This window comes from Burkholderia sp. DN3021, assembly GCF_049805555.1.
GTDB classification, from domain to species: Bacteria; Pseudomonadota; Gammaproteobacteria; order Burkholderiales; family Burkholderiaceae; genus Burkholderia; species Burkholderia pyrrocinia_C.
On record NZ_JBNCAB010000045.1, the window covers coordinates 1 to 56,160 of the forward strand.

Consider the following 56,160-nt stretch of genomic DNA (forward strand, 5'->3'; position numbering starts at 1 on the left):
GGGCCGCCCGGCTGCAGCGGCGCGCGCGGGGCGGCCGACGTGGCGCCGGCAGCGGCGCTGCGCATGCCGGCCTTCGGATCGAGGACGAACTGGACTTCGATCGGCGCGTTCCAGAAATCCCGGGCCAGATCGGAGATCCGGCCCGAAAACTGGCTCTTGACCCAGTCCAGCTTGAAGCGGTTCGGCGCGGCGATGGACAGCGTGTTCGCCGACGCATCGAAGGCCACCGGGGCCAAGGGTTTGATCCACGTCACGTACTGCTGGGGCGTCAGCTCGCGCTCCAGCAGTGCGGAACAGTGTTGCCAGAAATCGTTCATCAAGTAGCTGTCGTTTTTTGCATGCACAGCGCGGCTCGCCGGCGCCCTTGTCGCGGTGGCGCAACAAGGCCCGAAGCGGTCGTGCGAGCGTGCCTCGGACGCCTGCGTCACAGTCGTGCAGAGGCAGGCGAGAGCCGGGGCGGCGTGCGGGATTCTTGGAGATAAGGCGAGATTCTAACGCCAAACGCGGCCACAGCGGGACTTATCCACAGGCTGGATTTGTGGGTCGCGGGGCCGGATCGGCGCGGGCCGGCACAGGCGCGTGACGCGTAAAGTATTGACCGTCAAGAGAAAAACGGTTTAAATAGCGGGTTCCGCGAAAACCAATCCTGTATTCCCGGCGATTGCGTTCGCCCGAATGCCTCCGGTTAAGGGCACGCGGTCCCCTGAATTTCGACATTCTCGAACAAGTGAGAACATCATGAAACGTACTTACCAACCGTCCGTGACGCGCCGCAAGCGCACCCATGGCTTCCGTGTCCGCATGAAGACGGCAGGCGGCCGCAAGGTCATCAACGCTCGCCGCGCGAAGGGCCGCAAGCGCCTCGCCATCTAAGGCGGGTTGCACGCTGTGTCCGCCGTCCGCAGTCCTGCGGAAGGTGCCGTCGAGCCGGGTGCGAATCCGTCGCAGACGAAAGCCGCCTTCCCGAAAGCTGCGCGACTTCTGAAAACGGATGAATTTTCATCCGTTTTTCGTTTGCGCCCCTGGCGGCGTTCCGCGCACTTCGTGATTTACGGCAAGCCGACCGGTCAGCCCGCGCGTCTGGGGCTCGTCATCGGCAAGAAGTATGCGCCGCGTGCAGTCACGCGTAACCTCGTGAAGCGGCTGGCGCGCGACGCGTTTCGCTTGCGCCGGGCCGAGTTCGCCGGTTACGACCTGCTGCTGCGGCAGCACACGCGCTTCGACAAGAAAGCGCTGCCGAGCGCGGCTTCCGCCCCGCTCGCGGCGATGTGCGCGGCCGAAATCCGCGAGCTGCTCGACAGGGCAGTCCGGGAGATCGCCCGCCGTGCGTCGAAGCCCGCGTCCGAGTGACGCATCCGTGCCCGGTGCGGCGTTCGCGCCCGCCCGGCCGGTTTTGACGCGGCGCCGAACGGCGCCGCCCAAGGTATGGAAACGGTCTTGATCGCGTTGCTGCGCTTCTACAAGGTTGCCGTGAGCCCCCTGCTCGGCAACCGTTGCCGTTTTTATCCTTCCTGTTCGGATTACGCGCGCGAGGCAATCCAGTATCATGGCGCCGCGCGCGGCACGTATCTCGCCGTCAGGCGCGTGTGCCGATGCCATCCGTTTTCCGCGGGCGGCATCGACCTCGTCCCGCCGCCCAACTCCGACACCCGCGCTCGCGGCGAAGCCGACGCGCGGTCCCATCGACTCTGAGACAACGCATGGATATCAAACGCACCGTCCTATGGGTGATCTTCTTCATGTCAGCTGTCATGCTGTACGACAACTGGCAGCGTTCCCATGGACGCCCGTCGATGTTCTTCCCGAGCGCCACGCAGACGGCCCCCGCGGCCGCTGCCGGCGGCGCATCGGGCACGGGCGCGACGACGACCGCAGGTGAAGTGCCCGCCGCCGCAGCCGGCACCGCACCGTCGACGACGGCACCGGCCGCCCAGGCGCAGCTCGTGAAGTTCTCGACCGACGTCTACGACGGCGAAATCGACACGCGCGGCGGCACGCTCGCGAAGCTGACGCTGAAGAAGCAGGGCGACGGCAAGCAGCCCGACCTGTACATCACGCTGTTCGACCACACGGCCGGCCACACGTATCTCGCACGCTCGGGCCTGCTCGGCGGCGATTTCCCGAACCACAACGACGTCTACACGCAGGTGAACGCCGGCTCGACGTCGCTGACGGGCGACCAGAACACGCTGAAGCTGTCGTTCGAATCGCCGGTGAAGGGCGGCGTGAAGGTCGTCAAGACCTACACGTTCACGCGCGGCAGCTACGTGATCGGCGTCGATACCAAGATCGACAACGTCGGCACGGCGCCTGTCACGCCGACGGTCTACATGGAACTCGTCCGCGACAACACGGCCGTCGAAACGCCGATGTTCTCGCACACGTTCCTCGGGCCGGCGGTCTATACGGACGCGAAGCACTTCCAGAAGATCGACTTCAGCGACCTCGACAAGAACAAGGCGAACTTCGAGAAGTCCGCCGACAACGGCTGGGTCGCGATGGTGCAGCACTACTTCGCGTCGGCATGGATTCCGCAGTCGGGCGTGAAGCGCGACATCTACGCTGAAAAGATCGATCCGGCGCTGTACCGCGTCGGCGTGAAGCAGCCGGTCGCGGCGATCGCCCCGGGCCAGTCGGCCGACGTGCAGGCACGCCTGTTCGCCGGTCCGGAAGAAGAGCGCATGCTCGAAGGCATCGCGCCGGGCCTGGAGCTCGTGAAGGACTACGGCTGGGTGACGATCATCGCGAAGCCGCTGTTCTGGCTGCTCGAGAAGATCCACGGCTACGTCGGCAACTGGGGCTGGGCGATTGTGCTGCTGACGGTGCTGATCAAGGCCGTGTTCTTCCCGCTGTCGGCCGCGAGCTACAAGTCGATGGCGCGCATGAAGGAAATCACGCCGCGCATGCAGGCGCTGCGCGAACGCTTCAAGAGCGATCCGCAGAAGATGAACTCCGCGCTGATGGAGCTGTACAAGACCGAGAAGGTCAATCCGTTCGGCGGCTGTCTGCCGGTCGTGATCCAGATCCCGGTGTTCATCTCGCTGTACTGGGTGTTGCTCGCGTCGGTCGAAATGCGCGGCGCGCCGTGGATTCTGTGGATTCACGACCTGTCGCAGCGCGATCCGTTCTTCATCCTGCCGGTGCTGATGGCCGTGTCGATGTTCGTGCAGACGAGCCTGAACCCGACGCCGCCGGACCCTGTCCAGGCGAAGATGATGAAGTTCATGCCGATCGCGTTCTCGGTCATGTTCTTCTTCTTCCCGGCCGGCCTCGTGCTGTACTACGTCGTGAACAACGTGCTGTCGATCGCGCAGCAGTACTACATCACGCGCAAGCTCGGCGGGGTCAAGAAGAAACCGGCCTGACGTCCTTGGCACACGCGGGCGGCGAGCCGCTCGCGATGCGCGCAAAAAACAAAGCCGCATGGTTCGCCCATGCGGCTTTGTTGTTTCTTGGCGGCGGCGCGCGGTGTGCGATGCGCGAGCCGCTCCCGGTCAGGATTTCTTCGTTTCGATTTTCGGTTCGCCGTAGAACTGCTCGACCAGTTCCTGAACGAGGTAGCGGTGATGCGGAGACAGTGCCTCGATCTTCGACGCGAGTTCGATCGTTTCGGGCGTCGGCGGATAGCGTTCGTCGCGCGGCAGCGGTTGCGGCGTCGGGCGTTCGATCACGCTCGGCGACGGCCCGTAATGCAGCCAGTGCAGGTCGACGCGCAGCCATTCGGCGAGCGTTTCGAGTTTGTCCGACGTCGGAATCGTTCGGCCCGTCAGCCATTTGTGCGCGGTTTGCGGCGAAACGGGATGCGTTCCGCGGTGACGCAGATTGAACTTGTTCGCAAGCTCCGTCGCGCCGGCGACCTTCTCCGGACTGCGCCGCAGGGCGAATTTCAGGCGTTCCGAGAACGCGGCTTTTTCTTCGGATGTCGGCATGGGGGAGATTGTGCAATTCCACCGACGTCTTTCAGACAACCATATGAGATAAACATATCTCGTTCGGACTAATCCCGGACTTGCGCAGGATGAGCAGCGGAATTGAGGGACGCAGTGTCAGGCCGCTCCGGCAGGCAGACTTGTCCGAAACGGTGGCTGTGTCATCGCGCTGGGTTGATACTCGACTTATCCCCCGTGGGATAAATTCGGGTGAATCCGAATCCCGCGTGGCGCCCGGTGGCGTGTGAGCCGGCACGCTACAATGCCGGCGTTCCGATGCCCGAACTGTTGCGCGGGCGCACCACTCACTGCCTGATCACCCGATTCATCCGATTCCCATGCTCGCTACCGATTCCGATCCGATCGTCGCCATTGCCACTGCTGCCGGCCGGGGCGGCATCGGCGTCGTCCGCGTGTCGTTCGGGCGCGGCGGCGAGGCGGCCGCGCTGCCGCTGATCGACGCGCTGTGCGGGCAGAAGCTCGCGCCGCGCCATGCGAGCTACGTGCCGTTCCTCGACGAGCACGGCGCGCCGCTCGACCGCGGGATCGCGCTGTATTTCCCGGCGCCGCATTCGTATACCGGCGAGCATGTGCTCGAGCTGCAGGGGCACGGCGGGCCGATCGTGATGCAACTGCTGCTGCAGCGCTGCCTGGATGCGGGGCGCGCCTTCGGGCTGCGGCTCGCGGAGCCGGGCGAGTTCACGCGGCGTGCGTTCCTGAACGACAAGCTCGACCTCGCGCAGGCCGAGGCGGTTGCCGACTTGATCGAGGCAAGCACCGAGGCGGCGGCGCGCTCGGCCGGGCGTTCGCTCGATGGCGCGTTCTCGCGGCAGATCCATGCGCTCGTCGAAGACGTGATCACGCTGCGGATGCTGGTCGAGGCGACGCTCGATTTTCCGGAAGAGGAGATCGACTTTCTGGAGGCCGCCGATGCACGCGGCAAGCTCGCGAAGATCCGCGCGCAGCTCGCGCACGTGCTCGGCGATGCGCGGCAGGGTGCGCTGCTGCGCGAGGGATTGTCGGTCGTCCTTGCCGGACAGCCGAACGTCGGCAAGTCGTCGCTGCTGAATGCGCTGGCCGGCGCGGAACTGGCGATCGTCACGCCGATCGCCGGGACGACGCGCGACAAGGTTGCGCAGACGATCCAGGTCGAAGGGATTCCACTGCACATCATCGATACGGCCGGGTTGCGCGAGACGGAGGATGAAGTCGAGCGGATCGGGATTGCGCGCACGTGGAGCGAGATCGAGCGCGCGGACGTCGTGCTGCATCTGCTCGATTCGCGCACGGGGCTGACGCCGGATGACGAGACGATCGCCGCGCGGTTTCCGGGCGGCGTGCCGGTGGTGCGGGTGCTGAACAAGACGGATCTGACCGGCGTGCCGGCTTGCGTCGAGCATCCGGCGGCGGAAGGGGATCTGACCGAGGTGCATCTGTCGGCGAAGCGCGGCGACGGGATCGACATGCTGCGCGCGGAACTGCTGCGGATCGCGGGGTGGCAGGCGGGGGCCGAAGGCGTGTATCTCGCACGCGAGCGGCATTTGATCGCGTTGCGAGCGGCGCAGGAGCATCTGGCGCAGGCGGCGGATCATGCGGAGCAACGGGCGCAGTCGCTGGATCTGTTTGCCGAGGAACTGCGGCTCGCGCAGGAACAGCTCAATGCGATTACCGGGGAGTTCACTTCGGACGATCTACTGGGGGTGATTTTCAGCAGGTTCTGTATCGGGAAATAGAAGCGAAAAGGATTGCAGGGCGGGAATGGCACAGCCATCGCCCGGCAATAGAACGTGCCTGCATCCGCGTGACGACTGCAAGTCAGATTGACACTGTGGTTTTACAGATGCGGACGGGCCGCTAGCATCCGATCGATAAACGATGGCGGCAGCGATATATATACGGAATCATCTCCGCCGTCACCTTTTGAAAAGGACACGTAGGCCTCGCTATAACTATTCCAGGAAATTTCGGGAATCGGTATGCTGAATGTGTGCTGGGCTATTAACCTCCCAGTTTGTGCGATGTATACGCGACCAACATACCGCGAATCTCCACCCGGAACCCAAGCTAAAAGGCACAGGTCGGCAAGATACATCCCATCTGGAGATGTCGACGTTCTACACTCTTCCCCTCGAGGCGTTCGGTCAAAGGCAAAGGTACCAACCAGTGCCATGATGAGCAGTGTATGAGTAATTTTCAAAGAAATCGTCATGATTTATTGTTGAATTTGATCATAGTGAAATTTCTATGGGAGGGGAGATTGGGATGAATTTTTTGTCAGAGTAGATGATAAAGTCGCCGCCTCTGTCATGTATCTTAGACCATTTTCTAAAATCGATATTTTCTACCGGATAGTGGACGTTCCCCTTGATGAGTGAGTCGCCTCTGGCGACGGCGTATTTGACATATGGGATATGCTCGGAGTTCGAGAATGCAGCGATTGCACTATATGGAACAATGATGACGCCGTCGCTACTCCAATGTCCTAAGTATTGGGATCGCTCATTAGATTTATCGGTGAATGTATAGTTGTCTTTCACATACACCCACACTCCGGTCACTTCAGCTATTGTTCTGTGTGAATCCACGTCCCACGAGAAGCGCGCGCTTCCGAGCGCCACATAGATATTGAAGGACCCGAGTGCTCCGGATAGGTCGTCAGGTACACCATTGTTGCGAAGTTGTGCATCTAGTTGAGTTTCGATTTTCTGCCCAAACGTGCTGTCTACTTTTGAGTATTGAAATTGGAATCTTCGGTGCAAATCGCGAAGATCATTGCCACATATGTCGTCGGTGTAGAGTCGCGCTGCGCAGTCTTTATGCGGGATCAGCAGTTTGTAAAGCTGGATTCTGGATTTTGGTGAGCGAATCATTTCATTAATAAGGTGGTCGAATTGCCGCTTCGCTCGGGGGAAGCGCGGAATCCAATCCAATTTAATGGTAGACATGTCATACATGTCGGATGGATATGGTTTTCCATATTGATTGATTTCTAACGACTCATCCGAAGAAGTCCGTGAATAATTTAATTTTCCAGAGAACCATCGCTCCATAAGTTTGGCAGATGTCGGAAGGTACATTTTGCGCATTGCTGCGGGAATCTCTTGAATATCGAACGCTGGTACGGGATCGCCCTTTTTTAGTTTCACGATGGCGGGTTTGGGAGGGGGGGGAGGCATTTAGCCAAACTTGAAAGCGTGCCAGCGCCTTGCCGGCCCTTTCCAAGTCATCAACCATTTTGTCAAGCGAATCGCGCTTGGGCGTGGCGGAGGAATGTTTGAGTTCAGTTGCGTTCGATTTTTGTTGCATCGGAAGCGGTGGCGCAGGTTTATCCATGGATAACGAGATGTTTGGAACAATCTTGCATCCATCAGCACCGTCATGGAGTTTCCACTTCCAAAAAATTTTATTTATCGTGAAATAGGGAATTTTTTCCTTGTTTGATGGCATTTCTATTTTAGATCCGGTGATGTTGGGCGGTTTGCGCGATGCCTGTTACGCTAGCGTGATCGCACCCGTAAAATCAATCGGACTAGTTCGAAATCGTTGTTAACGTGACTGGGTTTGGGGCCAAATATTCTTGGGGTTTTCTTGGCCGTCTAAGCGCACCGGGATCGTGAGGCCGTCGATAGGTATGCAGATATTCAAAGGAGTTGCGACTTTTTATTTTTCTTGGCAAGGTGGCGGTCGGGCGTTAGCTATCATTGTGCTGGCGTCAACGGTGGCCGGCGCAGCGGGTATTCCACGGGTAGAATATCCCGTTGCGGTCGGTGATATGCGAGTCGCGGGGAATGTCTATTACCCGGTCCGGAATGGCTCATTTCGCGAGTGGTAGCGGCGTCATCATCGAGGCGGCGATTTTGTTATTTTTTCGGACTACTGCTAAGTGACGTTGCAGGAACCCATCAAACTTCGGCTCACATGAATCTTCGTATTAATGATTCGGGCGTGTTGTTAATGATAGCCCTCCTGACGATAATATTGCCCGTTGTCGTGCTCGCTTCGGCAGTGAGATTGCTGAATGCTTTCTTATCTGGCTCAAGAGGTTGGGCTGATGTTATTGCGAGTGAGATTAGGATTTTCATTCGGCGCGCATTCGTTTCGGCTGCCGTCGTCACTGTCCTCGGGTTTGGCTGAAGCTACTGGAAAGACGTACAACTGCGCGCGATTTGCGATTCACGCGAACAAAAGATCGAGCGTTCTTCGCACGGTGGCTATTGGGCACGGTACTGTTATTTTGGAGATACGATCGTTCTCAGGCTCTACGACAGGGGGGGGGCGAGCACCTCGTCGCCGAGCGAACGTATCGGGACGGGTCTCGCTTACCTGTTGAGCTTCATTGGGCGAAGGAGGCATTGATGTACCCCCAAGGGCTCGAGTTCGGTGCAACATTTGGCGAAATCAGTTTGCCGCCGACTTTTCTTGACCGGATGTTGGCGCGGCTTCCCTAGCAGACCACGTTCGGCGCTTATGCTTCGCAAGCACGTCGTGCTCAAGGGAGTGGGGCTCCGATTGGGCGACGGTCGATGCAAATGCGATCGACAGCGTGCCAGGTGAATGTAGCTGCTGGCGTGCAGAGTGACTACGCCGGCCTGATTGAGTTGCGGTCCGGATCATCGATCCAGCATGGGCGAGCATGCTGATCGACTCGTCCGGACCCCCACCCGCATCAATCCCAATGCCGATGATGGTGGTAATACCCGCCACCACCGTAATACCCGCCGTCCGGCACGACGATACAGCCGCTCAGCAACACGGCGACGCCGGCAATCAGCAAAAGGGTTTTCTTCATGGCGCTCACCTGCTCGGGTTCGATATGAAACCGAGCATAGCGAGCGCCCCGAACACCGGCTGTAAGCATTGGTATCCCTGCCTCGCATTGCGTAACGGCGCATTATTCCGGTCAAAATGACCTAACAAATACCCCAAACAGCAGACGTATTCAGGCGACCACAACCCTGTTACGCCCCGCATCCTTCGCACGATACAGAGCGGCATCGGCGGCTTCGATCAATGCATCGGGCGTGGACAGATCGTCGGCCGACACGGTCGCACAGCCGACGCTGACGCTTACGCGTCCTGCCGGCGAAGCAGGCATCGCGAGGTCCAGCCGCAGCACCGCTTCGTGCGCTTCCTCGGCAACGACCCGCGCGCCGCGCACACCCGTGTTCGGCAGCACGATCGCGAACTCCTCGCCGCCGTAACGCGCGACGATATCCGCTGGCCGCCTCACCGCGCCGGCCAGCGCATTTGCGATCGCGATCAGGCACGCATCGCCCTTCACGTGACCGAACGCATCGTTGTATGCCTTGAAGTGATCGACGTCGACCATCAGCAGCGACAGCGGTTCGCCTTGCCGCCGCGCCTGCAGGAACAGCGTGTGGAAATGATCGTTGAAGTGGCTGCGGTTGAACGCGCCCGTCAGCCCGTCGCGAGCGGAAGAACGAATCAGCATTGCATGCGCCTCGAACAACTGCTGGTACAGCATCGTCACTTCCCACGCGAGCACGCACACGAGCACACCGGGCGTGAACATGCTGAACACGCGCGCGACGTACCAGCCGACCGTGAAGCGGTTCGTGGTCAGCAGGTTCAGCGTCGTGTCGGTGAGACACGCGAGCACCGCGATCGCGAGCCAGAGGTCAAGCGTCGTGCGCAGCCGACCGGTGGCCAGCACGGCCACGAGCGCAAGCGCGTTGAGTATCCACACGACGAGCGCGACGCCGTTGAAGGGCAGCACGGCCGCGTCGCCGGGCGGATGGAACGCGGGCGGCAGCGACACGTTCAGCGCGAGCGCGCACAGCAGCGCGGCCGCGATGGCCGGCCCGCCGACGAGCGCGACGGTCCACCGGCGCGTCTGCTGTTCGCCGACCGGTGCGCGCGTCAGTCGTTCGCGCGCGAGCAGCGCGGCCATCACGAAGCACGGGAAGCCCGCATGCCAGAAGATCCACATCCACGCGGCGCTTTGCGGGCGTGCGCCGAGCAGGCCGTGCGGCGCGAACACGCCCGGAAAGGTGAGCAACTGCAGCGCGACGGCGAGCGCGGTGAACGCATAGGCGCCGCCGAGCGCGCCGAGCACGGGCTGGCGCGTCACGGTGAACTGCGCGCCGAGGAAGAACGCGGCGATGCTCGCGGTCGTGAACACGGTGAGCGCGCACATCGGCATGAACGGCTCGACGGCCGGCAGCGTGACGTTCGCGTGCGGCGCGGCGATTCCGAGCGCGAGCAGGATGACGAGCGCCGTCAGCGCGCCGAACCAGAGCTGACGACGCGTCGTGTGCTGGATCAGGATGCCTTCCATGGAGTCCCCCGGACACGCGTGCGCAAACGCCCGCTCTTGCGCCGGGCGGCGCGCATCCCGGCCGCGGCGCGACCGGTGCGGCCCGATCCTATCGCGTTATTGGCGCGCGCTCAAATGCCGAGCCCCGGGCCGAAGTTGCCGGCGACCCAGTGCGTGACGGCGTCGACGTCCGCGTAGTCCTGTTCGGGCAGGCCGTCGAGCATCGACAGCACCTCGTTGCTGGCGCCGGCGTCGCGCGCGGCATCGACGATCGCATCCTTGTTCGCCGGGTAGCGGACGGCCGCCAGCACGTCGGCGATCTGCAGGTCGATCGTTTCGTTGGGAATATCGTGCGGAGGGAGGGTGGGCTTGTCGTTCACGTCGGCGTCTCGCGGGTTGGGCGGGAATCGGATCGAAGCGGAATAAGGGTGCACTACGCGTTGTCCGACCCGGGGTGGCCCGGCCGGCGCGTGCCGCGGATCGACGGCGATCGGCTCAATGCCCGCGTCGCACGCGGCGCCACGGATGCTTCCAGTCGATGTGCGGGGCGTTTTCGTCGCGCGGATGCTGGCGCCGATGTTCCTGCCAAAGTTCGTCGGAAAACAGCGCCGTGACGATCACGAGCGGCAGTACGAGAAAAATACCGAGTATGACTTGCTCGATCACGATAGCCTCCTTGCGGTGGCAGGAACCCTTGCTCACATTCTAGGCTCTGAACTTCGCCGGCGTTCAACTTCTTGCAGTGCGGAACAGGCCCGAACGCGGCCGCGCCGCGCGGGCGTTCCGCACGTGCGCCGGCATCAAAAAGGACATGAACATGCAACTCCAGAACGATACCAACACGCTTGCGCTGCGGCCGCTGGAGCGCCAGGACCTGCGCTTCGTCCACGAGTTGAACAACGACGCGAAGATCATGCGCTACTGGTTCGAGGAGCCGTACGAAACCTTCTCGGAACTGTCGCAACTGTACGACCGCCACGTGCACGACCAGCGCGAGCGCCGTTTCGTCGCGGTCGATGCGCAAGGCGAACTGGTTGGTCTCGTCGAATTGATCGAGCTCGACTACATCCATCGCCGCGGCGAGTTCCAGATCATCATCGCGCCGCAATGCCAGGGGCGCGGCTATGCAGGCCAGGCGACGCGCCTCGCGATCAAGTACGCATTCAACGTACTGAACATGCGCAAGCTGTACCTGATCGTCGATACGACGAATGCGGCGGCGATTCACGTGTACGAAAAATGCGGGTTCCAGCACGAGGCTGAATTGAAGGAAGAATTTTTCGGCAACGGCGCGTATCACAATGCTTATCGCATGTGCATCTTCCAGCGCGATTATTTCGAGCGCCAGAAATCGGCCTGAATAAAGCAGGGTAAACACGCTGACGAAAGACGCCTGCGGCACGGCCTCCGCGGGCGCAGGATGCATGCGGGGAAACACGGATAAATACGGATGCGCTTATGCCTGGCATTTTTCTTGTATCAGGTAAATGCGATTCCGCGCTGCGGTAAAGTCGGATCGTTTCGAATGACTTTATGTGCAGCGCATCAAAATGATCCGGATATCGAAATGGATTATCCAAACCGTTCAATCGCCGCCTTGTAACTTTGCTGAAAGTCTTGCCGGGTAATGCTTTCCGCCCGGCGCCACGAGCCTGTCCACCACGCGGCAGGCGTGGTCCCGCACGGAAAACGCGCTGCGCACGGGGTGCGACAATCCGCCGCTATTGCGATCGCACAACAAATGTGCTTGCTATCGCTTGCCGGTCTTCTAAAGTGAAAAACGTGGGTTCACGATCACCTTTAAACACATAGCTAACCCAAGCCTGGTGCCCGCAAGCCTGGAGACAAAAAAATGATGAAGCGTACCGGTATCCTTTTTGCCCTCGTCGGCGCATTTTGCGCAGTGTCGATTGCCCAGGCCGGCGGCGATTCGGCCGTCAAGCCGAAGCAGGAAATCCAGCTGACGAAGAATGCCTGGGGCTGCCTGTCGAAAGACAATCTGGATTCCGTACTGAATCACGAGCGCGACGGCAAGTCGCAGGCGAAGCAGCAGTACTTCGACGACTACCGCTGCCTGTCGGTGCCGGAAGGCCAGCGCTTCCGCGTGGTGTCGGTCGACCAGGGCGACGTGCAGTTCGTCAGCGCAGACAACAGCGACCAGCAGGGTCTCTGGGCCGATTCGCGCTTCGTCAAGCAATAACCGCACAGTCACTGCGCAGTCGCACGACGCGCGAGCGCGCCGGCCCGATCAGCCGGCGGCGCGAACCGAACACGGCCCGGTGCATGCCGGGCCGTTGCGCTGTGAGGGCACACATGACACGCGCCGGACGGCGCGCATTCGGTATCATCACGGCCCGACCGAACCGAATGCCCGCCCGGGCCGCATCCGCATGGCGCTGAAATCCACGATCTACAAAGCCGAACTGCAAATTGCCGACATGGATCGGCATTACTACGCCGATCACGCGCTGACGGTGGCGCGCCATCCGTCGGAAACCGACGACCGGATGATGGTGCGCATCGTCGCGTTCGCACTGTTCGCGCACGAGCGGCTCGAATTCTGCAAGGGGCTGTCGGACGTCGACGAGCCCGATCTGTGGCAGAAGGACCTGACGGGCGCGATCGACGTGTGGATCGAGGCCGGCCAGCCCGACGAACGGCGCATCTCGAAGGCGGCCGGCCGCGCCGGGCAGGTCACGGTGATCGCGTACGGCGGCAAGACGTCGGATATCTGGTGGCAGGGCGTGCGCAGCAAGGTCGAGCGGCTGCGCAACGTGCAGGTGCTGTCGCTCGCCGATGGCGTCGCGGCCGAGCTTGGGCAGCTCGCGGAGCGCACGATGCGCCTGCAGTGCACGGTGCAGGACGGCGCGGCGTGGATCTCGAGCGCGGACCACGATCCGGTCGCGGTCGAATGGACGGTGCTGAAGGCGCGCGCGGGCGCGTGACGGCCCGCGCACCGGCCGTGCTCAGCCGATCGCGGCCGGCGGCCCCTTGAATTCCAGCATGTTGCCTTCGGGATCGAACAGGTAGATCGACGGCCCGTAGCCGCCGGCGCCGTAGCGCTCCGCGGGGGCGCCCGGCCGCGCGCCATGCGCGGCGAAATGCGCGATCAGTGCGTCGGGGTCGAACGGCTCGACGCGCAGGCACAGGTGATCGAGGTTGCGCCCCGTGCCGGGCGGGCCGCTGTCGGGACGGTCGATCGGGCCGCCAACCGACAGCAGGTCGATCAGCGCATCGCCGGCGCGCAACTGCACGAGGCCCAGATCGGGCTGTTCCTTCTCCACGTGACAGCCGACGGCGTCGCAGTAAAAGCGCGTCATCGCCGCCATGTCGGTCACGCGCAGCACGATGTGATCGATCGCGCGGATGGTGGGTTTCATGGGCAGGCTCCGTTCGTAGTCGACGAGCATCGAGTGTAGACGCAACGCGCCTGCGACGCCGGCCGGAACGCGGCACAATCGACAGACGAAAAAAAGCCCGTTCACGCAGAGCGGAACGGGCTTAATCCATATCAGGAGGAGACATGGAGGAGACAGTTCCAACTATACACACGGCGATGGTGCGACGCAATATTCAGAATGCAAAAAAACGTCAGGACGGCGATTTGTCGCATCCGCACTGCAGCAAATTGGTGACGGGACAATGACGAAAACCGCGCCGGATCAGCCGGAGCGGGCGTTTTGTCCGATTTATTTCGGGGTGATCCGCCCCCGGTTCGCCGGCGCGAATCACAGAGCAAGATTCAGGGCGCGACGGCACGTGCCGGTGTCTAGAGTAGGCACCATCTACACTAGAGAGTGCGAGGTTCAGATGAAAACCGCCTATCCGACCGACGATGCCCGCTGGGGCGCCGTGACCGAGCGCGATCCGCATGCGGACGGCGCGTTCTTCTATGCCGTGAGCACGACCGGCGTGTTTTGCCGCCCGACCTGCGCGTCGCGGCTGCCGCGCCGCGAGCATGTGTCCTTCTTCGCCGATCCGGCGGCCGCGCGTGCGGCCGGCTTCCGGCCCTGCAAGCGGTGCCAGCCGGAAGGGCTGCCGCGCGAACTCGAGATCGTCAACCGCGCGTGCGCGGTGCTCGACGCGCATGCCGAGCGGCTCACGCTTCAGCAACTGAGCGACGCCGTGCACGTGAGCCCGTTCCACCTGCAGCGGCTCTTCAAGCGCGTGGTTGGCGTGTCGCCGCGGCAGTACCAGGCCGCGCAGCGCGGCGCCGCGTTGCGGCAGGCGCTGCAAAGCGGGCAGCCGGTCACGCAGGCGGCCGTCGACGCGGGCTTCAACTCGCCGTCGCGGCTCTATGCGTCGGTGCCGCGCGAGCTCGGGATGGCGCCGTCCGCGTTCCGCCGCCAGGGCGCCGGCCTGCGGATCGACTATGCGACCGCGTCGACGTCGCTCGGCGCGGTGCTCGTCGCCGCGACCGAACAGGGCATCTGCCGGATCGCGTTCGGCGACGAACCGGCGTTGCTGGTCGGCGAGCTGAAGGACGCGTTCGCGCGCGCCGAACTGGTCGAATCGTCCGCGCGGCTCGCGCCGTTCGTCACGCAGATCCGCGCGTACCTGGACGGCACGCGGCACGCATTCGACCTGCCGCTCGATATCGCGCCGACCGCGTTCCAGCAGCGCGTGTGGGAAGCGCTGACGCATATTCCGTACGGCGAAACGCGCAGCTACTCGGAGATCGCCGAGGCGCTCGGCTCGCCGCGCGCGGTGCGCGCCGTCGCGTCCGCGTGTGCGTCGAACCCGGTCGCGCTCGCGATCCCGTGCCACCGCGTCGTGCAAAAGGGCGGCGCGCTCGCCGGGTATCGCTGGGGCGTGCGCCGCAAGGCGACGCTGCTCGCGTCCGAGGCGCGCCATGCGCATCACGATGAAACCGAAGCCGTGACGGAGGGAAGTGCGGTTTGAGCATCGCTAAAACAACAATCACGTCAACCGTGAACGGCGGCCATGTGCCGCCGTCCGCGCAGATGGAACTGCGCTTCAACGCGCCCTACGACTGGGCGCGCGTGCTGCGCTTCTTCAGCGGGCGCGCGATTCCGGGTGTCGAGCAGGTCGCGGACGGCGTGTATCGCCGCATCGTCGACCTGCATGGCGACTCCGGCCGGCTCACCGTCACGAAACATCCGCGCAAGCATTGCCTGATCGCGACGGTCGAAGGGGCGGTCGCGCGCCATGTCGACGATGCATTCGCCGCGCGTGTCGCGACGATGTTCGACCTCGGCGCCGATCCGGCCGCGATCGGCGGCGGGCTCGCGCGCGATCCGTGGTTCGCGCCGCTCGTCGAGGCCGCGCCGGGGCTGCGCGTGCCGGGTGCATGGTCGGGGTTCGAGCTGGCCGTGCGCGCGATCGTCGGCCAGCAGGTGAGCGTGAAGGCCGCGACGACGATCGTCGGCCGGCTCGTCGAACGGGCCGGCGAGCGTGTGGTGCATATCGACGATGGCGCGCCCGCATGGCGTTTCCCGACGCCCGACGCGCTGGCCGCGTGCGATCTCGACAAGATCGGGATGCCCGGCAAGCGCGTTGCGGCACTGACGGGCGTGGCGCGTGCGGTGGCGGCCGGCGACGTGCCGGTCGATCGCACGCATGCCGATCTCGCGACGCTGCGCGGCGCGTGGCTCGATCTGCCCGGCATCGGCCCGTGGACCGTCGAATACATCGCGATGCGCGCGTGGCGCGACCCGGACGCGTGGCCGGCATCCGATCTCGTGCTGATGCAGTCGATCGCCGCGCGCGATCCGTCGCTCGACCGGCTGGCGAGCCAGAAGCGCCGCACCGAAGGCTGGCGGCCGTGGCGCGCGTACGCGGCGCTGCATTTGTGGAACGAAGTGGCCGACCGGGCGGGCGGCGCGCGCGGCGGGTGACGGCGGGTGACGGCGGCGGCCCGCGCTCGGGTGCGGTCGGACGAGGCCGCGACGCAACCCGTTGCGCAGGCCGTTGCCGTTCGCCGGCTGCGGGCCATCACGACGATTCGGCGAATCCGGCGCCTGCCGGATGTCGGGCGCGCAATGCGCACGTATGCCTCTTTCCTCTGTCAGTTCTGCCGCACGGTTGCACCTGTCGCCGCCTGTCCGCGCTTCACGATCCGTCGGACGAATTCACGTGACCGACGTGCCGATCGGTGCCGCCTGAATCCGGTAACACAAGCTGCGACAGCCGCGATCGGCCCGTCCGGCGGCCCGCTCCGGCCCGCGAGCCATGCCCGCGACCACCTCAAGCGCGTGTTCCGGCGAGATGTTAAAGTGCCCGCTACCAACGAAGCGACCAACAATCCAGCCGGCCGCGCGCGGCGTTCTGCGCGCGGCCGTCACGCACTTGCGTCTCCATGTCGAACACCATGACTCACCGCCAGTCCGAACTGCTGCTGAATCGCCTCGAAGCACTGAGCTCGGGCCCGACGCGGCAGCATCTGCCCGACGGCCTGCGCGGCATCGAAAAGGAAAGCCTGCGCGTGACGCGCGACGGGATGATCGCGTTCACGCCGCATCCGCGCGCGCTCGGTTCGGCACTCACGCACCCGTCGCTGACGACCGACTACTCCGAAGCGCTGATCGAGCTGATCACGCCCGCGGAACCGGACGCGTCGATCACACTCGAGCGTCTCGACGAGCTGCATCGCTACGTCTATGCATCGCTCGGCGACGAGATGCTGTGGAACGACTCGATGCCGGGCCTGCTGCCGGCCGACGACCAGATTCCGATCGCCGACTACGGCACGTCGAACATCGGCCGCCTGAAGACGGTGTACCGGCGCGGCCTCGCGTATCGCTACGGCCGCACGATGCAGTGCATCGCCGGCATCCACTACAACTACTCGCTGCACGAGGAAGTGTGGCGGCGCCTGCACGCGGAAGAAGGGTCGACGGCCACGCTCGTCGATTACCAGTCGGAGCGCTATCTCGCGCAGATTCGCAACTTCCGTCGCCGCAGCTGGCTGTTGATGTACCTGTTCGGCGCGTCGCCCGCGCTCGACACGAAATTCCTGCGCGGCAAGCCGCACAAGCTCGATACGTTCGACGCCGATACGCTGTACCAGCCGTATGCGACGAGCCTGCGGATGAGCGATCTCGGCTACTCGAACACGACCGCGCAAGCCGCGCTGCACGTCGACTACAACACGCTGCCCGGCTATCTCGACGCGCTGTCGAAGGCCGTCAGCGAGCCGTATCCCGCATACGAGGCGATCGGCACGCATCGCGACGGCGAGTGGATCCAGATCAACACGAACGTGCTGCAGATCGAGAACGAGTTCTACTCGACGATCCGGCCGAAGCGCGTCACGTATTCGGGCGAACGCCCGCTGCATGCGCTCGCATCGCGCGGCGTGCAGTACATCGAGGTGCGCTGCCTCGACATCGATCCGTTCGCGCCGACCGGCATCGCGCTGGAGACCGCGCGCTTCATCGACGCGTTCCTGCTCGCGTGCGCGCTCGACGACAGCGCGCCGCTCGACTGCGACGCGTACAAGGAAGCGAACGCGAACTTCGGCAGCGTGACGATGGAAGGCCGCAAGCCGGGGCTCACGCTGTCGCGAGACGGGCAGCCGATCACGCTGCAGGCGTGGGCGGACGATCTGATGGCCGATATCGAAACCGTCGGCCGCCGTCTCGATGAAATCCGCGGCGGCGACGAGCATGTGCGCGCGATCGCCGCGCAGCGCGAAAAGCTCGCCGATCCGGAGCGCACGCCGTCCGCGCGCGTGCTGCGCACGATGCGCGAGAACGGGCAGTCGTTCCTTGCGTTCGCGCTGGCGCAGAGCGAAGCGCATGCCGCGCATTTCCGCGCACATCCGCCGTCGGCGGACACGCTGCGCACCGAGCAGGCGCTCGCCGCGAAGTCGCTGGCCGAGCAGGCCGAGCTCGAAGCGAAGGAGGCCGGATCGTTCGACGCGTTCGTCGCGGCCTATCGCGCGTATACGCTGAACCGCTTCAGCGTGTGAGGATCGCGCACGCGGCCGCACGCGTTGGTGTGCAGGCCGCGTGCGTGTCGGCCGGCGCTGGTCGCGCCGCGCCGTTACCGGTTCAGTCCGGTTCAGTCCGCGTTCAGTGATGCGCGTACGTGCCGCGATCGATCGCGTGCGGCAGCGCCGGCTTGCCCGATTCTACGTGCGCCGGGCCGTTGTTGCCGTAACCGGCATCGTCGCCGCGTACCCGCGCGGCGCGCCGCATGATCGCCTGCATGTTCTCCGGAAAGTCGGGACTGCTCGCGAGGCTCGTCCGGTAGCCGGCGGCCTCCAGTTCCGCGAGTTCCTGGCGGACCTCCGCGCGCGTCAGCGTCGATGCGGCCTGTGCATGGGCGGCGAAAACCGCGCCGATCAGCAGGAATGCGCATGCCGCCTGTTTCATCGTCTTCATCGTGTTCGCTCCGTGAGGTGCCGCGCCGTCGTCGGCGCGGGCGGAATCGATGCGGCCAGTCTAGGCTTCGGATGCCAAACGAAACATCCCGCTTGCCGGTAGTCTCCTTTGTCGCGCGCGCAACATTGCGCAGGTGATGATGTCGCGCACGCCGATGGGCCGTTCGCGACGGGTTTCCTGTCGGGTGCGACAGCGGCCCGCCAACTGCCGGTCATCGTGCGTCGGATGGTCCGTATCGGGTTGCTGCATTTCGGGCTTGTCCCCCTTGTACAAGCGCCGTACGCCTCCTAACCTCTTTTAAGCGACCGATCGGTTGGCCGTGCAACGTAGTTGCGTGCACAAGTGCCCGATCGTTGGCGCGACTGCAGAACGTCGCTTTGCACCGAATCCGGGGGCGCTGACGCGCCAACCCGGGTCGCCTTTGGAGACACGATGAATCCCACCGACGCCCTACCGCCCGGCATCGTCTTCGCGCAGCCGCTGACGCCGATCGCCAACTCGCTGTTCCTGTCCTTCCTCGTCGCCGTGATCCCGATCGCGGTCGCACTGATCGCGCTCGGCGTGCTGCGCCGCCCCGCTTGGCAGGCGTCGCTCGCCGGGCTCGTCACCGGCCTCGCGGTCGCGATCGGCGCGTGGGGCATGCCGGCCGGGCTCGCGTTCAACGCGGTCGGCGCGGGCATGGCGCTCGCGGTCGTGCCCGTGATGTGGATCGTCTTCAACGCGCTGCTGCTGTACAACATCGCGGTGAAATCGGGCCGCTTCGACCAGTTCCGGCAGTGGATGCTCGACAACCTGCCCGACGACCGCCGCCTCGTGCTGCTCGTCGTCGCGTTCTCGTTCGGCTGCCTGCTCGAAGGGATCTCCGGATTCGGCACGCCGGTCGCCATCACGAGCGCACTGTTGATCGCGCTCGGCTTCCCCGCGCTCGAAGCGCTCACCTATACGCTGCTGTTCAACACGGCGCCGGTCGCGTTCGGCGCGCTCGGCGTGCCGATCACCGTGCTCGGCGCGGTCACGTCGCTGCCGCCCGCGACGCTCGCGCAGATGGTCGGCCGCCAGCTGCCGTTCTTCGCGCTGCTGCTGCCGTTCTATGTGGTCGGCGCGTATGGCGGGCTGCGTTCGATCAAGCAGCTGTGGCCCGCGCTGCTCGTGTCGGGCGCCAGCTTCGCGCTCGCGCAGTTCGTCACGTCGAACTTCCTCGGCTACCAGCTCACCGACGTGCTGTCGTCGCTCACGTCGCTGATCGTCACGATCGGCTTCCTGCAGCTGTGGAAGCCGCAGCCCGATCCGCAATACGCGCTCGCGCGCAGCGTGCCCGCGGCGGCCGGCGCCGCGCGCGCGGGCTTCGGCGGCTGGCTGCCGTGGCTCGTCGTGTCGGTGGTCGTGATCGTATGGGTGCACGCGAACGTCGCGGCGATCGGCGACGTGAAGATCAAGTGGCCGGGCCTGCACAACGCGGTGTTCGTGTCGCTGTACCACAAGCCGTACGCGGCGATCTGGGATTTCCAGCCGCTCGGCACGGGCACCGCGATCCTGCTCTCGGCGATCGTCACGGCCGCGCTGACGCGCACCGGCGTCGGCGCGTTCCTCGAATGCGTGGTCAAGACCTGGCGGCAGACGTGGATCGCGATCGTCACGGTGATGATGATCGTCGGGCTCGCGTACCTGCTGAACTACTCGGGGATCAGCTACACGCTCGGCACCGGCGTCGCGTCGACGGGCGCGCTGTTCCCGCTGGTGTCCGCGTCGCTCGGCTGGATCGCCGTGTTCCTGTCCGGCAGCGACACGTCGGGCAATGCGCTGTTCGGCAACCTGCAGGTCGTCGCCGCCAGGCAGCTCGGCCTTGATCCGGTGCTGATGGCCGCGACCAACTCGTCGGGCGGCGTGATGGGCAAGATGATCTCGCCGCAGAACATCGCGACGGGCGTGTCGACGACGGACCTGAAGGGGCAGGAAGGCGTCGTGTTCGCGCGCACCTTCTGGCACAGCGTGATCCTCACGCTGCTGCTCGGCGTGCTCGTGTTCCTGCAGCAGCACGTGTTCACGTGGATGATCCCGGCGCTGCCGAAGTGACGCGTGGCCGGACGCGATAAGGAAGGCGCAAGGAAAAAAACGCGGGAAGGCGCGACGAAAAGCGCCAGGAAATGCGCAAAACGCGGCGAACGCGCGGCGACTCAGCGCGCGTTCGCCCGCCGCGTCGCGTCGCGCGTTGCGTGCTCCGCCGGCAGGATGCAGGCGAGGAACGCGTCGATCGCCGGGCTCTGGCGGCGCGCCTTCAGGTAGTACACGTACTCGTCGATCGTCGTGTCGATGCCGCGCAGCGCGATCACGCGCAGGTCCGGATGGCGCTCGGCTTCGCCGAGCGGAAACAGGCTGCCGCCCACGCCATGCAGGATCGCCTCGCGGATCGCTTCGCGGCTGCCGATCTCGGCGACCGACGCGGCCGCGACGCCGGCCGTCGCGAGGATCGTCTCCGTGCAGCGGCGCGTGACCGAGCCTTCCTCGCGCATCAGCAGCCGCACGTCGGCGAGCTGCACCGGGTCGATCGTGTCGAAACGCGCGAGCGGATGGTTGCGATGCACGACGAGCACGAGCGGATCGGTCGAGATCACCTTGCGTTCGAGGCCGTCGGCGTCGTTGCGCTGCGACGAGACGGCGAGATCGATGCGGAATTCCTGCAGCGCCTGCAGGATTTCCTCGGAGTTGCCGATCCGGCACGTGAGCGCGATCGACGGATGCGCGTTCGAGAAGCGGCCGACCGCGTCCATGATGTAGTACGGGCCCGTCGCGCCGATCCGCAGGTGGCCTTCGAACAGGCCGCCGACGTTGCGCAGCATGATGTCGGCCTGCGCCTCGAGCGCGATCATCTTCTCGACGAGCGGCAGCAGCTCGATACCGGTCTCGGTGACTTCGAGCTTGCGGCCGCTGCGGTAGAACAGCTCGACGCCGTACACTTGTTCGACCTGCCGGATCTGCGCGGCAATCGTCGGCTGGCTCACGCCCAGGTGGCGCGCGGCGCGCGTGATGCTGCCCTGTCGGACGGTCGCGTGGAATGCCTTCAGCTGATCGAACACGACTCGGCTTCTCCCCCTCTTGATCGCGCGTCAGCGTAGCGCATGCGTGTGTCGGCCGCATGAAAGGCGCGTCGTGTGCCGCTTCGAAAAAAAGCTGGGGGTAACCGCAAGAAACCTGCTGGAACCGGTCACGGCCGGGACATGCCGGTGCGGGGTAATAACGGCAACGCACCGACCGCCGGCCCCGCTCGACCGGCGACCCACTCCTACCGAAAACAGGGTCTTCTCCATGTCCTCGAACAATCGACGCGATTTCCTGCGCCTCGCCGCGCAGTCGGCCGGCGCGATGGCCGCCTACGCGGGCTTCCCGCCCGCGATCCGCAATGCGCTGGCGATGCCGGCCGCCTATCGCACCGGCACGATCCGCGACGTCGAACACGTCGTGATCTTCATGCAGGAAAACCGCTCGTTCGACCATTACTTCGGCGGCCTGCGCGGCGTGCGCGGCTTCAACGACCCGCGCCCGCACCTGCTGCCGAGCGGCGCGCCGGTGTGGCAGCAGCCGCCGGCGTCGGTGTTCACGAAGAACTACCATTCGCGCGGCCTCGATCCGTCGGCGCCGTACGTGCTGCCGTTCTACCTCGATCCGAAGCAGACGACCGAATTCCAGCCGGGCACCAACCACGGCTGGAGCAGCGGCCACCTCGCCTGGAACAACGGCCAGTGGGACCAGTGGGTGAACCAGAAGCAGGACGTGCTGACGATGGGCTACCTGAAGCGCCAGGATCTCACGTACCACTACGCATTGGCCGACGCGTTCACGATCTGCGATTCGTACTTCTGCTCCGCGCACGCCGACACGGCGCCGAACCGCATCTACCTGTGGACCGGCACGGTCGACCCGCGCAACATCTACGGCAACCCGCCGAACGGCCCGGGCATCGGCGAGCGCGACGACGTGAACGGCTACACGTGGACGACCTACGCCGAGCGCCTCGAAAACGCGAAGATCAGCTGGAAGGTGTACCAGGGCGGCACGGGCATCCCGGGCGACCCGACCGACAACTACACCGACAACTCGCTGATGTTCTTCAAGCGCTTCCAGGTGAAGGAAGGCGCGAGCGGCCCGCTGGTCGACAAGGGCGCGTCGGACCACACGCTCGCCGAGCTGAAGGCCGACGTGCAGGCGAACCGGCTGCCGCAGGTGTCGTGGATCGTGTCGCCGTACAAGTACAGCGAGCACCCGCAGGCATCGCCGACCGACGGCGCGTTCTACATCAACATGGTGCTCGAGGCGCTGACGTCGAACCCCGAGGTGTGGGCGAAGACGGTGTTCATCCTCAACTACGACGAGAACGACGGGCTGTTCGACCACGTGGTGCCGCCGGTACCGCCGGTGACGAGCGGCGTGGGCGGCCAGGGCATCGTGTCGTCGAACCTGCTGTCGAACCTCGGCGACGAGTTGCTCGACCTGAACAAGTACCCGGGCGAGATGAGCCCGCTCGTGCCGGGCGCCGACCCGGGCGGCATCCAGCCGATCGGCCTTGGGCCGCGCGTGCCGCTGATCATCATCTCGCCGTGGACGAAGGGCGGCTGGGTGTGCTCGGAGACGTTCGACCACACGTCGGTGCTGCGCTTCCTCGAAGCGCGCTTCGGCGTGCAGGAGCCGAACATCAGCGCGTGGCGCCGGTCGATCTGCGGCGACCTCACGTCGGCATTCGACTTCTCCGCGCGCCCCGACACGCGCACGGTGAGCTTCACGGTGCCGCAGCACATCGCGACGGCCGGCCACGCATACCAGGTGCCCGCGCAGCAGTCGATGCCGGCGCAGGAGCCCGGCACGCGTCCCGCGCGTGCGCTGCCGTACGAGCTGTTCGTGCACAGCCGCGTGAGCGGGCACGACGACAGCGTGTCGCTCGACTTCGCGAACTCGGGCGACGCGGGCGCGGCGTTCTACGTGTACGACCGCCGCAACCCGGCGACGCCGCCGCGTCGTTATGCGGTGTCCGCGCACGACCGCTTCGTCGATACGTGGAGCACGTCGGCCGCGCACGGCGAATACCATCTCGCCGCATACGGCCCGAACGGCTATCTGTGCGAGTTCCAGGGCAACACGCGGCTCGCCGCGGACGGCCGCCACGCGAACCCCGAAGCGAAGATCGGCTACGACGTGCGCAACCGCCACGTGTACCTGCAACTGCGCAACAGCGGGCGCGCGACGTGCCGCGTGACGGTCGACAACGCGTACAGCCATGCGCATGCGCGCACCTACACGCTGGAGCCGGGCGAGCGCGCTGAGGATCACTTCGAGCTGTCGTCGAGCCACGGCTGGTACGATCTGACGATCACCGCGACGACGCTGCGCGGCGGCGACGACAAGGTCGTGCGCCGCTTCGCGGGCCACGTAGAAACGGGCCGGCCGAGCCACAGCGACCCGGGGCCGGTGAAGCACACGGCCTGACGGGCGGCACACGTCGCGCGGTTCGGGCAAGCTTCGCCCGCCGTGCGACGGCCGCCTGCCGGATGCACTCCGGCAGGTGGAATTGGTTTTTGGAAACTGAAGACTGTTGACAATGTGTCGGGCCGAGGGTATAGAAGGATCATTCGCCGATCCGGCGCCCTCGTTTTCACCCGCAGCCCCGCTGCCTGCCCGACCATGACTGCCCCGAACACGCTCAGTGCCATCGAACTCCTGCAAAGCCAGTCGCTCGCGATGATCGTCCAGGACATGCTCGAGCGCGCGATCGTCTCCGGCGAATACGCACCAGGCGAGAAGCTCAACGAAGTCGAGATCGCGACGAAGCTGAACGTGTCGCGCGGCCCCGTGCGCGAAGCGTTCCGCGCGCTGGAGCAGGCCGGACTGTTGCGCAACGAGAAGAACCGCGGCGTGACCGTGCGCGTCGTGCCGCTGCGCGAGGCCGAGGAGATCTACGAAGTGCGCGCGATGCTCGACGAGTCGGTCGCGCGCGCGCTCGCGAAGCGCATCTCGCCCGACACGCTGAAAGTGCTGAAGGGCATTATCCAGTCGATGAAGGGCGCCGCGAAGTCGCACGACGTCACGCGCTATACCGAGCTGAACGTGCAGTTCCACGATGCGATGGTCGTCGGCGTCGGCAATACGCACCTGACCGACACCTACCGCCGGCTCGTGCGTCAGCTCGGGCTGCTGCGCCAGGCCGCGATCGAGGCCGAGGAAGATGCGATCGCGGTGTCGGCGGCCGAGCACGACAAGATCGTGCAGGCGCTCGCGAGCGGCGACGAGAAGAAGGCTGTCGCGCTGGTGCGCGAGCACGTCGCGCATGGCCTCGCGCGGATGCGCCGCACGCATGAGCAGGGGCTGCCGGTAGCGGGCAAGGGGGCGCGGGAGAAAACCGCGCGCGCTTGACGCAGCCGCAAGAATCGCCGGATAAAAAGCAAAGGGACGCCTTGCAGCGTCCCTTTTGCATTGCGTCGTTACCGTCGTCACGTCGAACGCATCGTCACGCCTTGTCGGCCTTCCCGGCCGCGCTCGCGAACTTCGCGAGCCACGTATCGACGGCCGACGGCTGCCGGCTCTCGTCCTCCGCGCGCTCCTTGCGGCGGATCGCATTGCGCACGACGTGCGCGCCGACATAGCGGATCGGCTCCGGCGGGAAATGGCCGAGCGGGCCGCGCGCGATCGGGCTGCGCGTCCACGCGTTGTCGATGCCGAGCACGAGCGACGACAGGATCTGCCCGCCCATGTAGGTCGGCCCGACGCCGTTGCCCGAATAGCCGAAACCGTAGAACACGTTCGGCGCGCCGTCGAGGCGGCCGAAGAACGGGAAGCCCGTCACCGAGCGATCCGACGGGCCGTTCCAGCTTGCGGTGACCGGCACGCCCGCGAGCGACGGGAAGAACTCGCGCAGGCTTTGCGTGAGCTGCGCCTCGTACGGCGAACGCCGGTCGAACACCGGCGCGATGCGACTGCGCCACGAGAACGTGTTGCCGCCCTTGCCGAGCATCAGCCGCCCGTCGGCCGTCGTGCGGTAGTAGTAGACGAAGATCCGCGAATCGAGCACCGACACGCCGTCCACGAGCCCGGTCTTATCGAGCAGCTCCGGGCATTTCTCGGTGATGACCATGTCGCTCGACACGACCGCGATCGTGCGCTCGAACTGCGGGAAGCGGCTCGCCATCCACGCATTGATCGCGAACACGAGCTTGCCCGCCGCGACACTGCCGGACGGCGTGCGCACGACGGCCGGCTGCCCGGGTGTGAAGTCGAGCATCGGCGTGCGTTCATGGATCCGGATGCCCATCGCGAGCGCGACGCGGCGCAGCCCGCGCACGAGCTTGCCGGGGTGCACGGTCGCGGCGATCGGCGAGTAGACGCCGTCGAGATTGCGCGCGGAACCCGAGCGGCGCGCGACTTCGGCGGGCGGCAGCGGCTCGTAGCTGTGGATGCCGCATGCGGCGAGCGCGTCGAGCACCGGCGCGAGGGTGCCGACCTGCGCGCGCGAAGTCGCGGTGTACAGCGTGCCGTCGAGCCGCAATTCGGCGTCGATGTCGTGTGCGCGGCAGAAATCGGCGATGTGCTGGACGGCCGCTTCCGACGCCTTCACGAGCCGGATCGCCTCGGCTTCGCCGAACAGGCGCCGCAGCGTCAGGAATTTCGCGGACCACGTGAGCAGGCAGCCGCCGTTGCGGCCGCTCGCGCCGGCGCCGCACAGGTCGGCTTCGAGTATCGCGATGTCGAGCGCCGGGTTCTGCTGCTTCGCCTGGATCGCGGTCCAGAGCCCGGTGAAGCCGCCGCCGACAATGCAGACGTCGGCCTGCGTTGCGCCTTGCAGCGCGGGGGCGAGATCGCCGTCGTTGAACAGCGCTTGTTCGATCCAGAAGGGTCGCATCGGATGGTTCTTCAGTAAGGGTCGGTATCGTGCACGGCCGGAAAACCTCGCTGCCGCGTGGCGACACACGGCGGGTTGGCTGCGCGCACGGGCACGCGGCCGGGTGCGTCGCGTCAGGCCGCCGCTCCGGCCGACACACGGCTCACGCCCATCACCCGCAGCATGTCGGCGATCGCGGCGACGGCGCCCGGAATGCCGGCCTCGTCGAAGTGGCCGATGCAGCCGACGCGGAACGTCTCGACTTCGGTGAGCTTGGCCGGATACGGAATGTAGTCGCGCTTTTTGACCTCCTGATAAAACCGCTTGAAGTCGTAGTTCGGTTCATCTTCGGAATCCTTGACCGAGATGCCGCGGCACGCGGCGGATGAGTCGAGCCCCTCTTTTCACTGCGCTTCTTTGCTTTCTGTTCTCTGCATGTTGTTGACAATCTACAAACCATCAATTTTAATGTCAAGCATCGAAAACACCTCCCTTCGGCGCGGTGCGGGCGCCGACGGCTCAACCCCGTCGAACTGAAAGGAACGAACGTCATGACTGGAACGCCTGTTTCCGTGGAAGTGAACGGCCGCCGCTACAACTGGATGAGCCGACCCGTGGTGGTGATCTGCGTCGATGGCTGCGCATACGAATATCTGGAAGAAGCGGCCGAGGCCGGCGTCGCGCCGTTCCTGCGCACGCTGCTGAAGCCCGGCACGGCGCTCAAGGGCGAATGCGTGGTGCCGAGCTTCACGAACCCGAACAACCTGTCGATCGTTACCGGCGTGCCGCCCGCGATCCACGGGATAAGCGGCAACTATTTCTACGATCGCGACACCGGTGCCGAGGTGCTGATGAACGATCCGAAGTACCTGGTCGCGCCCACCGTGCTCGCGACTTTCGCCGAACAGGGCGCGCGCGTCGCGGTCGTCACCGCGAAGGACAAGCTGCGCCGCCTGCTCGGCAAGGGGCTGAAGGGCATCTGCTTCTCGTCGGAAAAGGCAGACGAAGCGAGCCTCGAGGAAAACGGTATCGACAACGTGCTTGAGCTGGTCGGCAAACCGGTGCCGGGCGTGTACAGCGCGGATCTGTCGGAATTCGTGTTCGCGGCCGGCGTGCGCCTGCTCGAGACGCGGCCGATCGACCTGATGTACCTGTCGACGACCGACTACGTGCAGCACAAGTGCGCGCCTGGCACGCCCGGCGCGAATGCGTTCTACGCAATGATGGACAAGTACCTGCAGCGCCTCGACGCGCTCGGCGCGATCGTCGCGATCACGGCCGACCACGGGATGAATGCGAAGCACGACGCCACCACCGGCGAGCCGAACGTGATCTACCTGCAGGAGCTGTTCGACGAATGGATCGGCCACGACGCGGCGCGCGTGATCCTGCCGATCACCGATCCGTACGTCGTGCACCACGGCGCGCTCGGCTCGTTCGCGACCGTCTACGTGCCGGCGTCGGCCAATGTCGATGCGCTGCGCGCGCGTCTTGCGGCGGTGGACGGCATCGAGCTCGCGCTGACGGGCGCCGAGGGCTGCGCGCGCTTCGAACTGCCGCCGGCGCGGATGGGCGACCTGATCGTGATCTCGAAGCGGGACGTCGTGCTCGGCACGCGCCGCATCAAGCACGACCTGTCGGGGCTCGACGTGCCGCTGCGCTCGCACGGCGGGATCTCCGAGCAGATCGTGCCGCTGATCTTCAGCAAGCCGGTCGCCGCCGACGTCACGGGCCGCGCGCGGCTGCGCAACTTCGACATCGTCGACATCGCGCTCAACCATCTGCAGTGATGCGCATGCATCCGCAAGGGAACACACTCATGAACGTCATTGCGGCCTCGACGGCCGTCCGCGAGCTTCGTCGCGAAGCACTGCGAATCGACGGCGAACGGATTCACCGGGATGCGGTGATCGACGTGCGCAACCCGTACGACGGCTCGCTGGTCGGCACCGTGCCGAAGGCGACGCTGGAAGATGTGCGGCGCGCATTCGCGGTCGCGCGCGCGTACCGGCCGACGCTCACGCGCCACGAGCGTGCGGCGATCCTGCGCCGCGCGGCCGACATCGTGCGCTCGCGCACTGCCGAGATCGCGGCGCTGATCACGGCCGAGGCCGGGTTGTGCATCAAGGATTCGACGTACGAAGCGGGCCGCGTGGCCGACGTGCTGACGTTCGGCGCCGGTGAAGTGCTGAAGGACGACGGGCAGATCTTCTCGTGCGATCTGACGCCGCACGGCAAGAAGCGCCGCGTGTACACGCAGCGCGATCCGCTGCTCGGCGTGATCTCCGCGATCACGCCGTTCAACCACCCGATGAACCAGGTCGCGCACAAGATCGTGCCGTCGGTCGCGACCAACAACCGGATCGTCGTCAAGCCGTCGGAGAAGGTGCCGCTGTCGTGCTACCTGTTCGCGGACATCCTGTACGAAGCCGGCCTGCCGCCGCAGATGCTGCAGGTGCTCACCGGCGACCCGACGGAGATCGCGGACGAGCTGATCACGAACCCGGCGATCGACCTGATCACGTTCACCGGCGGCGTATCGATCGGCAAGTCGATCGCCGCGCGGATGGGCTACCGGCGCGCGGTGCTCGAACTCGGCGGCAACGATCCGATCATCGTGATGGAAGACGCCGATCTCGACGAAGCGAGCACGCTCGCGGTGTCGGGCTCGTACCGGAACTCGGGGCAGCGCTGCACGGCGATCAAGCGGATGCTCGTGCACGAAGCGGTGGCCGATCGTTTCACCGAACTGGTCGTCGAGAAGACGCGCGCGTGGTCGTACGGGAATCCGTCGGATCCGTCGGTCGACATGGGCACCGTGATCGACGAAGCGGCCGCGAAGTTCTGCGAGCAGCAGGTGAACGACGCGATCGCGCGCGGTGCGCGGCTGCTGGTCGGCAACGTGCGCGACGGTGCGCTGTATTCGCCGACGGTGATCGATCGCGCGACGCCCGACATGCCGCTGGTGAAGCATGAAACCTTCGGCCCCGTGTCGCCGATCATGCGCTTTCGCGACATCGACGAAGCGATCCGGATGTCGAACAGCACCGACTATGCGCTGTCGTCGTCGGTCTGCACGAACCGCTTCGACAACATCACGCGCTTCATCACCGAGCTGGAAGTCGGCAGCGTGAACGTGCGCGAGGTGCCGGGCTACCGGCTCGAGCTGACGCCGTTCGGCGGCGTGAAGGATTCGGGGCTCGGCTACAAGGAAGGTGTGCAGGAAGCGATGAAGAGCTTCACGAATACGAAGACGTATTCGCTGCCGTGGTAAGCGGCGCGTGATGCGGACGCGCCGGCTCGAAGGCCGGCGCGCGGAATTTCCTCCGGCGGGACGCGGCCGCGACGGCCGCCAGGCGACGGTCAATCGTCGTCGTGATGGTGATGACGCCAGCCGCGATGCCAGCCGTTGTCGTGCCGGTAGTAGCGGTAACGGTAGTCGCCATAGTACGGGCCGTAATAAACGGGTGCCGGCTCGTACACGACGGGCGGCGGCGGCGCGTAGTAGACCGGCGGCGGTGCTTCGATCACGGGCCCCGGCACGCCGAAATACACGCCGATGTCGGCACGCGCGAATGCGCTTGCCGACAGGCAGGCGGCCGCGATGCCGAGGGCGCAAGACAACAGGATGCGTTTCATTTGCCGTTCCCTCCGTTCGCGGGCGGCAAGGCCCGCGAGCAATCGATTCACCTGTTTTCATGGTATGTAGCGCGTGCCGAATGGGTGATACCGCGTTGTCGTTTCTGTAACCGCCGGTAACGAAACGTCGGACGATTGCCGCGCTGCATCGCGACGGATTTCGTCTGCGGAATGCGTGGCTGGCCGGCGCGTTATTCGACGCGCTCATATCGTTAGCGGATTTGCGTTTTTGCCGGGCATCGGCGCGTCGGTAGAATTCGCGGACCTCTCGCGCGGCCGCTCGGGCCGGCGGGTTCACTCCCTTCCATCGTTCGGGGTCCGCACCATGAAATTCATCCGCTCCATTCTGCTCGTCGCGCTGCTGCAGGCCGTCGCGGCCACGAGCGCATTCGCCGCCGACGATCTCGCGCAGATCAAGTCGTCCGGCGTGTTCCGGGTCGGCACCGAAGGCACGTACGCGCCGTTCACGTACCACGACGAGACGGGCAAGCTCACGGGCTTCGATGTCGACATCGCCACCGCGATCGCGCAGCGTCTCGGTGTGAAGCCGCAATTCGTCGAAGGAAAGTGGGATGGGCTGATCGCGGGCCTCGACGTGAACCGTTACGACGCGGTCGTCAACGAAGTGTCGATCACCGACGCGCGCAAGGCGAAATACGCTTTCTCGTCGCCGTACATCACGTCGCGCGCGGTGCTGATCGTGCGCACGGACAACACGACGATCCGCTCGTTCGCCGACCTGAAGGGCAAAAAATCCGCGAACACGCTGACGAGCAATTTCGGCAAGCTCGCGGCCGCCCATGGCGCCGACGTGGTGCCCGTGCAGGGCTTCAACGAATCGATCGACCTGCTGAGCTCCGGGCGTGTCGACGCGACGATCAACGATTCGCTGTCGTACCTCGATTTCCGCAAGCACAAGCCCGACGCGAAACTGAAGATCGCCGCGACCGATACGACCGGCGCCGGCGACGCGTCGGGCGTGCTGCTGCGCAAGGGCAGCCCCGAGCTGGTGGCCGCGATCGACAAGGCGCTCGCGGACATCAAGTCGGACGGCACCTACGCGAAGATCTCGCAGAAGTACTTCGGCCGCGACGTGTCGCAGCCGTGACGCGAGGCTGAACGATGCCGCCCTGGCTGCACCTGATGGCGGAATCGCTGCGGCCCCTGCTTTACGCGGGGCTCGTGTTCACGGTTCCGCTCACGCTCGCGTCGTTCGCGATCGGCCTGCTGCTCGCGTTCGGCGCGGCGCTCGCGCGGCTGTTCGGGCCGCGCTGGGCGCAGGCCGTCGTGCGTTTCTATATCTGGCTGTTTCGCGGCTCGCCGTTGCTCGTGCAACTGTTCGTGATCTTCTACGGGCTGCCGAGCGTCGGCATCGTGCTCGATCCGCTGACGGCCGCCGTGATCGGCTTCTCGCTGAACGTCGGCGCGTACAACGCCGAGGTGATCCGCGGCGTGATCGAATCGATCCCGAAGGGGCAGTGGGAAGCCGCGTACTCGATGGCGATGACGCGTGCCCAGGCGTTGCGCCGCGCGATCCTGCCGCAGGCCGCGCGCGTCGCGCTGCCCGCGCTGTCGAATTCGTTCATTTCGCTTGTGAAGGACACGTCGCTTGCGGCCGTGCTGACCGTGCCCGAGATCTTCCAGGCCGCGCAGCGCATCGCGGCCGTGACCTACGAGCCGCTGATCCTCTATACCGAAGCCGCGCTGATCTACCTGCTGTTCAGTTCGGTGCTTTCCACGCTGCAACATCGCCTCGAAATCCGTTTCGGCCGTCATGCGTTGTTCCAGGCGGAGTTGCGATGATCCGTCTCGAACGCATCGACAAATCGTTCGGCACGCATCGCGTGCTGAGCGCGATCGACCTCGCATTGCAGCCGGGCAGCGTGACCGCGCTGATCGGGCCGTCCGGCAGCGGCAAGAGCACGCTGCTGCGCTGCGTGAACCTGCTCGAAGTGCCCGAGGCGGGCGCGCTCACGGTGGGCGACGCGCGCATCGACTTTGCACCGGCGCGCCGGCCGTCGCGCGACGCCGTGTTCGCGGTGCGCCGGCAGACCGGCATGGTGTTCCAGAACTTCCAGTTGTTTCCGCACCTGAGCGTCGTGCAGAACGTGATGGAAGGGCTCGTGACCGTGCAGCGCTGGCCGCGCGAGCGCGCGCGCGAACGGGCGCTCGCGCTGCTCGACAAGGTCGGCATCGAGGACAAGGCCGACGCATGGCCCGCGACGCTGTCGGGCGGCCAGCAGCAGCGCGTGGCCATCGCGCGCGCACTCGCGCCGTCGCCGCAGGTGCTGCTGTGCGACGAGCCGACGTCGGCGCTCGATCCCGAGCTGTCCATCGAGGTGGTCGAGGTGCTGCGCCAGCTCGCACGCGAAGGCACGACGATGCTGATGGCCACGCACGACCTGCGCCTGGCCGCGTCGATCGCGCACGATGCAGTGTTTCTCGCCGATGGCCGCATCGTCGAGGCCGGTGCATCGCGCGACCTGTTCGGCCGGCCGCGCGACCCGCGCACCGCGAAGTTCATCGCGACGCTCGCGCAAGGCGCGCCGGCGTTCTGACGCGATATACGATTCCGGCGGTGCTCAGCCCTGCGCTTGCCCGTCGAGCACCGCTGCGACAATCGCCTCCGGCGCATCTTCCTGCACGAGATGGCCCGCGCGCGGCACCCGGATCAATTCGCCGTTCGCGATGCGATCGGCGAGCGCCTGCCCCTGTTCGAGCGGAATCCACGCATCGTCCTCGCCCCACACGATGCGCACCGGAAAGTCCGGCGGCGCATAACGAGCCTCCGCTTCCTCGATGTAGCGCTGGCGCATCTGCGCGATCTGGCGATAGAACGCGGATTGCCCGGCCGGCGTGAGCCACGGCGAACGGTAGATCGACAGCGCATCGTCGCTCAGTGGCCGTGCCACGGCATTGCCGATGTAGGCCGATACGAGCGCGTGATGCGCATACGCCGGCAATCCGGTGAACGCGGCCTCATGCTGCGCGACGTGGCGCACGAACGGCGAACCCTGCGGCGCGATCGCGACCGGGTTCACGAGTGTGAGGTCCGCGTACGGGATGCCGTCGAGGAAGTGCGCGCGCAGCACGGTCGCACCGCCGTAGTCATGCGCGAGCACACGCGGGCGCGCAATTTTCCATTCATCCAGCATCGCGCCGAACAGTACGTTCTGGCGGCCGAGCGACACATCCGCGTCCGGCATGTCGGACTGGCCATAGCCGAGCAGGTCGTAGAAGTACACGCGGTGACGCCGCGCGAGCCACGGCGCGATCCGGCGCCACACCTGCGATGAAAACGGCGTGCCATGAACGAGCACGAGCGGCGGGCCTTCGCCGAACGTTCCCCATGCAATCCGGTGGCCTTCGAACATGAAGCGGTTGGCGAGTTCGAGCATCGGCATCTCCGTGATAACCTGTTTTCGCTGTAAACAGGTTACTCCGGATGGCCCGGACATGAAACCGATAGGTGAAAATAAATGGTTACTCGATACGAGCCTGCGCGACACGCGCACGAATGGGGCGCGGCCGATTTCGTCGGCGGCCATCCGGCGCTCGACTTCCTGAACACGGTGGCCGATACGGGCAAGACCCGCGACGAGGACAAGCTCGTCGACTGGCCGGCCGTGCGCGCGTGGGCCGGGCAAGCGGGATTGCTGGCGCCGGCCGATCTGGCGCGGCTTCTGCGTCATGCGCGGCAGGACGGCCCGGACGAGCTGGTGGCGCTGCATCGTTTTCGCGAGGATGCATACGCCGCGATCGTGCACCTGACGGCCGGAGGCGGCGGTAGCGCCGGTGCGCGTGCGGCGGACCGGCTCGCCGTCGCGATCCGCGATGCGATCGGGCGCAGCGCGTTCGACGCGGTCGACGGCCGGTTCGCGTGGCGGCCCGACGCGCGCGCCGCGTCGCGCTGGATCGATGCGGCCGCGCTCGGTTTCGAGCATCTGCTGCGCAGCGACGATTTCGCGCGCGTGCGGCAGTGCGGCCGTTGTACGTGGTTCTTCGTCGATCGCGGCCGCGGCGTCGGGCGGCGCTGGTGCGACATGCGCACGTGCGGGAACCGCGCGAAGGTGGAGGCGTTCAGGGAACGGTGAAGCGCGCGCCGTTACGGTTGCCGCGCCGCGCGCGGCCGGCGCGCGAGCGTCATTGAGCGGCTTCGTGCGGCCGATGGTCCGGCCACAGCGTCGCGGCGACGAACAGCCCCGCCGCGAGGAACGGCGCGCCGATCGCGAACAGGATGGCCGTGAGGCCCCAGCGATCCCAGAAGCGGTCGACGACCGCGCGTTCGGGAGTGACGGGGTCGTACAGCACGTTGACCGCTTCGCCTTCGCGCAGGCCCGGATGCGACGCCGCCGCGCCCTGGGCGAACGTGATCTGGCGCCCGCTGTCGGTCGTGAACGCGACGATTGCCGAATACAGCGACGTGCGCGCCCGGGACGACCGCGCGTTTTTCGCGATATCGACGACATGGCCGGTCGAGTGCGCATAGTGGCGGACGATCTGCCACTGACGCAGGCCGGCCGCGCCGGCACCGGCGAGGAAACCCGTACCGATCGCGATCGGGATCAGCACGACCGCGATATCCCAGCGGCGCCGCGCCTGCTTGCGTGCGGCGCGGGCCGGCGGCGGGTCGGATGGTCGGCGGCGGCGCTCGCCGGCGATCAGCAGGCCGCCGATCGCGAACGACGCGATGGCGAGCAGCGTGGGCACCGCAACCGGAAACCAGCGTTGCGCGAAATCGTCGATCAGTGCGGGGCGGTCGGGATGGGCGGGGTCGAGCAGGATGTCGACGCTCTCGCCGATGTCGTACGCGGGGACGGTCGACGCGGTATTGCCGGCGATTTCGCGGCGCTGGCCGTCGTTCGCGAGGTAGGCGACGATCGGCCGGTACGCGCGCATCGCGTCGCTGTCCTGCACGATGCGCACGACCGTGCCCGGCGCGCGGACCAGATGACCGGTCGCGCGGCCGGTCGTGACCGCGAGTACGGCTGCGAGCACGAGCAGCACGACGCCGAGCGCCAGCGCGGCGAGCGCGTCCTTACCCGGCATGACCGGATCCGGCTGGTGCGTCGCGCGGCGGATTCGGGGGCGATCGGGTGAATGGCGTGTCCCGACGGACAGGCCGATATCGGCGCAACCAGGCCCTTTGAATGGTCGCGTCTCGTTCACATGCTTCCATGTATGACGTCCCATGTTCTCTCTGTGCCGGCGGGCAAACGACAGTACCTGCGCCGGTCGTGTGATATTTGTCGGACGATTCTAGCGGAAACGGTGCGGAAGGGGCGTGCGGATGTGCGCGCGCGAGGGAGCGCACCACGAACGTGGCGCGCGGAAATGAAAAAGGCCGGTCAGCTTTCGCTGACCGGCCTTTTGAAATCCTGGTGGGGCGTGAGTGACTCGAACACTCGACCTACGGATTAAGAGTCCGCTGCTCTACCAACTGAGCTAACGCCCCCAACAGAAAAAAGATTATGCACGGGTTTTTGGGGCATGGCAAGCCCCTCGTGCAAATTTCCTGAAAATATTTCGTCACGCCAACGGCAGCCGTCGCCGCGGTAACGAGCGGTCGCAGTTTGCGCGCTCCCGGTATGATGACGCCACACGCGTTGCGCGGCGGTCGCGCAACGTTTTCTGGACATTCGAAGATGGACGAAAACGCAGTCCGCGAATTGCTGGATCGCCTGCTGGCCCCGTGGGTCCGCTCGCTCGGTCTGGTCCCCGTGTCGATCGGCGACGACAGCGTCACGATGCGCCTGCCGTTTTCCGGCGAATTCCGCCATTCGGGCGGCGTGATCTGCGGCCAGGTGTTCACGGCGGCCGCCGACACTGCGATGGTGGTCGCGATCTCGGCTTCGCTCGGCGAGTTCCGGCCGATGACGACCGTGTCGCTGAACACGAACTTCATGCGCCCCGTGCGCAAGGGCGACGTGCTCGTCACCGCGCGCGTGCTGCGGATGGGCCGCAACCTCGTGTTCGGCGAAGTCGAGCTGTTCGACGAGGACGGCAAGATGGCCGTCCACGCGACGTCGACCTACGCGCTCGTCAGCTGAGCGGCGCGATGTTCGACCAGATCGTTTTTGCGGGCGGCGGCAATCGCTGCTGGTGGCAGGCCGGCTTCTGGGACGTCGCGCAGCCGGCCCTCGGGCTGCGCCCGCGCGTGATCACCGGCATCTCGGCCGGCGCGGCGACCGCGTGCATGCTGTATACGCGCGACGCCGCTTGGGTGATGCGTTATTACGAAGAGGCGCTGCGCCACAACCGGAAGAACGCGTACTGGGGCAACCTGTTCGGGCGCGAGCCCGTGTTTCCGCATTACCGCATCTACCGGCAGGCATTGCTCGACATCTACGGCGAGCCGTTCGCGAAGCTGGCCGAGGCGCCGGAGATCCGCATCGGCGTGTCGCACGTGCCGCGCTGGCTCGGTGCGCGCAGTGCGGTCGCTGCCGGCCTCGTCGCGTACAACATCGAGAAGTACGTGCGCAAGACGCTGCACCCGACGCTCGGGCGCGCGCTCGGCTTTCAGCCTGAATTCGTGCGGGCGCAGGCCTGCACGCAAGTCGACGAACTCGCCGACCTGATCCTGCAGTCGTCCTGCACGCCGCCGTTCACGCCGGTGCTGCGCCGCGGCGGCCGGCCCGTGCTCGACGGCGGAATGGTCGACAACGTGCCGGTCGACGCGCTCGACCCGTCGCCGGGCGACGTGCTGGTGCTCGTCACGCGGCTGTATCCGCGCCCGCAGATGTTCACGGTCGCGCACGGCGACCAGCGGCGGCTGTACGTACAGCCGTCGAGCAAGGTGCCGATTTCGAGCTGGGATTACACGAGCCCGTCGCAGATGCGGCATGCGTACGACCTCGGGCGGCGCGACGGCGAGCATTTCCTCACGCGCGTCGGTGCGATGACAGGCGGCCGCGTGGCCGCCTGATGGTGGGGAATGGAGCAGCGGGGCCGCGTGGGTGCGCAGCCCGCGCGATCAGCGCTTGCGGATCGGCGTCAGCGCTTCCGGATTGGCGACGCTCGACATGTCGCCGTCGTCGAACGCGAGGATGTTCCTGAACGCCGCGCTGAAATAGAGCTCGTAGCTCTCGCGCTCGACATAGCCGATGTGCGGCGTGCAGATCACGTTCTCCATCCGCAGCAGGCTGTAGCCCTGCAGGATCGGCTCGCTCTCGAACACGTCGATTGCGACCATCCCCGGACGGTTGTGCGACAGCGCGTTGACGAGCGCGTTTTCCTCAAGCAGCTCCGCGCGGCTCGTGTTGACGAGCAGCGACGTCGGCTTCATCCGCATCAGGTCTTCCTGCTTGACGATCCCGCGCGTGTCGTCGTGCATGCGCAGGTGCAGCGACAGCACGTCGCTCTGCTCGAACAGCGCCTCGCGGCTCTCGGCGGCCGTGTAGCCGTCGGCGCGCGCGGCCTCGAGCGAATGCTCGCGGCCCCAGATCAGCACGTTCATCCCGAACGCCTTACCGTAGCCGGCGACCAGCCGGCCGATCTTGCCGTAGCCCCAGATGCCGAGGGTCTGGCCGCGCAGCACCTGGCCAAGGCCGAAGTTCGGCGGCAGCGCCGACGTCTTCAGGCCCGACTGCTGCCATGCGCCCTGCTTCAGGTTCGCGACGTACTGCGGAATGCGGCGCTGGGCGGCCATCACCAGCGCCCAGGTCAGTTCGGCGGGCGCGACCGGCGAACCCGTGCCTTCGAGCACCGCGATGCCGCGGTCGGTACACGCTTCGAGGTCGATATGGCTCGAGACGCGGCCGGTCTGACTGATCATGCGCAGGTTCGGCAGCTTGGCGAGCAGTTGCGACGAAATCGGGGTCCGTTCACGAATCAGCACGAGCGCCTCGACTTCCGCCAGACGGCTTGCGAGCTGTCCCAGGCCGCGCACCGTATTGTTGAAGACCTTCACGTCGTGGTCGGCAAGCATCTCGAAGCAGTTCAGCTTGCGGACGGCGTCCTGGTAGTCGTCGAGGATGGCAATTTTCATGGTGAACGGGTGTCGCGCGTTGAAAGCGGCAGTGGCGGCGGCGCACGTCGCGCACCCGTCCCGCCCGGCCGGGGCCGACATGATGCTACGTCGGCCGCGTTCGTGGTGTCTTTTTAACAGGTTGTTACGCTCCGCCGCAATTGGCGGCAGCCACACCCGGCGCCGCTTGCGTGCGGTGCGCAAGGGTGCGCTGTTGTGTCGCATCAAATACGTCCTTCCTGATTCGGCCGCTTACTCGACGAGGTTCACCCAATTGTTGCTCCAATCAGAATAGTTGGATCAACTATCCGCAAATGGCGAGGATTTTTGACTATTTTTATCGTCAACCGGCACCTTGTTGAGCAACTCTGCATCATTTCCGCTGTCGTAGGAGAATTACGCATTTGCTTCATCTTTTTGAAGTTGTAATAGCGGCAGGAGTCGTTTATGGATCATTTGCAGTCGATGCGCGTGTTCGTCAAGGTTGCAGATCTCGGCAGTTTTGCGCGGGCCGCGAGTGCAATGGATATTTCCAACGCGGTCGCGACGCGTCACGTCGCCGATCTGGAAGGCCGGCTCGGCACGCGTTTGCTGAACCGCACCACGCGCAGCCTTTCCCTGACGGAGTCGGGCCAGGTCTATCTGGAGCGTGCTCGCCAGATCCTCGATGAGCTCGAGGATGTCGAGCAGATGGTCGTTGCGCGCAATCACGAGCCGGTCGGCACGCTGCGCATCGTCGCGCCGGTCGTGTTCGGCCTGCATAACCTCGCGCCCGTGTTGCAGACGTACACGGAGAATTTCCCGAAAGTGGTGCCGGATCTCACGCTGGTCGACCGGCAGGTCGATCTCGTCGAGGAAGGCTTCGATGTCGGCATTGTCGTCACGCGACAGATGCGCAGCGCGAGCATCGTCACGCGGCGGCTGACCACGGGCTGCATGACCGTGTGCGCGACGCCGAGCTATCTGGAGAAGCACGGCGTGCCGACCCATCCGGAGCAGCTCGTCGCGCACCCGAGCCTGAGCCTGCCGGCCGAATACTGGGGCGACGAGCGCGTGTTCACGGGGCCGGACGGCGAAGTGCGCGTGCGCCCGACCAACGTGATCGTCGCGAACAACACCGCGATGCTGCGCCAGTTCGCGCTGCTCGGGATGGGCGTCGCGATCCTGCCGAGCTACCTGATCGGCAGCGACATCGCGCGCGGCGCGCTGGTGCGGCTGCTGCCGGATTTCCGGCTGCCGCAGGTCGAAATCAACATCGCTTACCCGAGCCGGCGCCATTTGCCCGCGAAGGTGCGCACGTTCATCGACCACCTCGTCGAGTATTTCAGTCACTCGACCGATGCGACGATCGGCGAGCAGTGGGCAGCGCAGGGTGCGGCGCTCGCGCCGATCGGCGTCGAGACGCGCGCCGAGCAGCCCGAATCGGCCGACCCGAACCTGTCGCCGCGCCTGCCGCGTTCGACACGCACGCGCGTCGCGGTGCCGTCGCCGCTGTAACGGCGCGACGGCCGGGCGGCCTTTGCCGCCGGCACAAAGAAAAAACGCGGATCGAGCGATCGATCCGCGTTTTTTTTCGGCTGTCTGCCAGCGCCCGGTACGCCGGGGGAAGCCCCGGCGGCCCGCCGTTACGAGCCCGTCTTGCGCGCCGTCGTCTTGCGGGCGGCAGTCTTGGTCGCTGCGGTCTTGGTTGCGGTCTTGGCGGCGGTCTTGCGGGCCGGTGCCGGTTTCTCTTCGGCGCCTTCCGTCACGGTTTCGGCATCCTTCGTCGCCGATTTCGCCGTCTTCTTCGCGGCAGCGGCCTTCGGTTCCTTCTTCTCGAACTCGAAGCCGATCTTGCCGTCCGGCTGCTTCACGAGGAACGCCTTGAAGTTGCGGCCCGTGCGCGACGACTTGAAGTTCGGCAGCAGGTCCGTGCGGCCGTCGGCAAGCAGCTTGCCCATCTGCTCGCGCGTGATTTCCTGCTGCAGGATCACCTTGCCCGAGCGGAAGTCGCAGGTCTTCGGGTTCGCAACCGAGTGCTCGCACACGTAGCTCATCCCGTGCTCGAACACGCGGCCCTTGCACTTCGGGCACGCGCCGACCGGCTCCTGCGCGGAGAAGTCGGGCGCTTCGCCTTCCTCGCCGCCCTGGTCCTGGCCGAAATCGAACTCGAGCTTGTAGTTCTTCGTCTCGTCGTCGAAGGACAGCTTGAGGATCGCCGAGAACGGGCGGCCCATCTTGCTGCGGAACCCGGACAGCGGACCGATTTCCTTCTTCTGCAGCAGCTCCTCGACTTCGGGGATCTCGAACTGCCGGCTGCCCGGGATCTTCGAGATCGAGAACTCGCACTTCGTGCACGCGAAGCGGCGGTAATTTTCCTTCACCTGGCCGCCGCAGTTCGGGCACGGCGTCTCGAGCGTCGCGTAGTCGCCGGGAATCGTGTCGGAATCGTATTCCTTCGCGCGCTTGACGATCTGCTGCGTCATGCGGGCGATTTCCTGCATGAACGCGTCGCGCCCGAGGTTGCCGCGCTCCATCTGCGACAGCTTGTATTCCCATTCGCCGGTGAGCTCCGGCGCGGTCAGCTCCTTCACGCCGAGCCCGCGCAACAGCGTCATCAGCTGGAATGCCTTCGCGGTCGGGATCAGCTCGCGGCCTTCGCGCAACAGGTATTTCTCGCCGAGCAGGCCTTCGATGATCGCCGCTCGAGTGGCCGGCGTGCCGAGGCCCTTCGCGGCCATCGCCTCGCGCAGCTCGTCGTCCTCGACGAGCTTGCCCGCGCCTTCCATCGCGGACAGCAGTGTCGCTTCCGAGTAGCGTGCGGGCGGCTTCGTCACGAGCGCGACGGCGGCGATTTCGTCCGTCTTCACCTTCTCGTCCTTCTGCACCGGCACGAGGTTCGCGTCCGCGCCTTCGGCGTCGCGGCCGTACACCTGCAGCCAGCCCGGCTCGACGAGCACCTTGCCTTCGGTCTTGAAGTGATGGCCGGCGACTTCGGTGATCCGCGTCGTGACGCGGAATTCGGCCGCCGGGAAGAACACGGCGAGGAAGCGCTTCACGACCAGGTCGTACAGCTTCTGCTCCGGCTCGGACAGCGACTTCGGCGCCTGCAGCGTCGGGATGATTGCAAAGTGGTCGCTGATCTTCGAGTTGTCGAAGATCCGCTTGTTCGGCTTCACCCAGCCCTTGTCGAGCACCTGCTTCGCATGCGGCAGGTAGTTGTTGCTCTCCTTGAGCATCTCGAGCGTGGACTGGACCGTCGAAAGGTAGTCTTCCGGCAGCGCGCGCGCGTCGGTACGCGGGTAGGTCAGCACCTTGTGCTTTTCATACAGCGCCTGCGCGAGGCCAAGCGTGTTCTTCGCGGAGAAGCCGAAGCGGCCGTTCGCCTCGCGCTGCAGGCTCGTCAGGTCGAACAGCAGCGGCGACAGCTGTGTCGACGGCTTCGATTCCTCGGAGACCGTGCCGACCTGGTCGCGACATGCGGCGACGATCGTTTCGGCAGCCGGCAGGCTCCACAGGCGGGAGTCGCGCTTTTCCGGGTCGAATTCGTCGCGCTTGAATTTCGGGTCGTACCACTTGCCTTCATAGAAACCGCCCGCGCACGCGAATGCGGCCTTCACTTCCCAGTAGTCGCGCGGGATGAAGCGGCGGATTTTCTCTTCGCGTTCGACGACGATCGACAGCGTTGGCGTCTGAACGCGGCCGACTGTCGTCAGGAAGAAGCCGCCGCCCTTGCTGTTGAACGCGGTCATCGCGCGGGTGCCGTTGATCCCGACGAGCCAGTCGGCTTCCGAGCGGCAGCGTGCGGCGTCGGCGAGCGGCTGCATGTCCGTGTCGCTGCGCAGGTTCGCGAAACCGTCGCGGATCGCCTGCGGCGTCATCGACTGCAGCCACAGGCGCTGGACCGGCTGCTTCGCCTTCGCGTGCTGCGCGATCAGGCGGAAAATCAGTTCGCCCTCGCGCCCCGCGTCACATGCGTTGATCAGGCGGTCGACGTCCTTGCGCTTCATCAGCTTGGTGAGCACCTTGAGGCGCGACTCGCTTTTTGCGATCGGGTTCAGGTCGAAATGCGGGGGGATGACGGGCAGATGCGCGAAGCTCCATTTCCCGCGCTTGACCTCGTACTCTTCCGGGGCGGCGATTTCGAGCAAGTGGCCGACAGCGGACGAAAGGACGAATTCGTCGCTTTCATAGTATTCGTCATGCTTGGTAAAGCCGCCCAAAGCGCGCGCGATGTCGTTCGCGACAGAAGGCTTTTCCGCAATGATCAGTGCTTTGGACATGACAGGTGTGTGATGGTAGACCGGGTTCGCCGGTTGAGGGTCCCTTTTACGACCGCTTTATAGCACACGCCGGAGCGACGGCGGCTCGGCGTGCAAAAAGCGGCTCATCATAGAGGGGGGCTGCAACGGCGGCAAGCGCCCGGCGCGGCGGGCGCGCGCAAACGCGCGAAAAACCGTTGGGCTGGCACGCGAATTCAGGCTTCGACGTTCAGGACGTTGCGCAATTTCGGTGCGTGTGGCGCACCGGGTACCGCACTCAGGTCGGACAGCATTCGTTCGACGATCGCCGCGTGCGGCAGCACCGTGCCGAAGAAGCGTGCGGTGTTGGCATCCTCGATCAGGATCGTCGGGAAGTTCTCGACGTCGAGATCGTCGAGGCGGTCGGCATGCGTTTCGATGTCGATCCAGGCGAAGCAGGCGTCGGGATGCGCGTCGGCGAGCTGGTCGAAGGCCGTCCGGTAGTCGCGGCACGTGCCGCACCACTCGGCGCACAGGCAGGCGACAAGCAACGTGCCGGGATCGGCGAGGCGCTCGGCGATCCGATCCGCATCGGTGTCGAGATTCAGCGCGGGCATGGATTTCCTTGAGTATCGTCGGCGGCGCGGCCGCCCCTATTCGGGGAAATGTAGCACGCCGCGCGCGGGCGGGGTGGGCGCGGCGTCAAGCCGCGCGAAGCGTCCGCCGGGGAGGCTCGCGACGCGACCGGCCAGTTCGAGCGCGAGCAGCGCGCGGTGCAGCATGTCGTCGGACAGGCCGCTGTGCTCGGCGAGCCATTCGAATGTGACGGGGCCGTATCCCAGTGCGGCGAGCACGGCCTGTTCGAATGGGGTGCAGGGCGAAGGCGGCGGTGATGCTTCGATTCGGGCTGGCGCGGCGGCCGGACCGGCGGGGGGCGCTTCCATGATGGCGGCGCCGGCGCGCTGGCCGGAGGCTTCGGTTTCGCGAACCTCGTCGGGATTCGCGCCCCGAATTCCGGGGCGCGCCGCACTGGTCGTCGGTTCGCCCAGCCCGTATTCCTCGAGAATATCGAGCGGCGCCGCCGTGAGCTTCGCGCCGTCGCGGATCAGCGCGTGGCAGCCCTGCGCGAGCGGTGCGTGAATCGAGCCCGGCATCGCGAACACATCGCGCCCCAGTTCGTTCGCGAGCCGCGCGGTGATCAGCGAGCCGGAGCGCGGGGCGGCTTCGACGACGAGCGCGCCGATCGCCAGCGCCGCGATCAGCCGGTTGCGCTGCGGGAAATGCGCTGCGCGGGCCGGTGTGCCGAGCGGCCATTCCGACAGGATCGCACCGTGCGCGGCGATCTCGTGGGCGAGTGCGCGGTGCCGCGCCGGATAGACGAGATCGGCACCCGTCGCGATCACCGCGACCGTGCCCGACCGGCCGTCGAGCCCGCCGCGATGCGCGGCGCCGTCGATCCCGAGCGCGAGGCCCGACGCGATCGGGAGCCCCGCGTCGGACAGCGCGCGTGCGAAGTGCGTCGCATCGGCGAGCCCCTGCGGCGTCGCGTGGCGGCTGCCGACCACGGCGAGGCTGCGTGCGTGCAGCAGGTCGAGCCGGCCCTTTACATATAGCAGCGGCGGCGGGTCGTGCAGGTCGCGCAGCCGCGGCGGGTAGGCCGGATCGCTGAGCGTGACGAGCGCGTTGCCCGGCGCATCGAGCCATGCGAGCGCGGCGTCGGTGCGCGCATCGAGATCGTCGCGTTCGCTTGCGCGCACGGCCTGCGCGGCGGCGGGGCTGCTCACGGCGGCAATGGCCTGGTCGGACGCGCGCAGCAGCGCCGCCGGCGAGCCGAACGCGTCGAGCAGCGCCTGCAGTACGGCGGGTGCGAGGCCGGGCGCATGCCCGAGCTGCAGCCACGCGCGCAACGCGGAGGTGGTCAGCGCTTGAGGCGACATGAGGCTGCCCTCGAACGCGACGGCCAGCGGACCGCGTGGCGCCATGATAAAATTTTCATCATCCGAAATACTCGACAGGGCCGCGCGCGCAGGCGCCCGGCCAATTGCAGGAGGCGCGATCCGCGGCATTGATACGCCGCGCATCCGCCTCATCTTCATTGCATCGCGGCGGCGGCGCCAGCCGGCCGGATGGCCGATGCCGCACCCTGCTCTACCGAATACCGAACGCCATGGCTTTGCTCAACATTCTTCACTACCCCGACAAGCGGCTGCACAAGGTCGCCAAGCCCGTCGACAAGGTCGACGACCGAATCCGCAAGCTCGTCGCCGACATGGCCGAGACCATGTACGCGGCGCCCGGCATCGGCCTTGCGGCCACGCAGGTCGACGTGCACGAGCGCGTGATCGTGATCGACGTTTCCGAGGAAAAGAACGAGCTGCGCGCGTTCATCAACCCCGAGATCGTCTGGTCGAGCGACGTGAAGCAGATCTATGAAGAGGGCTGCCTGTCGGTGCCCGGCATCTACGACGAAGTCGAGCGTCCCGACCACGTGCGCGTGCGCGCGCTCAACGAGCAGGGCGAGGCCTTCGAGCTCGACTGCGAGGGCCTGCTCGCCGTATGCGTCCAGCACGAGATGGATCATCTGATGGGGCGCGTGTTCGTCGAATACCTGTCGCCGCTCAAGCAGACGCGCATCAAGACGAAGATGAAGAAACTCGAACGCGCGATGTGACGCGCGTTCATCCTGCCCGACCCCGAACGCTGTCATGACCCATACGTTGCGCGTGATTTTTGCCGGCACGCCGGAATTTGCCGCGGCTGCCCTCGCCGCGATCCACGAGGCTGGTTTTCCGGTGCCGCTCGTGCTCACCCAGCCCGATCGCCCGGCCGGCCGCGGGATGAAACTGCAGGCGAGCGCCGTGAAGCGCTACGCCGTCGAGCATGGCATGCCCGTCGCGCAGCCGCCGTCGCTGCGCCGCGCGGGCAAGTACCCCGCGGAGGCGGCCGACGCGCTCGAGCTGCTGCGCACGACGCCGCACGACGTGATGGTGGTCGCCGCGTACGGCCTGCTGCTGCCGCAGGAGGTGCTCGACATTCCGCGCAGCGGTTGCATCAACATCCATGCGTCGCTGCTGCCGCGCTGGCGCGGCGCCGCGCCGATCCACCGCGCGATCGAGGCCGGCGACGCCGAGACGGGCGTCACGCTGATGCAGATGGACGTCGGCCTCGACACCGGCGCGATGATCGAAGAGGCGCGCATCGCGATCGCACCCGACGACACGACCGCGACGCTGCACGACCGGCTGGCCGCCGACGGCGCGCGGCTGATCGTCGACGCGCTCGTGCGGCTCGAGCGCGACGGTACGCTGCCGGCGACGCCGCAGCCGGCCGACGGCGTGACCTATGCGGAAAAGATCGGCAAGCACGAAGCGGCGCTCGACTGGCGCAAGCCTGCCGACGTGCTCGCGCGCCAGGTGCGTGCGTTCGATCCGTTCCCCGGCGGCGTCGCGACGCTCGACGGCGCGGCAATCAAGCTGTGGGCTGCCGAGCCGGTGGCGGCGCGCGGCGACGCAGCGCCGGGCATGATCGTCGAAGCCGCGCCGGAAGGCGTGGTCGTCGCGTGCGGCAGTGGCGCGCTGCGCGTCACGCAGTTGCAGAAGCCGGGCGGCAAGCGGCTGCCCGCGCGCGAATTCCTCGCCGGCTCGCCGCTCGCCGCGGGGCAGCGTTTCGCGCTGCCTGACGTTGCCTAACGTGACCTGACCGCCATTCGACACGGCCTGCCGGCCCTGCGCAATCGGCCGAACGGTCGAGTCGCGCAGCGCGGCAGGCGCGCGTAGAATTTCCCTGCGCTCTCCGGTTTCGAGGTTTTCATGTTCGGCATCACCCATTTCGGCTTCTTCGTGCTGGCAGTTTTCTTGCTGAACGTCACGCCCGGCCCCGACACGGCCTACATCGTCGGCCGCAGCGTCGCGCAGGGCCGCGGCGCGGGGCTGATGTCGGCGCTCGGCATTTCGGCCGGCTGCTGCGTTCACGCACTCGCGTGCGCATTCGGCCTCACGGCGCTGCTTGCGGCGTCGGCTGCCGCGTTCACGGTGATCAAGCTGGTCGGCGCCGCGTACCTGATCTATCTCGGCGTGCGGATGATCGTCGCGAAGCAGGCCGCCGCGCCGTCGGGCGCCGAGGCCGCCACGGCAGCAAAGCCGCTGCGCCAGCTGTTCATGCAGGGCTTCTGGACCAACGTGTTGAACCCGAAGGTCGTGCTGTTCTTCGTGTCGTTCTTCCCGCAGTTCGTGTCGGCCGACAGCCCGCACAAGGCATTGGCGTTCCTGACCCTCGGCGCGGTGTTCGTCGCGATGAGCACGGTCTGGACCAGCCTGGTCGCATGGGTCGCGGGCAGCGTCACGCAGCGCTTTTCCGACAAGCCGGGCGTCAGGAAGTGGCTCGACCGCACGGTCGGCAGCGCTTTCGTCGGCCTCGGCCTGCGTCTTGCAACATCGCAACGCTGAGATTGAATTTTTCCGGCAAGACCTTATCTAACAAATCGCTTACAATTTTCCGTCGCGCCCTGTGATGCGCGGCGGGTTCCCTGACGGATAAGGAGTGGGTATGTTCAATTGGGTCAAAACGGCGATGCTGATGGCCGCGATCACGGCCCTGTTCATCGTGATCGGCGGAATGATCGGCGGCTCGCGCGGCATGACGATCGCGCTGCTGTTCGCGCTCGGCATGAATTTCTTCTCGTACTGGTTCTCCGACAAGATGGTGCTGCGCATGTACAACGCGCAGGAAGTCGACGAGAACACGGCGCCGCAGTTCTACCGGATGGTGCGCGAGCTGGCCACGCGCGCGAACCTGCCGATGCCGCGCGTCTACCTGATCAACGAGGATGCGCCGAACGCGTTCGCGACGGGCCGCAACCCCGAGCACGCGGCGGTCGCCGCGACGACAGGCATCCTGCGCGTGCTGTCGGAGCGCGAAATGCGCGGGGTGATGGCGCACGAGCTCGCGCACGTGAAGCACCGCGACATCCTGATCTCGACGATCACCGCGACGATGGCGGGCGCGATCTCGGCGCTTGCGAACTTCGCGATGTTCTTCGGCGGGCGCGACGAGAACGGCCGGCCGGCCAACCCGATCGCGGGTATTGCGGTCGCGCTGCTCGCGCCGATCGCCGGCGCGCTGATCCAGATGGCGATTTCGCGGGCACGCGAGTTCGAGGCCGACCGCGGCGGCGCGCAGATTTCCGGCGATCCGCAGTCGCTCGCGACCGCGCTCGACAAGATCCATCGCTATGCGGCCGGCATCCCGTTCCAGGCGGCCGAAGCGCATCCGGCCACCGCGCAGATGATGATCATGAACCCGCTGCACGGCGGCGGCCTGCAGAACCTGTTCTCGACGCACCCGGCCACCGAGGAACGCATTGCGCGCCTGATGGAGATGGCGCGTACCGGCCGCTTCGATTAAACCTCGGCGCACCGCGCGGCCGTTGCCGCGCGGCGTCCGCCTCGCCACCCCGCACGCTTCGCGCTGCGGGGTGTTTCATTTGTGCGCGCCCTAAAGGGGCCAAAGGGGCCGCATGGTCGCACGCTACAATGCGCGGTTTGGGATCGCAGGGCCGCGCGGCCGCCGCAATCCCGCCGTTTGCCGCATTTGTTAGCTGCGCTTGTTTGCCGATTCCGCTCCGATGACACGAACCCGTTCTCCCGCTCCGTCTTCTTCCGGCCGCCCGGCGCGCCTGTCCGCGCCGCATCTTGCGCCCGATTCGCTCGGCTTCGCACTCGACGCGGCCGCGCAGGCGGTCGATGCGGTACGGCGCGGCACTGCGCTGCCGGCAGCGCTCTCGGCGGTATTCGCGCAGATGGCGTCCGGTGCGCAGGCGCTCGCGCGCGGCGCGACGCAGGACGTCGCGTACCGGACGATGCGTCGCCTCGGCAGCGTGGACTGGCTGATCGGCCGGCTCGTCAGCAAGGCGCCGCCCGCGCACGTGAACGCGGTGCTCGCCGGTGCGCTCGCGCTGCTGCTCGATCCGGCGGACGATGCCGCATACTCGGCGTTCACGGTGGTTGACCAGGCCGTGACCGTGATCGGCGCGCGCCGCGAATACGCATTCGCGAAGGGGTTGGTCAACGCGGTGCTGCGTCGGTTCCTGCGCGAGCGCGACGTGCTCGTCGCGGCGATGCAGGACGACGCCGTTGCGCGCTGGAATTACCGCGCATGGTGGGTCGATGCGGTGAAGCGCGCATGGCCCGACGCATGGCAGGCGATCCTCGCGGCCGGCGAGCGCCAGGGGCCGCTGACGCTGCGCGTGAATGCCCGTCGCGCGAGCGTCGACGCGTATCTCGACACGCTGCGCGCGAGCGGCATCGACGCGACTGCGATCGGCCGGCATGCGGTGCGGCTCGCATCGGCGCTGCCGGTCGAGCGCATTCCGGGATTCGCCGACGGCGTGGTGTCGGTGCAGGACGCTGGCGCGCAGCTCGCGGCCGAATGGCTCGGTGCGCGCGACGGCATGCGCGTACTCGACGCATGCGCGGCGCCCGGCGGCAAGACCGGCCATATTCTCGAGCTGGCCAACGCGGAAGTCGTCGCGCTCGAAAGCGACGCGACGCGCGCGGCGCGCATCGGCGAGAACCTCGTGCGCCTGTCGCTCGCAGCGGACGTGCGTGTCGGCGATGCGGGTGCGCCCGGCGCGTGGTACGACGGGCGCCCGTTCGACCGCATCCTGGCCGATGTGCCGTGCTCGGCATCGGGCATCGTGCGGCGGCATCCCGACATTCGCTGGCTGCGCCGCGAGGCCGACATCCCGGCGCTCGTCGCGGAACAGCGCCGCATCCTGTCGGCGCTGTGGCCGCTCGTGAAGCCGGGCGGCGAACTGCTTTACGTGACCTGCTCGATCTTCCCCGAAGAAGGCGAGTTGCAGGCCCGCTGGTTTGAAGCGGTCTGTGAAGATGCGGTACGATTGGACGCCCCCGGCCAGCTGCTGCCGGGCGGAGTGCAGGGAGGGGCTGCCGCCGGCGCACTCGACCAGAACACCGATCACGACGGATTTTTCTACGCGCGGTTTCAGAAACGGTGACGATCAAACACCTTTTTCCACTTCGGCTCGCGGCCGTCCTGATGGTCGCGTTGACGCTGTGCCTGGCCGTCGTCCGGCCGGCGCATGCCCAGTCGATCGCCGTGCAGCGCGCGTCGCTCCAGGCCGACGGAAGCGGCTGGAGCCTCGATGCCCGCTTCGATTTCGAGCTGAATCCGAACCTCGAGGATGCCGTCAACAAGGGCATCCCGCTTTACTTCACGACCGACTTCGAGCTGAGCCGCGCGCGCTGGTACTGGTTCGACGAGCAGCCGGTGTCGGTGACGCAGACGATCCGCCTGTCGTTCCAGCCGCTCACGCGCGAATACCGCGTGTCGACGGGCGGCCTGCAGCTCGGCTTCCCGTCGCTGAAGGATGCGCTCGCGGTCGTCAGGCACATCACGTCGTGGCACGTGATCGACCGCAACCAGGTGCGCGTGGGGGAAACCTACATGGCGTCGGTGCGGATGCAGCTCGATACGGCGCTGATGCCGAAGCCGTTCCAGGTCGACGCCGTGAACAATCGCGACTGGACGCTCGGGTCGGACTGGAAGCGCTTCAACTTCACGGTGACCGAACGTGCTAAATAAAGTGCGCCGCGCGGCCAGCGGGAAGAGCCTCCTTGTTCGCGTGATCGTCTCGACCGTCGCGTTCACCGCGCTGCTGCTGCTCGTGCTGCTCGCGGCCGCGAGCGCGAATACCGAATTCTTCGATCGCTACTACTCGTGGCTGTACGCGACCAACATCGTCGTCGCGCTGGTGTTCCTGCTCGTGGTGCTCGGGCTGATCGGGATGATCGTCGTGCGCCTGAGGAAGGGCAAGTTCGGCACGCGGCTGCTCGCGAAGCTCGCGGTGTTCTTCGCGCTCGTCGGCGTGGTGCCGGGCGGGATCATCTACATCGTGTCGTACCAGTTCGTGTCGCGCAGCATCGAGTCGTGGTTCGACGTGAACGTCGAGACGGCGCTGACGGCCGGCCTGAACCTCGGCCGCGGGATGCTCGATGCGTCGCTGTCCGATCTGCAGACGAAGGCGCGACTGATGTCCGACCAGCTCGCGAGCGTCGACGCGAACACGAACGGCACGACACTCACGCTGCTGCGGCTGCGCGACCAGTTCGGCGTGCAGGACGCGACGATTGTCGAGCCGAGCCGCGGCGGCTCGGGCGCGGCGCCCGACCTGCACATCGTCGCGCAGGCGTCGGGCAATTTCGCGGCGCTGATTCCGGACGACCTGCCGACGCCGCTGATGCTGAGCCAGGCGCGCGAACACGGCGCGTACGCGGCGATCGAAGGCGAAGTCGATGGCGATCCGCGCGCGCACGGCGCGAAGGGTGCGCTGCGGCTGCGCGTCGTGCGGCCGATTCCCGATGCGACGACGTCGCTGCTGCAGCCGGCCGAACGCTTCCTGCAGCTCACGCAGCCGGTGCCGCCGACGCTCGCGCACAACGCGGACGCCGTGCAGCGCGCGTACCGCGAGTATCAGGAAAAGGCGCTCGGCCGCACGGGCCTGCGCAAGATGTACATCGGCACGCTGACGCTCGCGCTGTTCCTCGCGACCTTCATCGCGATGATGCTCGCGCTCGCACTCGGCCAGCAGCTCGCGCGGCCGCTGTTCCTGCTCGCGCAGGGCACCAAGGAGATCACGGAAGGCGACTATACGCCGAAGCGCGAGATCAAGACGCGCGACGAGCTCGGCTTCCTCACGCAGTCGTTCAACGCGATGACGCGCCAGTTGTCCGAGGCGCGTCTCGCGGTCGAGAAGAACCGCATCGCGCTCGAGCATTCGAAGACGTATCTCGAGAGCATCCTCGCGAACCTGACGGCCGGCGTGTTCGTGCTCGACCGCCAGTTCCGGCTGACGACGGCCAACCGCGGCGCCGAGCGGATCTTCCGGCAGCCGTTCAACGCGCTGATCGGCACGACGCTCGACCAGATCGGCGTTGCGGCGGGATTCGGCGCAATGGTGCGCAAGGCATTCGCCGATCGCGAGGCGGCATCCGACGGCGGCAGCGGCGATCGAGGCCACTGGCAGCAGCAGTTCGCGATCGAGATGCCGGGCGAAACCGAACCGCTGACACTGCTCGTGCGCGGCGCGCGCCTCGTGTCGACGGTCGAGGGGCAGGCCGACGATCCGCAGACGTCCGGTTACGTGGTGGTATTCGACGACATTTCCGACGTGATTTCCGCGCAGCGCTCGGTTGCGTGGGGCGAGGTCGCGCGGCGGCTCGCGCACGAGATCAAGAATCCGCTGACGCCGATCCAGTTGTCGGCCGAGCGGCTGCAGATGAAGCTGTCCGACAAGCTCGCGCCGTCCGACGCGGATGTGCTCAAGCGCGGCGCGACGATGATCGTCAACCAGGTGGCCGCGATGAAGCGGATGGTCGACGATTTCCGCGAATACGCGCGCACGCCGCCGGCGGTGCTCGCGAACCTGCAGTTGAACGAACTGGCGAGCGAGGTGCTCGGGCTGTACGGCGTCGGCGAAGGCAAGAGCCCGATCGTCGCCGAGCTCGCGCCATCGCTGCCGGTGATTCGCGGCGACGCGACGCAATTGCGCCAGGTGATACACAACCTGCTGCAGAATGCGCAGGATTCGGTCGCGGAAGCCGAGCATCCGCGTGTGTTGATCGAAACCAAGACAGTAGAATATGGCGATCCCGACGCCGAGGGCAAAACGCGCGTCGCGGTACGTCTTACCGTGTCCGACAACGGGCCCGGTTTTCCGGCACGCATCCTGACCCGCGCGTTCGAGCCTTACGTGACGACGAAGGCGAAGGGCACGGGGCTCGGGCTGGCCACGGTCAAGAAGATCGTCGACGAGCACGGTGCGCGGATCGATCTGCGCAATCGCATGCACGGCGAGACCGTCGAGGGTGCGCAGGTGTCGATCCTGTTCCTGCAGATGGCGAGCGATGCGCCAGGCGCCGAACCGGGCGTGCAGGGCGGGACGACCCCCGCTAAGACAAAAGCAAGTGAGCAGACAAGGGCAGCGTAAATGGCAACCATCCTGGTGGTAGATGATGAAATGGGCATCCGGGAATTGCTCTCGGAGATCCTCAGCGATGAAGGACATGTCGTCGAGGCAGCGGAGAACGCGCAGGCCGCGCGGGAATACCGGCTGAATCAGGCGCCCGATCTCGTGCTGCTCGATATCTGGATGCCCGATACCGACGGCGTCACGTTGCTCAAGGAATGGGCGGCGCAGGGGCTGCTGACGATGCCCGTGATCATGATGTCCGGGCACGCGACGATCGACACGGCCGTCGAGGCGACGAAGATCGGCGCGCTCGATTTCCTCGAGAAGCCGATCGCGCTGCAGAAGCTGCTGAAGTCCGTCGAGCACGGTCTCGCACGCGGCGCGGCGCCGGTGTCCGCCAACGCGGCGGCGAAGGGCGGCGCCGGACAGGCAGCGGGGCCCGCGGCGGTTGCATCCGCGGCTGCGCTGCCGACGCTCGGCGACGACATGGCGGCGGCGCTCGGCCTCGCGGGGCAGACGGCCGCGATCCCGTTCGACATCCCGTTGCGCGAAGCGCGCGATGCGTTCGAGCGCGCGTACTTCGAATATCACCTCGCGCGCGAGAACGGCAGCATGACGCGCGTCGCGGAGAAGACGGGCCTCGAGCGCACGCACCTGTATCGCAAGCTCAAGCAGCTCGGCGTCGAGTTGGGCAAGAAGCCGTCCGAAGGCGCGGCATAAATTTTTTTGCGAAAACGCTTGAGCAGGTGGGGAAAGCTCGATATACTTTCATTCTTCGTTGGCCCGGTAGCTCAGTTGGTAGAGCAGCGGATTGAAAATCCGCGTGTCGATGGTTCGATTCCGTCCCAGGCCACCAGCAGTTCCAACCCCAAGAATCGGAAGGTTCTTGGGGTTTTTCGTTTGTGGTGGGCATCGCGTGCGCGGCAGCATTCGCGCAGGCATGATAAAATCCGTTCCCGCTCAATGACTTAGCGCATCGCTACATGCGCACGGCAGGCTGCCGGTGATGCGCCGCCGTGACGCGCGGCAACGATGCCGCGCGATGGGCGGTATAAGCGCTCCGCCGCGTTCGCGGCCGATCGCGCTGCCTATACTGGTCGAGCCGGCGCAGGCCGGTACGCGTCGGGCCGCCCGGCGGCAGCCGGCCCCGGGGCGCAGCGCGACGCGAGCCTACACATTCACGGAGTATCACGGTGATTCGGACAGACGCTAAAGACGGCGCGCTCGTGTTGTTTTCCGGCGGGCAGGACTCGGCCACGTGCGTGGCGTGGGCCCTCGAACGCTACCAGACGGTCGAGACCCTCGGCTTCGATTACGGCCAGCGTCATCGTGTCGAGCTCGAATGCCGCGAAGGCGTGCGCGAAGCGCTGAAGCGCGACTTTTCCGCGTGGACGGACCGGCTCGGCGACGATCACATGATCGACCTGTCGGTGCTCGGCGCGATCAGCGATACCGCGATGACGCGCACGATCGAGATCGAGACGACGGCGAACGGCCTGCCGAACACGTTCGTGCCGGGCCGCAACCTGCTGTTCATGACGATCGCCGCGGCGATCGCGTATCGCCGCGGGCTGCGCGTGCTGGTCGGCGGGATGTGCGAGACCGATTTTTCGGGCTACCCCGACTGCCGCGACGATACGATGAAGGCGCTGCAGGTCGCGCTGAATCTCGGGATGGACACGCGCATCGTGCTCGAGACGCCGCTGATGTGGCTCGACAAGGCGCAGACGTGGCAGCTCGCCGAACAGCTCGGCGGCGAAGCGCTCGTCGAACTGATCCGCGTCGAGACGCACACGTGCTACGTGGGCGAGCGCGCGGAACTGCACGACTGGGGCTTCGGCTGCGGCGAGTGCCCGGCCTGCAAGCTGCGCAAGCGCGGCTACGAGGCCTACCTGAAGGGCGAGCGGGTGACCGAAGCGCCGCTGTGACGCGGCTGCGCCGGCAGCGCTTGATGAATAACGGATTCTGATCGACAACGAGCGGCGCGAGCCGGACGACGGACGATGACTTACGCGGTCAAGGAAATTTTCTACACGTTGCAGGGCGAGGGCGCGAACGCGGGCCGGCCGGCCGTGTTCTGCCGGTTCGCCGGCTGCAACCTGTGGTCGGGCCGCGAAGAGGATCGCGAAGAGGCCGTGTGCCGCTTCTGCGATACGGACTTCGTCGGCACCGACGGCGAGAACGGCGGCAAGTTCAAGGACGCCGAAGCGCTCGTCGCGACGATCGCCGGCCTGTGGCCGGACGGCGAAGCGCACCGCTTCGTCGTCTGCACGGGCGGCGAGCCGATGCTGCAGCTCGACCAGCCGCTCGTCGACGCGCTGCACGCGGCCGGCTTCGAGATCGCGATCGAGACCAACGGCTCGCTGCCGGTGCTCGAATCGATCGACTGGATCTGCGTGAGCCCGAAGGCCGACGCGCCGCTCGTCGTCACGAAGGGCAACGAACTGAAGGTCGTGATCCCGCAGGACAACCAGCGGCTGGCCGATTATGCGAAGCTCGACTTCGAGTATTTCCTCGTCCAGCCGATGGACGGCCCGTCGCGCGACCTCAATACGAAGCTCGCGATCGACTGGTGCAAGCGTCATCCGCAGTGGCGCCTGTCGATGCAGACCCACAAATATCTGAACATTCCCTGAGCCACGGCTTTTGACATCGTGCTGATTACCCGAAAACTCGAATTCGACGCGGGCCACCGCATTCCCGATCACCGCAGCCAATGCAGGAACCTGCACGGCCATCGCTACGTGCTCGAAATCACGTTGCGCGGCGATCTCGTCGATACCGAGGGCGCTCCCGACCGCGGCATGGTGATGGATTTCGCCGACGTGAAGGCGCTCGCGATGGAGCACCTCGTCAGCAAGTGGGACCATGCATTCCTGGTCTATGCGCGCGACGACGTCGTGCGCTCGTTCCTCGAACAGATGGCCGACCACAAGACTGTCGTGATCGACCGGATCCCGACCGTCGAGAACCTCGCGGCGATCGCGTTCGACCTCCTCGCGAACGTGTACGACGCGCACTACGGCGTGAACCTGCGCCTCGAGCGCGTGCGCCTGTACGAAACGCCGAACTGCTGGGCCGACGTCGAGCGCCAGCCCGGCCGCTGATCCTGCCTTCCCGGCAGCCCCGCCGGCCGGCGCGGGCTGCCCGTCACCGTGCCCTGCGGCCTCGTCCCGCGCCGGCGCTGCTCCCCGTCCGTTCCCACATTCCGCGTAACGCCGCGCTATGATCGTTGCGTGGCACTCGTAAAACGCACCCGTGCGCGGTCGTGCGGCCCGCGCTGTCAGATCGGCTGTTCACGGCCGACTAATGTTGAAGGGCGCGGTCTGGCGCCGCCGCGCTGTGCTGTCCGGCGTGTTGCGCCCCGCTTCGCCCGATGCTTGTCCCGTTCGATTGCCGTTCCGTCCAGGAGGCCGTATCGATGAGCACGCTCACCAATTCCCTCAAACAACGCCTGCGCGACGGCGACGAGCCGCTGTATGGCCTGTGGCTGTCGCTCGGCAGCGACTCGGCCGCGGAAGCGCTCGCGCACGCCGGCTACGACTGGCTCTGCATCGACATGGAGCACGCGCCGAACGACAGCCGCGACGTCGTGTCGCAGTTGCGCGCGATCGCCGCCGCGCACCTGCCGAGCGAACCCGTCGTGCGCGTGCCGGCGCGCGAGCCGTGGCTCGTGAAGCGCGCGCTCGACGCCGGCGCGCGCACGCTGATGTTTCCGTGCATCGAGACGCCCGACGACGCCGCGCACGCGGTGCGGCTCACGCGCTTCCCGTCGCCGGAATCGCCTGACGGGCTGCGCGGCGTCGCGGGCATGGTGCGCGCGGCGGCGTTCGGCATGCGCCGCGATTACGTGCAGACGGCGAACGCGCAGGTCGCGGTGATCGTGCAGATCGAATCGGCGCGCGGCGTCGACGAAGTCGAGCGGATCGCGG

54 protein-coding genes, 2 tRNA genes and 1 pseudogene (1 of these 57 only partly in view) are annotated in these 56,160 nt (G+C 66.1%); 36 read left to right on the plus strand and 21 right to left on the minus strand.

Annotation, left to right across the window (positions count from 1 at the left end; genetic code table 11):
- The coding region (locus tag ACPUER_RS21490; protein WP_425132058.1) for a DnaA N-terminal domain-containing protein at nt 1–317 on the minus strand (317 nt) is incomplete at its 3' end.
- Nucleotides 318–738: 421 nt separating this feature from the next.
- Here ACPUER_RS21490 and rpmH point away from each other — a divergent pair.
- The 4 genes from rpmH (at nt 739) to yidC (ending at nt 3,365) form a co-directional block, all read left to right on the plus strand.
- A complete protein-coding gene (rpmH, locus tag ACPUER_RS21495) occupies nt 739–873 on the plus strand; it encodes a 50S ribosomal protein L34 (RefSeq protein WP_004198824.1) in 135 nt (44 codons plus the stop codon).
- A gap of 15 nt (nt 874–888) precedes the next feature.
- Nucleotides 889–1,350, plus strand: a complete 462-nt coding sequence (gene rnpA, locus ACPUER_RS21500; protein ID WP_031401531.1) for a ribonuclease P protein component — start codon at nt 889–891, stop codon at nt 1,348–1,350.
- Nucleotides 1,351–1,425: 75 nt separating this feature from the next.
- Nucleotides 1,426–1,692: a membrane protein insertion efficiency factor YidD gene (gene yidD / locus ACPUER_RS21505; RefSeq protein ID WP_009694594.1), complete on the plus strand. Its 267-nt coding sequence runs from the start codon at nt 1,426–1,428 to the stop codon at nt 1,690–1,692.
- A gap of 8 nt (nt 1,693–1,700) precedes the next feature.
- The gene (gene yidC / locus ACPUER_RS21510; protein ID WP_425132059.1) at nt 1,701–3,365 is read left to right on the plus strand and encodes a membrane protein insertase YidC; all 1,665 of its coding nucleotides are present in this window, start codon (nt 1,701–1,703) and stop codon (nt 3,363–3,365) included.
- A 129-nt stretch (nt 3,366–3,494) separates the two neighbouring features.
- Here yidC and ACPUER_RS21515 read toward each other — a convergent pair whose 3' ends face one another.
- On the minus strand, nt 3,495–3,929 hold the full coding sequence (locus ACPUER_RS21515; protein ID WP_310135857.1) for a transcriptional regulator: 435 nt from the start codon (nt 3,927–3,929) through the stop codon (nt 3,495–3,497).
- 338 nt (nt 3,930–4,267) lie between these two features.
- Between ACPUER_RS21515 and mnmE the strand changes: the two genes are divergently transcribed.
- Complete coding sequence (mnmE, locus tag ACPUER_RS21520) at nt 4,268–5,662, plus strand: tRNA uridine-5-carboxymethylaminomethyl(34) synthesis GTPase MnmE (protein WP_072437636.1); 1,395 nt, start codon at nt 4,268–4,270, stop codon at nt 5,660–5,662.
- Between the two features lie 495 nt (nt 5,663–6,157).
- On the opposite strand, the gene ACPUER_RS21525 is transcribed toward mnmE, so the two are convergent.
- The 6 genes from ACPUER_RS21525 to ACPUER_RS21550 form a co-directional block, all read right to left on the minus strand.
- Nucleotides 6,158–7,015: a DUF6402 family protein gene (locus ACPUER_RS21525; protein ID WP_425132060.1), complete on the minus strand. Its 858-nt coding sequence runs from the start codon at nt 7,013–7,015 to the stop codon at nt 6,158–6,160.
- The gene (locus tag ACPUER_RS21530) at nt 6,927–7,376 is read right to left on the minus strand and encodes a hypothetical protein (RefSeq protein WP_425132061.1); all 450 of its coding nucleotides are present in this window, start codon (nt 7,374–7,376) and stop codon (nt 6,927–6,929) included. The genes ACPUER_RS21525 and ACPUER_RS21530 overlap by 89 nt, the downstream gene beginning before the upstream one ends.
- Before the next feature lie 1,219 nt (nt 7,377–8,595).
- A complete protein-coding gene (locus ACPUER_RS21535; RefSeq protein WP_256260617.1) occupies nt 8,596–8,718 on the minus strand; it encodes a hypothetical protein in 123 nt (40 codons plus the stop codon).
- Nucleotides 8,719–8,868: 150 nt separating this feature from the next.
- Nucleotides 8,869–10,227 carry a sensor domain-containing diguanylate cyclase gene (locus tag ACPUER_RS21540; RefSeq protein ID WP_425132062.1) on the minus strand — a complete coding sequence of 453 codons (1,359 nt, stop codon included), beginning with the start codon at nt 10,225–10,227 and terminating at the stop codon, nt 8,869–8,871.
- 110 nt (nt 10,228–10,337) lie between these two features.
- On the minus strand, nt 10,338–10,586 hold the full coding sequence (locus ACPUER_RS21545; protein WP_425132063.1) for a DUF2795 domain-containing protein: 249 nt from the start codon (nt 10,584–10,586) through the stop codon (nt 10,338–10,340).
- Between the two features lie 115 nt (nt 10,587–10,701).
- Nucleotides 10,702–10,872, minus strand: coding sequence for a hypothetical protein (locus tag ACPUER_RS21550; protein ID WP_034179470.1), 171 nt, complete (start codon nt 10,870–10,872; stop codon nt 10,702–10,704).
- Between the two features lie 151 nt (nt 10,873–11,023).
- Between ACPUER_RS21550 and speG the strand changes: the two genes are divergently transcribed.
- The 3 genes from speG (at nt 11,024) to ACPUER_RS21565 (ending at nt 13,151) form a co-directional block, all read left to right on the plus strand.
- Entirely contained in the window at nt 11,024–11,566 is a 543-nt protein-coding gene (speG, locus tag ACPUER_RS21555; protein WP_175963260.1) for a spermidine N1-acetyltransferase, read from the plus strand.
- 492 nt (nt 11,567–12,058) lie between these two features.
- The gene (gene sap1, locus ACPUER_RS21560; protein WP_034179393.1) at nt 12,059–12,406 is read left to right on the plus strand and encodes a surface attachment protein Sap1; all 348 of its coding nucleotides are present in this window, start codon (nt 12,059–12,061) and stop codon (nt 12,404–12,406) included.
- A 190-nt stretch (nt 12,407–12,596) separates the two neighbouring features.
- Nucleotides 12,597–13,151, plus strand: coding sequence for a YaeQ family protein (locus ACPUER_RS21565; RefSeq protein ID WP_072437633.1), 555 nt, complete (start codon nt 12,597–12,599; stop codon nt 13,149–13,151).
- Nucleotides 13,152–13,172: 21 nt separating this feature from the next.
- On the opposite strand, the gene ACPUER_RS21570 is transcribed toward ACPUER_RS21565, so the two are convergent.
- Nucleotides 13,173–13,586 carry a VOC family protein gene (locus ACPUER_RS21570; protein WP_034179392.1) on the minus strand — a complete coding sequence of 138 codons (414 nt, stop codon included), beginning with the start codon at nt 13,584–13,586 and terminating at the stop codon, nt 13,173–13,175.
- A 430-nt stretch (nt 13,587–14,016) separates the two neighbouring features.
- On the opposite strand from ACPUER_RS21570, the gene ada reads away from it, so the two are divergent.
- The 3 genes from ada (at nt 14,017) to gshA (ending at nt 18,139) form a co-directional block, all read left to right on the plus strand.
- Nucleotides 14,017–15,108 (plus strand): bifunctional DNA-binding transcriptional regulator/O6-methylguanine-DNA methyltransferase Ada, encoded by a 1,092-nt coding sequence (gene ada / locus ACPUER_RS21575; RefSeq protein WP_425132064.1) that lies wholly within the window; start codon nt 14,017–14,019, stop codon nt 15,106–15,108.
- The gene (locus ACPUER_RS21580) at nt 15,105–16,064 is read left to right on the plus strand and encodes a DNA-3-methyladenine glycosylase family protein (RefSeq protein ID WP_425132065.1); all 960 of its coding nucleotides are present in this window, start codon (nt 15,105–15,107) and stop codon (nt 16,062–16,064) included. Before ada ends, ACPUER_RS21580 begins: the two co-directional genes overlap by 4 nt.
- A gap of 461 nt (nt 16,065–16,525) precedes the next feature.
- Nucleotides 16,526–18,139, plus strand: a complete 1,614-nt coding sequence (gene gshA / locus ACPUER_RS21585) for a glutamate--cysteine ligase (protein ID WP_425132066.1) — start codon at nt 16,526–16,528, stop codon at nt 18,137–18,139.
- 103 nt (nt 18,140–18,242) lie between these two features.
- Here gshA and ACPUER_RS21590 read toward each other — a convergent pair whose 3' ends face one another.
- Nucleotides 18,243–18,554: a DUF4148 domain-containing protein gene (locus ACPUER_RS21590; RefSeq protein ID WP_310135820.1), complete on the minus strand. Its 312-nt coding sequence runs from the start codon at nt 18,552–18,554 to the stop codon at nt 18,243–18,245.
- 432 nt (nt 18,555–18,986) lie between these two features.
- On the opposite strand from ACPUER_RS21590, the gene ACPUER_RS21595 reads away from it, so the two are divergent.
- The gene (locus tag ACPUER_RS21595; protein ID WP_425132067.1) at nt 18,987–20,627 is read left to right on the plus strand and encodes an L-lactate permease; all 1,641 of its coding nucleotides are present in this window, start codon (nt 18,987–18,989) and stop codon (nt 20,625–20,627) included.
- 101 nt (nt 20,628–20,728) lie between these two features.
- Here the strand turns inward: ACPUER_RS21595 and ACPUER_RS21600 are convergent, their stop codons facing one another.
- Nucleotides 20,729–21,628, minus strand: coding sequence for a LysR family transcriptional regulator (locus tag ACPUER_RS21600; RefSeq protein ID WP_310135816.1), 900 nt, complete (start codon nt 21,626–21,628; stop codon nt 20,729–20,731).
- A gap of 229 nt (nt 21,629–21,857) precedes the next feature.
- Between ACPUER_RS21600 and ACPUER_RS21605 the strand changes: the two genes are divergently transcribed.
- Entirely contained in the window at nt 21,858–24,029 is a 2,172-nt protein-coding gene (locus tag ACPUER_RS21605) for a phosphocholine-specific phospholipase C (RefSeq protein WP_425132068.1), read from the plus strand.
- A gap of 195 nt (nt 24,030–24,224) precedes the next feature.
- Nucleotides 24,225–24,953 carry a phosphonate utilization associated transcriptional regulator gene (locus ACPUER_RS21610; RefSeq protein WP_425132069.1) on the plus strand — a complete coding sequence of 243 codons (729 nt, stop codon included), beginning with the start codon at nt 24,225–24,227 and terminating at the stop codon, nt 24,951–24,953.
- A gap of 94 nt (nt 24,954–25,047) precedes the next feature.
- On the opposite strand, the gene ACPUER_RS21615 is transcribed toward ACPUER_RS21610, so the two are convergent.
- Both ACPUER_RS21615 and ACPUER_RS21620 read right to left on the minus strand, forming a co-directional pair.
- On the minus strand, nt 25,048–26,436 hold the full coding sequence (locus ACPUER_RS21615; RefSeq protein WP_425132070.1) for an FAD-dependent oxidoreductase: 1,389 nt from the start codon (nt 26,434–26,436) through the stop codon (nt 25,048–25,050).
- Nucleotides 26,437–26,549: 113 nt separating this feature from the next.
- Nucleotides 26,550–26,762: pseudogene (locus ACPUER_RS21620) on the minus strand (2-aminoethylphosphonate--pyruvate transaminase); the annotation flags it as partial.
- A 204-nt stretch (nt 26,763–26,966) separates the two neighbouring features.
- On the opposite strand from ACPUER_RS21620, the gene phnA reads away from it, so the two are divergent.
- Together phnA and phnY are read left to right on the plus strand one after the other, a co-directional pair.
- Nucleotides 26,967–28,205: a phosphonoacetate hydrolase gene (phnA, locus tag ACPUER_RS21625; protein WP_425132071.1), complete on the plus strand. Its 1,239-nt coding sequence runs from the start codon at nt 26,967–26,969 to the stop codon at nt 28,203–28,205.
- 29 nt (nt 28,206–28,234) lie between these two features.
- A complete protein-coding gene (gene phnY, locus ACPUER_RS21630; protein ID WP_425132072.1) occupies nt 28,235–29,689 on the plus strand; it encodes a phosphonoacetaldehyde dehydrogenase in 1,455 nt (484 codons plus the stop codon).
- Between the two features lie 89 nt (nt 29,690–29,778).
- On the opposite strand, the gene ACPUER_RS21635 is transcribed toward phnY, so the two are convergent.
- Nucleotides 29,779–30,054 carry a hypothetical protein gene (locus ACPUER_RS21635; protein WP_152860875.1) on the minus strand — a complete coding sequence of 92 codons (276 nt, stop codon included), beginning with the start codon at nt 30,052–30,054 and terminating at the stop codon, nt 29,779–29,781.
- 325 nt (nt 30,055–30,379) lie between these two features.
- On the opposite strand from ACPUER_RS21635, the gene ACPUER_RS21640 reads away from it, so the two are divergent.
- From ACPUER_RS21640 to ACPUER_RS21650, 3 genes are read left to right on the plus strand one after another with little or no spacing between them, the layout of a single operon-like run.
- On the plus strand, nt 30,380–31,162 hold the full coding sequence (locus ACPUER_RS21640; protein ID WP_425132073.1) for an amino acid ABC transporter substrate-binding protein: 783 nt from the start codon (nt 30,380–30,382) through the stop codon (nt 31,160–31,162).
- 14 nt (nt 31,163–31,176) lie between these two features.
- On the plus strand, nt 31,177–31,857 hold the full coding sequence (locus ACPUER_RS21645; RefSeq protein ID WP_425132074.1) for an amino acid ABC transporter permease: 681 nt from the start codon (nt 31,177–31,179) through the stop codon (nt 31,855–31,857).
- On the plus strand, nt 31,854–32,612 hold the full coding sequence (locus ACPUER_RS21650) for an amino acid ABC transporter ATP-binding protein (RefSeq protein ID WP_425132075.1): 759 nt from the start codon (nt 31,854–31,856) through the stop codon (nt 32,610–32,612). The genes ACPUER_RS21645 and ACPUER_RS21650 overlap by 4 nt, the downstream gene beginning before the upstream one ends.
- Nucleotides 32,613–32,636: 24 nt before the next feature.
- Here the strand turns inward: ACPUER_RS21650 and ACPUER_RS21655 are convergent, their stop codons facing one another.
- Nucleotides 32,637–33,452: an alpha/beta fold hydrolase gene (locus ACPUER_RS21655; RefSeq protein ID WP_175963275.1), complete on the minus strand. Its 816-nt coding sequence runs from the start codon at nt 33,450–33,452 to the stop codon at nt 32,637–32,639.
- A gap of 81 nt (nt 33,453–33,533) precedes the next feature.
- On the opposite strand from ACPUER_RS21655, the gene ACPUER_RS21660 reads away from it, so the two are divergent.
- The gene (locus tag ACPUER_RS21660) at nt 33,534–34,148 is read left to right on the plus strand and encodes a CGNR zinc finger domain-containing protein (RefSeq protein ID WP_425132076.1); all 615 of its coding nucleotides are present in this window, start codon (nt 33,534–33,536) and stop codon (nt 34,146–34,148) included.
- 49 nt (nt 34,149–34,197) lie between these two features.
- Here ACPUER_RS21660 and ACPUER_RS21665 read toward each other — a convergent pair whose 3' ends face one another.
- Both ACPUER_RS21665 and ACPUER_RS21670 read right to left on the minus strand, forming a co-directional pair.
- Entirely contained in the window at nt 34,198–35,247 is a 1,050-nt protein-coding gene (locus tag ACPUER_RS21665) for a DUF3592 domain-containing protein (protein ID WP_425132077.1), read from the minus strand.
- A 186-nt stretch (nt 35,248–35,433) separates the two neighbouring features.
- A tRNA-Lys gene (locus ACPUER_RS21670) sits at nt 35,434–35,509 on the minus strand.
- Nucleotides 35,510–35,699: 190 nt separating this feature from the next.
- Here ACPUER_RS21670 and ACPUER_RS21675 point away from each other — a divergent pair.
- On the plus strand, nt 35,700–36,104 hold the full coding sequence (locus ACPUER_RS21675; RefSeq protein ID WP_175963278.1) for a PaaI family thioesterase: 405 nt from the start codon (nt 35,700–35,702) through the stop codon (nt 36,102–36,104).
- 8 nt (nt 36,105–36,112) lie between these two features.
- Nucleotides 36,113–36,979 carry a patatin-like phospholipase family protein gene (locus ACPUER_RS21680; RefSeq protein ID WP_175963279.1) on the plus strand — a complete coding sequence of 289 codons (867 nt, stop codon included), beginning with the start codon at nt 36,113–36,115 and terminating at the stop codon, nt 36,977–36,979.
- 48 nt (nt 36,980–37,027) lie between these two features.
- Here the strand turns inward: ACPUER_RS21680 and ACPUER_RS21685 are convergent, their stop codons facing one another.
- The gene (locus ACPUER_RS21685) at nt 37,028–38,041 is read right to left on the minus strand and encodes a D-2-hydroxyacid dehydrogenase family protein (RefSeq protein WP_175749050.1); all 1,014 of its coding nucleotides are present in this window, start codon (nt 38,039–38,041) and stop codon (nt 37,028–37,030) included.
- Nucleotides 38,042–38,467: 426 nt separating this feature from the next.
- Between ACPUER_RS21685 and ACPUER_RS21690 the strand changes: the two genes are divergently transcribed.
- The gene (locus ACPUER_RS21690; protein WP_175963280.1) at nt 38,468–39,517 is read left to right on the plus strand and encodes a LysR family transcriptional regulator; all 1,050 of its coding nucleotides are present in this window, start codon (nt 38,468–38,470) and stop codon (nt 39,515–39,517) included.
- 128 nt (nt 39,518–39,645) lie between these two features.
- On the opposite strand, the gene ACPUER_RS21695 is transcribed toward ACPUER_RS21690, so the two are convergent.
- From ACPUER_RS21695 to dprA, 3 genes are all read right to left on the minus strand, one after another.
- Complete coding sequence (locus ACPUER_RS21695; protein ID WP_175963281.1) at nt 39,646–42,282, minus strand: DNA topoisomerase III; 2,637 nt, start codon at nt 42,280–42,282, stop codon at nt 39,646–39,648.
- A gap of 194 nt (nt 42,283–42,476) precedes the next feature.
- Nucleotides 42,477–42,857, minus strand: coding sequence for a thioredoxin family protein (locus ACPUER_RS21700; protein WP_072437616.1), 381 nt, complete (start codon nt 42,855–42,857; stop codon nt 42,477–42,479).
- A 36-nt stretch (nt 42,858–42,893) separates the two neighbouring features.
- On the minus strand, nt 42,894–44,336 hold the full coding sequence (dprA, locus tag ACPUER_RS21705) for a DNA-processing protein DprA (protein ID WP_425132078.1): 1,443 nt from the start codon (nt 44,334–44,336) through the stop codon (nt 42,894–42,896).
- Between the two features lie 71 nt (nt 44,337–44,407).
- Between dprA and def the strand changes: the two genes are divergently transcribed.
- From def to ACPUER_RS21770, 13 genes are all read left to right on the plus strand, one after another.
- Nucleotides 44,408–44,911 carry a peptide deformylase gene (gene def, locus ACPUER_RS21710; protein ID WP_034179358.1) on the plus strand — a complete coding sequence of 168 codons (504 nt, stop codon included), beginning with the start codon at nt 44,408–44,410 and terminating at the stop codon, nt 44,909–44,911.
- Between the two features lie 34 nt (nt 44,912–44,945).
- Nucleotides 44,946–45,929: a methionyl-tRNA formyltransferase gene (gene fmt / locus ACPUER_RS21715; protein ID WP_175963283.1), complete on the plus strand. Its 984-nt coding sequence runs from the start codon at nt 44,946–44,948 to the stop codon at nt 45,927–45,929.
- Nucleotides 45,930–46,049: 120 nt separating this feature from the next.
- Nucleotides 46,050–46,685, plus strand: coding sequence for a LysE family translocator (locus ACPUER_RS21720; protein WP_072437613.1), 636 nt, complete (start codon nt 46,050–46,052; stop codon nt 46,683–46,685).
- A 100-nt stretch (nt 46,686–46,785) separates the two neighbouring features.
- Nucleotides 46,786–47,643 (plus strand): zinc metalloprotease HtpX, encoded by an 858-nt coding sequence (htpX, locus tag ACPUER_RS21725; RefSeq protein ID WP_006485774.1) that lies wholly within the window; start codon nt 46,786–46,788, stop codon nt 47,641–47,643.
- A 220-nt stretch (nt 47,644–47,863) separates the two neighbouring features.
- Nucleotides 47,864–49,255, plus strand: coding sequence for a 16S rRNA (cytosine(967)-C(5))-methyltransferase RsmB (gene rsmB / locus ACPUER_RS21730; protein WP_175963284.1), 1,392 nt, complete (start codon nt 47,864–47,866; stop codon nt 49,253–49,255).
- Complete coding sequence (locus ACPUER_RS21735; RefSeq protein WP_425132079.1) at nt 49,252–49,842, plus strand: DUF4390 domain-containing protein; 591 nt, start codon at nt 49,252–49,254, stop codon at nt 49,840–49,842. The genes rsmB and ACPUER_RS21735 overlap by 4 nt, the downstream gene beginning before the upstream one ends.
- Nucleotides 49,832–52,246 carry a sensor histidine kinase EsaS gene (gene esaS / locus ACPUER_RS21740; protein WP_175963285.1) on the plus strand — a complete coding sequence of 805 codons (2,415 nt, stop codon included), beginning with the start codon at nt 49,832–49,834 and terminating at the stop codon, nt 52,244–52,246. The genes ACPUER_RS21735 and esaS overlap by 11 nt, the downstream gene beginning before the upstream one ends.
- Nucleotides 52,247–52,948, plus strand: coding sequence for a response regulator transcription factor EsaR (gene esaR / locus ACPUER_RS21745; protein ID WP_175963286.1), 702 nt, complete (start codon nt 52,247–52,249; stop codon nt 52,946–52,948).
- Nucleotides 52,949–53,008: 60 nt separating this feature from the next.
- Nucleotides 53,009–53,084: transfer RNA gene (locus ACPUER_RS21750), tRNA-Phe, on the plus strand.
- A gap of 337 nt (nt 53,085–53,421) precedes the next feature.
- Nucleotides 53,422–54,156 (plus strand): 7-cyano-7-deazaguanine synthase QueC, encoded by a 735-nt coding sequence (queC, locus tag ACPUER_RS21755; protein WP_175963287.1) that lies wholly within the window; start codon nt 53,422–53,424, stop codon nt 54,154–54,156.
- A 75-nt stretch (nt 54,157–54,231) separates the two neighbouring features.
- Nucleotides 54,232–54,864 (plus strand): 7-carboxy-7-deazaguanine synthase, encoded by a 633-nt coding sequence (gene queE / locus ACPUER_RS21760; protein ID WP_072437609.1) that lies wholly within the window; start codon nt 54,232–54,234, stop codon nt 54,862–54,864.
- Between the two features lie 18 nt (nt 54,865–54,882).
- The gene (gene queD, locus ACPUER_RS21765) at nt 54,883–55,335 is read left to right on the plus strand and encodes a 6-carboxytetrahydropterin synthase QueD (protein ID WP_006477472.1); all 453 of its coding nucleotides are present in this window, start codon (nt 54,883–54,885) and stop codon (nt 55,333–55,335) included.
- Nucleotides 55,336–55,649: 314 nt separating this feature from the next.
- A protein-coding gene (locus ACPUER_RS21770; RefSeq protein ID WP_175963289.1) for an HpcH/HpaI aldolase family protein crosses the window boundary here: on the plus strand, nt 55,650–56,160 show its 5' portion. The gene runs 275 nt beyond the window's last position; the window shows 511 of its 786 coding nt (coding positions 1–511); it begins with the start codon at nt 55,650–55,652; its stop codon lies off the right edge, out of view.

Bases quoted from the DNA above. Each gene is read 5' to 3' on its own strand.
- ACPUER_RS21635 (WP_152860875.1), bottom strand. From the start codon at position 30,054: ATGAAACGCATCCTGTTGTCTTGCGCCCTCGGCATCGCGGCCGCCTGC.
- phnY (WP_425132072.1), top strand. From the start codon at position 28,235: ATGAACGTCATTGCGGCCTCGACGGCCGTCCGCGAGCTTCGTCGCGAA.
- ACPUER_RS21675 (WP_175963278.1), top strand. From the start codon at position 35,700: ATGGACGAAAACGCAGTCCGCGAATTGCTGGATCGCCTGCTGGCCCCG.
- ACPUER_RS21540 (WP_425132062.1), bottom strand. From the start codon at position 10,227: ATGGAAGGCATCCTGATCCAGCACACGACGCGTCGTCAGCTCTGGTTC.
- ACPUER_RS21720 (WP_072437613.1), top strand. From the start codon at position 46,050: ATGTTCGGCATCACCCATTTCGGCTTCTTCGTGCTGGCAGTTTTCTTG.
- ACPUER_RS21610 (WP_425132069.1), top strand. From the start codon at position 24,225: ATGACTGCCCCGAACACGCTCAGTGCCATCGAACTCCTGCAAAGCCAG.
- gshA (WP_425132066.1), top strand. From the start codon at position 16,526: ATGTCGAACACCATGACTCACCGCCAGTCCGAACTGCTGCTGAATCGC.
- rpmH (WP_004198824.1), top strand. From the start codon at position 739: ATGAAACGTACTTACCAACCGTCCGTGACGCGCCGCAAGCGCACCCAT.
- htpX (WP_006485774.1), top strand. From the start codon at position 46,786: ATGTTCAATTGGGTCAAAACGGCGATGCTGATGGCCGCGATCACGGCC.
- ACPUER_RS21685 (WP_175749050.1), bottom strand. From the start codon at position 38,041: ATGAAAATTGCCATCCTCGACGACTACCAGGACGCCGTCCGCAAGCTG.
- ACPUER_RS21700 (WP_072437616.1), bottom strand. From the start codon at position 42,857: ATGCCCGCGCTGAATCTCGACACCGATGCGGATCGGATCGCCGAGCGC.
- mnmE (WP_072437636.1), top strand. From the start codon at position 4,268: ATGCTCGCTACCGATTCCGATCCGATCGTCGCCATTGCCACTGCTGCC.
- esaR (WP_175963286.1), top strand. From the start codon at position 52,247: ATGGCAACCATCCTGGTGGTAGATGATGAAATGGGCATCCGGGAATTG.
- rsmB (WP_175963284.1), top strand. From the start codon at position 47,864: ATGACACGAACCCGTTCTCCCGCTCCGTCTTCTTCCGGCCGCCCGGCG.
- ACPUER_RS21615 (WP_425132070.1), bottom strand. From the start codon at position 26,436: ATGCGACCCTTCTGGATCGAACAAGCGCTGTTCAACGACGGCGATCTC.
- ACPUER_RS21515 (WP_310135857.1), bottom strand. From the start codon at position 3,929: ATGCCGACATCCGAAGAAAAAGCCGCGTTCTCGGAACGCCTGAAATTC.
- ACPUER_RS21645 (WP_425132074.1), top strand. From the start codon at position 31,177: ATGCCGCCCTGGCTGCACCTGATGGCGGAATCGCTGCGGCCCCTGCTT.
- ACPUER_RS21660 (WP_425132076.1), top strand. From the start codon at position 33,534: ATGGTTACTCGATACGAGCCTGCGCGACACGCGCACGAATGGGGCGCG.
- sap1 (WP_034179393.1), top strand. From the start codon at position 12,059: ATGATGAAGCGTACCGGTATCCTTTTTGCCCTCGTCGGCGCATTTTGC.
- yidC (WP_425132059.1), top strand. From the start codon at position 1,701: ATGGATATCAAACGCACCGTCCTATGGGTGATCTTCTTCATGTCAGCT.
- ACPUER_RS21595 (WP_425132067.1), top strand. From the start codon at position 18,987: ATGAATCCCACCGACGCCCTACCGCCCGGCATCGTCTTCGCGCAGCCG.
- ACPUER_RS21535 (WP_256260617.1), bottom strand. From the start codon at position 8,718: ATGAAGAAAACCCTTTTGCTGATTGCCGGCGTCGCCGTGTTGCTGAGC.
- def (WP_034179358.1), top strand. From the start codon at position 44,408: ATGGCTTTGCTCAACATTCTTCACTACCCCGACAAGCGGCTGCACAAG.
- ada (WP_425132064.1), top strand. From the start codon at position 14,017: ATGAAAACCGCCTATCCGACCGACGATGCCCGCTGGGGCGCCGTGACC.
- ACPUER_RS21565 (WP_072437633.1), top strand. From the start codon at position 12,597: ATGGCGCTGAAATCCACGATCTACAAAGCCGAACTGCAAATTGCCGAC.
- speG (WP_175963260.1), top strand. From the start codon at position 11,024: ATGCAACTCCAGAACGATACCAACACGCTTGCGCTGCGGCCGCTGGAG.
- ACPUER_RS21680 (WP_175963279.1), top strand. From the start codon at position 36,113: ATGTTCGACCAGATCGTTTTTGCGGGCGGCGGCAATCGCTGCTGGTGG.
- ACPUER_RS21665 (WP_425132077.1), bottom strand. From the start codon at position 35,247: ATGGGACGTCATACATGGAAGCATGTGAACGAGACGCGACCATTCAAA.
- ACPUER_RS21525 (WP_425132060.1), bottom strand. From the start codon at position 7,015: ATGCGCAAAATGTACCTTCCGACATCTGCCAAACTTATGGAGCGATGG.
- fmt (WP_175963283.1), top strand. From the start codon at position 44,946: ATGACCCATACGTTGCGCGTGATTTTTGCCGGCACGCCGGAATTTGCC.
- ACPUER_RS21590 (WP_310135820.1), bottom strand. From the start codon at position 18,554: ATGAAGACGATGAAACAGGCGGCATGCGCATTCCTGCTGATCGGCGCG.
- dprA (WP_425132078.1), bottom strand. From the start codon at position 44,336: ATGAAGATGAGGCGGATGCGCGGCGTATCAATGCCGCGGATCGCGCCT.
- ACPUER_RS21605 (WP_425132068.1), top strand. From the start codon at position 21,858: ATGTCCTCGAACAATCGACGCGATTTCCTGCGCCTCGCCGCGCAGTCG.
- ACPUER_RS21650 (WP_425132075.1), top strand. From the start codon at position 31,854: ATGATCCGTCTCGAACGCATCGACAAATCGTTCGGCACGCATCGCGTG.
- phnA (WP_425132071.1), top strand. From the start codon at position 26,967: ATGACTGGAACGCCTGTTTCCGTGGAAGTGAACGGCCGCCGCTACAAC.
- queE (WP_072437609.1), top strand. From the start codon at position 54,232: ATGACTTACGCGGTCAAGGAAATTTTCTACACGTTGCAGGGCGAGGGC.
- ACPUER_RS21530 (WP_425132061.1), bottom strand. From the start codon at position 7,376: ATGCCATCAAACAAGGAAAAAATTCCCTATTTCACGATAAATAAAATT.
- ACPUER_RS21640 (WP_425132073.1), top strand. From the start codon at position 30,380: ATGAAATTCATCCGCTCCATTCTGCTCGTCGCGCTGCTGCAGGCCGTC.
- ACPUER_RS21695 (WP_175963281.1), bottom strand. From the start codon at position 42,282: ATGTCCAAAGCACTGATCATTGCGGAAAAGCCTTCTGTCGCGAACGAC.
- yidD (WP_009694594.1), top strand. From the start codon at position 1,426: ATGGAAACGGTCTTGATCGCGTTGCTGCGCTTCTACAAGGTTGCCGTG.
- ACPUER_RS21690 (WP_175963280.1), top strand. From the start codon at position 38,468: ATGGATCATTTGCAGTCGATGCGCGTGTTCGTCAAGGTTGCAGATCTC.
- ACPUER_RS21570 (WP_034179392.1), bottom strand. From the start codon at position 13,586: ATGAAACCCACCATCCGCGCGATCGATCACATCGTGCTGCGCGTGACC.
- ACPUER_RS21655 (WP_175963275.1), bottom strand. From the start codon at position 33,452: ATGCTCGAACTCGCCAACCGCTTCATGTTCGAAGGCCACCGGATTGCA.